The organism is Bradyrhizobium sp. LeoB3 (assembly GCF_055456055.1).
In genome coordinates, this window is the sequence record NZ_JBVBEF010000019.1 from 54898 (window position 1) to 106672 (window position 51775).

The window sequence follows — 51775 nt, forward strand, 5'->3', positions numbered from 1 at the left end:
TCACGGCCGCGCACGTTGGCGGTGATGACGATGCGGCGCTTGCCGTTCTCGCGGCTGATCTGGTTCGGCCCCTCGGTGAAGGAGAAGCGCGCCAATCGATTGAGTGGCAGGCTCTGGACCGGGGCGTTGGGCGTTGCCTTCGGCAGCGCCACGGGAAGGTTGCCGAGCGCCTCGAGGTCGGATCGCAACGCTTCCGGCAGCCTTACGACGATGTCGAACCGGCGGTCGCCCTCGAACACGACGCCTGCGTCCTGGCCGCCGACCGCGGCGCCGATCACATCCTGCACCGCCGCTGCGCTCAGACCGCGACGGGCGATCGCGGCGCGGTCGACCTTGATGTCGAGGACAGGAAGGCCGCCGGCCTGCTCCACCTTCACGTCGGTCGCTCCATGCACCGAGCGCAGGACCGAGGCCACTTCGTTGGCCGCTTTCAGCATCGGCTCGAACTCGTCGCCGAACACCTTGACGGCGACGTCGCCGCGAACGCCGGCCAGAAGCTCGTTGAAGCGCATCTGGATAGGCTGGGTGAATTCATAGACGTTTCCGGGCACGCGATTGACGGAGCTTGCGATCTGCTCGACCAGTTCCTCCTTCGTCATCGACGGATCCGGCCATTGATCGCGCGGCTTGAGCATGATGAAGGTGTCGGACGCGTTCGGCGGCATCGGGTCGCTCGCGACCTCGGCCGTTCCGGTCTTGGAGAAGACGAAGGCGACCTGCGGCAAACGGCTGACGGCGTTCTCGACCGCAAGCTGCATCGCCTGCGATTGCGACAGCGCGGTGCTGGGAATCCGCAGCGCATGCATGGCGATGTTCTTCTCGTTCAGCGACGGGATGAACTCCTGCCCGAGGCGCGCGAAGCCAGCGAGTGCGACCGCAAACAGCACCGCAGCCGTTGCGATGACGGGCAGCGGGGCGGCAATCGCATAGCGCAACAGCGGCCGGTACAGGTGCTTCAAGGCGCTGACGAGCCTGCTTTCATGCTCCTGTACGCGTCCCGTGACGGCAATGGCAATCGCGGCGGGAACGAGCGTCAGCGACAGAACGAATGCCGATGCCAATGCCAGGATCACGGTCACGGCCATCGGCGTGAACATCTTGCCTTCGATGCCGGTGAAGGTGAGGAGCGGCACGTAAACCAGGAGGATGATGGCCTGCCCGTAGAGGCTCGGGCGGATCATCTCGACCGCGGAGGCGCGCACGGTGGCCAGCCGCTCGTCGCGGGAGAGGGGACGCCCAAGGTCGCGCTGCCGCTCCGCCAGATGGCGCAGGCTGTTCTCGGTGATGATGACGGCGCCATCGACGATCAGGCCGAAATCGAGTGCGCCCAAGCTCATCAGATTGGCGCTGATGCGGCCCTGCCACATGCCGATGGCAGTCATCAGCATCGCCACCGGGATCACCAGCGCGGTGATCAGCGCTGCGCGAAAATTGCCCAACAGGACAAACAGCACCGTGACGACCAGCAGCGCACCCTCGCTCAGATTGGTCGCAACCGTTCTGACGGTGGCATCGACCAGTTGGGTGCGGTCGAGCACGGTCTTGACCTCGACACCCGGCGGCAGTGTCGGCGCGATCTCGCGCAGTCGCGCATCGACCGCCGACGACACGGTGCGGCTGTTGGCGCCGATCAGCATCAGCGCCGTGCCGACCACCACCTCGTGGCCGTTCTCGCTGGCACTGCCGGTCCGGCTTTCGCCGCCGATCGTGACGGTGGCGATATCGCGGATCCGCACCGGAACGCCGCCGCGCGTAGTGACGACGATGGTGCCGAGTTCCTCCATGTTCTCGATGCGACCGCCGGAGCGCACGACGAATCCCTCGCCGTTCTTTTCGATATAGCGCGCGCCGCGGCTGACATTGTTGGCCTCGATCGCGTTCGCAACATCGGCAAAGGTCAAGCCGAGGGCGATCAGCTTCGCCGCATCCGGATGGACCTGGTACTGCTTGAGATAGCCGCCGATCGTATCGACGCCGGCGACGCCCGGAACAGTCTTGATCTGCGGCCGGATGATCCAGTCCTGTACCGTGCGCAAATAGGCGTTCTTCTCGATGTCGCTCTTGAGCCGTGCCCCGTCGCTCGTGACGAAGCTGCCGTCGCGCTGCAGGCCCGGCGCGCCGTCGGCTCCGACCGGTTTGTCGGCGAAGCGGACGGTCCACATGTAGATCTCGCCGAGCCCGGTCGAGGTCGGACCGATCCGCGGCTCGATGCCTTGCGGCAGGCGCGCGCGAACCTCGGCGAGGCGTTCGGTGACCTGCTGGCGCGCGAAGTAGATATCGGTCGATTCGCTGAAGACCGCGGTCACCTGTGAAAAGCCGTTGCGCGACAGCGAGCGGGTGCTCTCGAGGCCGGGCGCGCCGGCGAGCGCCGTCTCGACGGGAAAGGTGACCTGCTTCTCGATCTCGAGCGGCGACAGCGCGTGGGCCGCGGTGTTGATCTGCACCTGCTTGTTGGTGATGTCGGGCACCGCGTCGATCGATACCCTCGTCAACGCAAAGCCGCCGAGCGCCATGACGACGGCGCAGAGCGCAACGACCACCCAGCGGCGGTGAACGGAGAAGCCGATGATCGCCTCAATCATGGCCATGCTCCGCTTCGGCCGTTTCCAGTTCAGCTTTGAGCGTGAACGTGTTGGCGACGGCGATCGTCTCTCCCGGAGCAAGGCCGCTCACGATCTCGACGTCGTCATCATCCTCGCGACCTGTACGCACCTGTCGCGCCTCAAACCCTTCCGCGTCACGGACGAATATCGTGGCGTTGCCCTTGACGGTCTGCAGCGCTTTCTTCGAGACGATCACCTTGGAGGGCTCGCCGCCGAGCGGCACTTCGGCGGTGACGAAAGTGCCGGGCCTCCACCGGTGATCCCGGTTCGGCAGCGTCGCGATCACGCGAGCATTGCGGGTCTCGCGATCGAGCAGGGGGCTGACAAAGATCACTCGCGCGACCGCTTCGTCGTCGCTACCGATGGCGCGGATCGTGACCAGACCGCCCTCGCGCACGGCGGCGATGTCTTCCGGGGAGACCGCGAGATCGACCCAGATATCGTCGAGATTGACGATGACGAACAGTTCGCTTTCCTGGCCCTCGCGGCCGATCAGCCCGCCGAGGTCGACGCGCCGCTCCGAGACCCGGCCCGAGATCGGCGCACGTAAATATTGCTGGCGCAGGCTTTCCGGCGGCTGGTTCGGAAGATCGGCGATCTCCTGTTCGGACAGACCCAGCGCGAACAGCTTTTGCCTGGCGCCGTCGAGCTTGATCCTAGCGTCGTTGGCGGCGAGCTGGGTCCGCAGGAATTCGTTTTCCGACATGGCCCGGCTTTCGGCCAAGCTTTTTTGTCTGTTGTAGAGGGTCTGCTGCAGATCGTTGGTCAGCCGCGCGGCGAGGTATTCGCTCTTGGCGTCCGCCACTTCGCGGCTTTCGATGACGGCGACGATCTCACCTTTTTCGACACTGTCGCCGAGGCGCTTGCGCAGTTCGCCGACCGTTGCCAGCACGCGTACGGAGACGCGGCCGACGTGGTCGGCGTCGGGAATAAGCGAGCCTGGCGCCAGGAAATGGCGTCTGAGCGTACCGCCCGCAACCGGTGCCAGCCCGATGCCGGCATCGCTGATCTGCTCCTCGCTCAGCACGATGCGCTCGGTGCCGTGATCCTCGCTTTCGGCTTTTGCTGTCCCGGTCGTCGCCGCTTCCTGTTGCGCTGGCGTTCCCGACAGCGGCCAATGCGACCAAACCGTGATGCCCAGGCCGCTGCCGACGATGATGCCGGCAACGAAAAGAAGAATCCGTCTCATATATGCCTTCCCGCCGCGCGCGGGTCCGGGCCCGGCGCTGCTGCCATAACCATGCGTGCAAGTTGGGCGCGCTGCCGGGAGGCAGCGCGGCCGGATCGGTCATGCCGATCGGATCAGGCGCGGGGTGGCTTGAAGGGGGAGATCGGTTCGGCCGCTTCGGGGGCACGCATGGCAAGGAAGCGATAGGCGTGCGCGGTATGCTCGATCGTGATCGACGTGTCCTGTGTCGCCACGGTCGATACGTGGGTCAAGCAATGATCGCCATGGGGCAATGCTGGATGGACGGGAGCCTTGTCGGTGGTATCACCGGCGAGTTGCGCGATCGACGTTGCCGGCACTCTATCGTCGCTGTCGAAGCCGAGACCGTGAAAGAAGGACAGCACGAGCGCTAGCGAGATCAGTCCCGCAAGCAGGCTGCGCCACCGGCGCGTCGGGGCCTTGCGGGTCGAAGAATCCGGTGCGGCGAAGCGAGAGTCCATGCCGTTAGTTAGCGCCGCCCCGGTGCCGATTCAAGGCAGCAGAGGGCTAAATGCTATAACGTTACGCTTTCGCCGGCGGCCGCTTGTTCCTTGTGACCCCGAACATGACGGCGCGACGACGGAGTCGCGCAGTTAGGGGCATTGTAAAAGCCGAGCCTCCGATCGCTGCGGCGGATCGCCTCGCTTATGGTCGGGCATGCTGAGATGAAGTAGAACTTCCTAGACAGCCGGCTTGGCGGAGGTGGGGAAATGCTCGCACGAATCGTGGTCGCAACTCTTCTCATGATCTCCAGCGCGTTCGCGCAGGAGCGCTCAATCACGGTGGCATCGACGACATCGACCGAGCAATCCGGGCTGTTCGGTTTCCTCTTGCCGCGCTTTACGGCGGCAACCGGGATCGGTGTCAAGGTCGTCGCGGTCGGCACCGGCCAGGCGCTCGACATCGGACGGCGGGGCGATGCCGACGTGGTGTTCGTGCATGATCGCCCCGCGGAGGAGAAGTTCCTGGCCGAAGGATTTGGCGTCAAGCGCCAGGACGTGATGTACAACGATTTCGTGGTGATCGGGCCAAAAGCCGATCCGGCGTATATTGCCGGCGGTAAGGACGTCACGGAAGCGCTGAAAAAGATCGCCGCCGCGAAGGCGACCTTCGTCTCGCGTGGCGACCGCTCCGGCACGCACCAGGCCGAATTGCGGCTATGGAAGGAGGCGGGCATCGACATCGCGACGGCGAAGGGATCCTGGTATCGCGAGATCGGGCAGGGCATGGGGCCAGCACTCAACATGGCCGCATCCGACAATGCCTATGTGCTCTCCGATCGCGGCACTTGGCTGTCGTTCAAGAATCGCGGCGATCTCGCGATCCTGACCGAGGGCGATCGGCGCCTGTTCAACCAATATGGCGTGATGCTGGTCAATCCGGCCAAGCACCCGACCGTGAAAGCCAAGGATGGCCAGGCCTTCGTCGACTGGCTGATCTCCGCCGAGGGACAGAAGGTGATCGCCGACTACAAGGCCGGGGACGAGCAGCTATTTTTCCCCAACGCGTCCGACTAGCAGGAACGCGACCGTGCTGACGGTCACGCTGAGGCCGAGCAGGATCAGGCCGAGCCCGAGCGCAAGTGGCAACTCGCCCTTGCTGGTTTCCAGCGCGATCGCAGTCGTCATGGTCCGGGTGTAGCTGCGGATATTGCCTCCGACGATGATGATGGCGCCGACTTCGGCGATGGCGCGGCCGAACGCGGCGAGGAACGCGGTCAACAGCGAGGCGCGGCCAAGCGACGACAACAGCGCCATGCTGCGCAGGCGCGACATGCCATCGGTGCGCATGAGGTCGGCATATTCCGCCCACAATAGCGAGACCGGACGGTGCACGAGTGCGACCACGATCGGCGTGGCGAGGATCGTCTGCGCGACAATCATGGCGCTCGGCGTGAACAGCAGTCCGGCAAAGCCGAGCGGACCGGAACGCGACAGCAGGAGGTAAAGCGCCAGTCCGACCACCACGGGCGGCAGGCCGAGCATGGCGTTCACCAGCACGATCGTGGCCTGCCTGCCCTGAAACCGGCTAATCGCGAGCAGGACGCCGAGGGGGGCGCCGATCAGCAGCGCCAGCAGGCTCGCCGTCAGGCTGACGCGCAACGATAGCAGGACGATGCCGATCAGCTCAGCGTCAAGGCTGGCGATCAGCGAGAGCGCCGTCGCCACCGATTGCGTGAAATCATTCATCCTGCTGCGCGCTTGGCCGCCCCGGTGAGATCGCCCGAATGAAGATTGCCGGCTGCCACCATCCAGCAAACACCTAAATCTCTCATAAACTGCGTAACGTCCAATACCGCACAAGCGATGTTGCGCGGTCGAAATCTGGTAACACTCAGAAACAAAGTTCCACGTTAACCGGCTGATAACTCATTTTCCTAACGCCCTCTTGGGTTGTGTCTCCTACAACAAGCGCTTGTAGGGGCAGGGAAATGTCAGACAGCTCGGCCAAGAGCGATATCTTGCAAAGCCGGTGGTGGCCGAAATGGGCCGCCGTGCCGCCATTGCGATTGAGCGCAATTCAGTGGCTCGTGCTGTGCGCGGCGGCGCTCGTGGCCGCGATCGGGCTCGGCACCGGGTACCTGGCGCTGCAATTCCGGGAGCGCGCGCTCGATCTTGCCGAACGCGAACTCTCCAACACGGCGCTGCTGCTGTCCCGCCATTTCGATCAGCAGCTCTCCGATCTCCAGCACGTGCACGATGATGTCGTCGCCAACATGCGGGCTAACGGGGTCGATACGGCCGATCAGTTCGAAAAGATGATGTCACTACTGAGCGCGCACGAAATGCTGCGCACCAGGCTTGCGGCGCTCCCGCATGTTGGTGGTCTCAATCTGTTCAATGCCGAGGGATGGCTGATTAATTCCTCCGAGATGTGGCCGGTGCCCGACCTCAATGTCAGGGATCGGCGATATTTCAGGGAGTTCACCTCCGGCAAGCCGACGCCGGATGTGATCGTCGAGCCCGCCGTGAGCCGCGTCACGGGCAAGTGGACGACGCTGTTCGCCCGCAAGATTGTCGACGGTAATGGCGCCATCATCGGCTTTTCCAGCCGGGGTGTCGAGCCCAGCCAGTTCGAGGATTTCGTCGCCTCTCTGGCGCTGAATGGCGACACAATCATCTCAATGATCCATCGCGACGGCACGGTGATCGCCCGCTATCCCACGGATGACGGGGCGGTCGGCAAGAGCGTAGCCGGTCTCCGGCCATTCCAGAAGGCGCTGACGCTTGACGGGAATATCTCGGGGCGCTTCAGCACTGAAGATGCCGAAGACAAGATCGGGGCGGTTCGACCGCTCACTCATTTTCCGATCCTGATCGTTGCCACGACCAAGACCTCGACCGCGCTCGCCGACTGGCGCGCGCAGACGAAACTACAGTTCAGCGCCGCGATCCTGGCGATCGTCGTCGTCATCGTCACGATCTTCCCGATCGTGAGACAACTGCAGCGACAGCATGAAGCCGCGCGCCAGAAGCTGTCGGAGAAGAGCCTTCATCTCGACACCGCCATCAACAACATGACCCAGGGGCTGTTGCTGTTCGATGCGTCGGGTCGGCTCGTGGTCTGCAATCAGCGCTATCTCGATATGCTCGGCGTATCGCCTGACGTCGCCAAGCCCGGATGCCACCTGCGCGATCTCGTGCTGCACCGTAAGGCGATCGGATCCTTTATCGGCGATGTCGACGAATATTGCGCGCACTTCATCGGACCTAACAGCAGCGAGATCGGCGAACGCCACTTCTCGACGCAGGACGGACGAATTATCCGAATGATCTTCAAACATTCGCCGGACGGGGGCTGGGCCACGACGTTCGAGGACGTGACCGAGCGGCGCCGTGTCGAGGCGAAGATCGAACATCTCGCCCATTACGATCCGCTGACCAATCTGCCGAACCGGACGCTGTTCCAGCGCCACGCCGAAGGCTTGCTGCTCGAAACAGCCGACGTGCAGTTCGCGATTCTCTATATCGATATCGACGAGTTCAAGCGCATCAACGATTCGCTCGGCCATCTGATCGGTGATGAGTTCCTCAGAGGTGTCGCCGAACTGTTGCGGCAGTCGATCGGACCGGAGGATTTCATCGCGCGTCTCGGCGGGGACGAGTTCGCTATCGTTCAGCGCGGCATCACGGCCGATGGCGATGTCAGCGCGCTGGTTGAACGGATCTATCAGGCGCTGCGGACGCCGTTCGATTGCCACGGCCATCACTTGTCCGGCGACGCCAGCATTGGCATCGCGGTCGCGCCGCGGGATGGTACCGATCTGCTCGGCCTGTTGAAGCGCGCAGACCTTGCGATGTACGCCGCCAAGGCGGCCGGCCGCCGCACCCACCGGTTCTTCGAGCCGGAGATGGAGAAGGAGGCCAAGCTCCGCCGCGAGCTCGAAGCCGATATGCGCACTGCGCTGGTCGAGGGCGGGTTTGAAATCCATTACCAGCCGCTGGTCGACCTGCGCAGCGACGAGGTGACCGGCTGCGAGGCGCTGGTGCGCTGGCGGCATCCGGTGCGCGGCATGGTATCGCCGGCCGAATTCATTCCGGTCGCGGAGGAGACGGGCCTGATCGAGGAGATCGGGCAGTGGGTGCTGCGGACCGCCTGCACTGAGGCTGCCACCTGGCCCGCCCATGTGCGGGTAGCGGTCAACGTGTCGCCAGTCCAGTTCAAGTCGGAGGCGCTGTCGCTGAAGGTCGCGACGGCATTGGCCGAGAGCGGGCTTGATCCACGCCGCCTCGAGCTCGAAATCACCGAGGCTGTGCTGATCGCGGATGATGATGCCGCGCTGGTCGCGCTCAACCAGCTCCGCGCGCTCGGCGTCCACATCGCGCTGGATGATTTCGGAACCGGCTATTCCTCGCTGCAATATCTGCAGCGCTTCCCGTTCGACAAGATCAAGATCGACCGCAGCTTCGTCAAGGAAGTCACCCGCAACAGCTCGTCGGCGTCGATCATCCGCGCGGTGGTGAGCATCGCGGCCGACCGCGATATGATCACGACGGCAGAGGGCGTCGAGACCGAGCAGCAGCGCGACACCGTGCACATGCTGGGATGTACCCAGATGCAGGGCTATCTGTTCAGTGCGGCGCGCACTGCACAGGATATCCGCAGGATGCTGGCGGCCGAAGCCGAGGAAGACGCTGCCTGATCGGCGATATTTCAGCGTTCGCGCGAATCCTTGCCGTAGCCTGTGATGGGACGCAACAGCCGTTCGGTCAGCGCGCCGATCGCGAGGCCGGCAACTACATCGCTCAGCCAATGCGCAAGCAGGACGACGCGTGTCAACACCAGGCCTCCACCGATCGCCCATACCACGTTGCGCTTTGCCGGCGGAAGCACGGTTGCGGCCGAGGCAATTGCGCCGACGTGAATCGCATGGCCGGACGGAAAGGCGTCCTCGGGCTTGCCGGAGTAGGGTACGCCATGAAGGTGACCGCGAGCGGTTTGTCGATCGGGGCGCTCCTGGTCGAATACCGTCTTCAGCACATGGGGCAGGATAGCCGCGACGATCGTGGTCAGGAGGATGTGGTTGCTGCTGCGGCGCTGCTTCGCGTCCTTGTCGCGAGAATAAAGCCACCAGCCCAGCGCAAGCGCGCTGAGCACGTGCTCATCCGCGCCCCAGGTCAGGACCTCGGCGACCCGCTCGGCTGTCGGCGTTGTGTATTCCGATACGGTGTCGGCGATTGCCTTATCAGCACGGGTTGGCTGCACCCGGAAAAGCGCCATCGGATTCTCCCTTCGAGACTACAAACCTTTGACGGCCGCGATGGTTTCGCGGGCGCACCCGCGCATAGGAACGAAAATTTCGGCCACGAGTTTGCCGCTCACGATCCCGAGGAGAGGCAAGCACCATGAAGAGATCGATCGTGGTGACGGCGGTTGCGGTTGCCGTCGCCCTTATTTCCACCTCGGCAGCTGCGCAATCGGTCGGCGAGAAGACCGGCGTCAATTCGGTACTGGGGGTCGCTCCCTCAACGGCGGATTTCGTCAAGGAAGCGGCGATCAGCGACATGCTGGAGATCGAGGCGGGCAAGGTCGCCGAGCAGAAGGGCAATGCGGAGGAGAAGAAGTTCGCGTCCCAGATGATCGCCGACCACACCAAGACCAGCAGCGAGCTGAAGGGCCTGGTCACGAGCAGCGAGGGCGTGCAGATTCCATCGGGCCTGGATTCATCTTCGCAAGGCAAGCTCGACAAGCTGCGCGACACCAAACCGGAGAACTTTGCAAGCCAATATAACCCGATGCAGGTGAGCGCGCACAAGGATGCGGTGTCGCTGTTCGAACGTTACGCCAAGAGCGGCGACAATCCGAAGCTGAAGGATTGGGCCGGCAAGACGCTGCCGACGCTGCGGCACCATCTCGAGATGGCGCAGGCGCTGGACAAGAATCGCAAGTGACGCCGCGGCGTCACGCCTTGCGCTGGTGGCGCGTCCATCGCACGATCAGCGGCAGAGCGTACCAGAATCCGACCAGGACGAGAAAACTCGCCGTCGCGCAAGTTGCGGCGAGTTCGCGGTTGGTGATCCTGCCGAGAACGACGTAGCTCTCTGCGGCTATGCCCGCGGCCAGAAACAGCGGCGCCGCTGTCACCAGCGCGGAGGCTGTGCGCAGAAATCTCGGAGAATCTGCGCCGCCATAGGAGAGCCGGTGCAGGGCGGCTGGCGTCATCAGGAGGATGACGTTCACGGCGACGAGGCCGAGCGCGACGGCATGCACGATCTTTGCCGTCTGCGGCATCTCATCAAATCCAGCGGTAAGCATGGCGATGAATTGAAAGCCGAACAGGGCCTGTGCGCCGGGGATGATGACCCGCGCTTCGGTCAGCAGTTGCTCGACTTTTGTCGCGAGCGGGGTTGTTCCTCCTGAATCGGGCATTGGTGTTCTCTCCCGGTGAAACAGCTCCAATCCGAACCACGCAAAGCTTGATGCGAGTATCAGCGCGAGTCCGCTGGTGGTACCCGCGAACCAGCCGAAATGTCGTTCGATCACGACATAGGCGGCAACGCCAATGCTCAAGGAGAAGGGAACCAGGCCGGCGGTCGCGTACAAAGAGGTCGCGCGCACGAGGCGCTTCGACGATGAACCTCCCTCGACCATCCGGTGTTCCATCGAGGGGATGATCAGGAGCCCCAGCGAAAGCGTCAGCAGCGCAAGCCCAACGGCGCAGAGCATTTTCGACGCGGAGGAGAGCGATGGAAAGCCGGTCTGGAAGAAGGCCTGGAATTGAAATCCGAGCAGGACCTGGATGCCGAGGACAAGCAGACGAGTTTCGTCAAGCGCCGTCTTGACCATGCGGTCCAGCTTCTCGGACATCCTGGCCGCACTCCTTTCTCGCCGCGCCGGAACCGTCGCCGATGTCGTGTTGTTAACGCGACATGTCATCTAACGTTCATCTACGGCGGGGTGCGACATGACGGCGCCAGACGTCCGCAAGGGGATGCCATCAGTCAAATTGCCGCGCGAGGAGTTTGCGGAACGCTACCGCAGCCGTTTCGTCGATCCCGCCTTCAGGCCGCTGCAGCGGGAGATCGATGCCATCATCGACGCGGCGTGGGATGCCTACAGTCATTCGCGCAAGTCGCCGCTGACGCGCAAAGCGGGGCCGGGCTTCGCCGATCCGGAATACGAACTGGCGGTGGATTGGCTCGCGGCGCGCGAGGCGATCCTGGCGGCGCAGCGGCGCCACGACGATGCGGCGGAGAGACCGCGCATCCTGATCATCAACGGCTCCTCACGCAGCGAGCATACCTGCCCCGGTGAAATGTCCAAGAGCTGGCGATTGGTCAAGCTCGCCGAGCCTGTGTTCGTCGAGATGGGCCTTGCCGTCGACATCCTCGATCTCTCGCGACTGGCATCCGAGTTCGGCAAGCAAATCCATCCCTGCAAGTCCTGCGTCTCGACATCGCCTGCGCTGTGTCACTGGCCCTGCAGTTGCTATCCGAATTACGCGCTCGGCCAGACCGACGACTGGATGAACGATATCTATCCGCTATGGGTGGCGGCCCACGGCATCCTCATCGTATCGCCGGTGAATTGGTATCACGCGCCGACGGGGCTGAAAGCCATGATCGATCGGATGGTTTGTGCCGACGGCTGCAATCCCGACCCGACCTCCACCCACGGCAAACACGCGGATGAAGCCAAGGCGCTCGAGTTGAAGGGCTGGCCTTATCCGCGGCATCTCGCCGGCCGCAACTTTGGTCTCGTCGTGCACGGAGACTCCGTTGGCGCGGAAACGATGCGACGTTCGCTATCGGATTGGCTGACGGATATGGGGCTGATCCCGGTCGGCCGAACGGGCGAACTCGACGGCTATATCGGCTACATGGAGCCTTACGCGACCTCACATCAGGCACTCGATGAGGACAAAGCGTTCCAGGAACAGACCTTGAATGTCGCGCGAGCGCTCGGCAACGCCGTGAAGCTTGCGCGTGAGGGCAAGTTGCGGGATCCGGCAGCGGGGCTCGTCGAGCCGAATCCGAAATAGTGTCACCGGCGGTTCCCGGCGAAGCGGGATCAATTCGCCGTTGCGCAGGAACGATGCTCGGCATTGCCGATTGGTCGGCATCTCCCATCCACTGCGACGGAGTTTCCCATGGACTTGAAAGGCAAGAAGATCGCAATCCTCGCAACCCACGGCTTCGAACAGTCGGAACTGGAAGTGCCGCGCGACCGGCTCAAGAAGGCCGGCGCAACCGTCGACGTGATTTCGCTGGCCGCAGGCGAGATCAAGGGCTGGGACATCAAGGATTGGGGCCGGCCGGTGAAGGTCGACAAGACGCTCGACCAGGTCTCCGCGTCCGACTACGACGCGATCGTCCTGCCGGGCGGACAGATCAATCCGGACCTGCTGCGGGCCGAGCCGAAGGCGCTGAAATTCATCAAGGAGATATTCGACGCCAAGAAGGTCGTCGCGGCGGTCTGCCACGCGCCGTGGCTTCTGATCGAAACCGGCATTGCCAAGGGGCGGCGGATGACTTCGTACAAGTCGATCAAGACCGACGTGATGAATGCGGGTGCCAAGTGGGAAGACTCCCAGGTGGTAACGGACCAGGGCGTGATCACGTCCCGCAATCCCGGCGATCTCGAAGCCTTCAGTGCCAAGATCATCGAGGAGGTGAAGGAAGGCCGCCACACCCAGCGCAGCGCAGCCTGATCAAGCGAGCCAGCCGATGCAAAGCAAATTGATCTCCGACGAGCCGGGCGCGCAGGTCCATGTCGTCATCCTCGACACCGGCGAGGAAGCATTCGCGGCGCTGACGAAGTTCGCCAACGAGGCCAGGATCTCGGCGGCGACGCTGACCGCGATCGGCGCGTTCGAGAAGGCGACCGTCGGCTGGTTCGATTTCGCCTCGAAATCCTACCGGAAGATCGAGGTCAACGAGCAATGCGAGGTGCTGAGCGCGATCGGCGACGTCGCGATCGGCGATGACGGCAAGGCCAGTCTGCACGTTCACATCGTGCTCGGGCTGTCGGATGGCTCCACGCGCGGCGGCCACCTGCTCGCGGGCGTGGTGCGGCCGACGCTCGAGGTTGTGCTGACGGAAGCGCCGGCAAAGCTTCGGCGGAAGAAGAGGGCGGACCTCGGCATCGCCCTCATCGATATCGCGGCCCAATAGTGCCAATAGAAAAAGGAGACGCGCTTAGCGCACGCCGAGCGCGTTCTCCAACTGCCGCTTCGTCATTTTCGAGCGGCCTTCGATTCCGCGTCGCTGCGCCCTCGCGTAAAGCTCTCGCCGCGTATGTCCGTCGCGCTTGCGGGCGCGGGAGCGTGCCGCTTTGCGTCCGCGGGCGGTGAGCTTGCGGGCATTGTGGCCGCCCATCGCGCGGCTGCTTTCCCGCTTGCCGGAAGCCCCGACATGCGACTTGCCCTCGCGTTCCTGCTGGGCGGTACGGCCCTGCGCTTCCTTTTGTTCGGTACGGCGCAGGTCACGACGGTTGCTGCGCTCGCTCTGGTATTTGGAGGCGCCCGCTTCCTGCAGCGCAATGGCGATCGCCTGCCGACGATTCTTGACCTTGCCGGCGCGGCCGCCACGGCCGCTCTTCAGTTCGCCATGCTTGAATTCGTGCATCACCCTGCCGGTGACGCGTCGTTGACGCGATGAGGATGCCATCGTCTTAATCCTCCGTTTATCGGCAAGAACCGCCGACGGCGGATGTCGTTCCAACGGAGGGCAGAGGTTAAGGCCGCAGACGTTAAGGCTCAGACGGTCGAACTGATCGACCCCCGATCGACGATCGCTTTCCGTAGGATGCGCGACAGCGACTCGACCGAATAGGGTTTCTGGATCAGCTCGAATCCGCGATGCGCATTTTCGGCGAGCACGTTGCTGTATCCGCTCGTCAGGACGACCGGCAGCCCGGGATAGCGGTCGCGGATCACGCTGGCGAGCTCCACGCCGTTCATGCCGGGCATGATGACGTCGGAGAATACGAGGTCGGCGGAAAACTCGTCTTCGGACAGCAGGGCAAGCGCTGCATTGGCATTCGCCACGCGTTTGACCGAGTATCCGAGATCTTCGAGCAGCTCGGTGGAGAACTGCCCGACCTCGTCATTGTCCTCCACGACCAGGACGCGGTAGCCGCGGCCCGTGGTTGCCGGCTCGCTGGCGATGGCTGCAGCGGACGCCGCATCGGCCGGTCGTGCTGCCTGCGGCAGGTAGATCGTGAAGGCCGCGCCTCGTCCGAGCGTACTGACGACATCGATGTCGCCGTCGGACTGCTTGGCAAAGCCAAATGCCTGGCTCAGGCCAAGCCCGGTTCCCTTGCCGACTTCCTTGGTGGTGAAGAACGGTTCGAAGATCGATTGCAGATGATCGGGCGCGATGCCGCTGCCGCTATCGGCCATGGTGATCGCGACAAAGTCGCCGCGGCGCGCCGGCTGGGCGCGCAGGGCAGGGATGCCCCGCACCTTCCGCACCGCAATGGAGAGGCGGCCTTCGCCATCCATGGCGTCGCGGCCGTTCACCGCGAGATTGATCAGTGCGGTCTCGAATTGGGCGATGTCGGCGATCGCAAAGCAATCGGGGTCGTCGATCTCGACGTCGATCTGGATGCGCGCACCGACCAGCGGCCGGATAAGCTGGGTCACGCCCTCGACCTGCGTGCCGACATTGAAGACCTGCGGCTTCAGCGGCTGGCGGCGGGCGAACGCCAATAGCTGCGCGGTCAGCTTCGAGGCGCGCTCCACCGTCTCGGAGATCGCGTCGATGTAGCGATGACGGCGCTCTTCGGGCAGGTCGCGGCGGCGCATGAAGTCGGTCGCGGAGCGGATGATGGTCAGCAGATTGTTGAAGTCGTGAGCCACGCCGCCGGTGAGCTGGCCGACGGCTTCCATCTTCTGCGATTGCCGTAGCACCTCTTCGCCCTGGCGGCGTTCGGTGATGTCGACGGCTTCGGCCACGGCGCCAATCACAGTGCCGTGCTGGTCGCGAAGCGGCCGCATCGCGAAATCGAAATAGCGCTCGCCGACCGGAAGCCGCAGCATCATCTCGGTCTTGACGTCGTCGCCCTTCATGACCGCCATGAAGGCGTTGCGAACCAGCTTGGGCAAGTCGTCGGTGGCGGCGAACCAGGGCGTTTCCCAGAACGGCTTGCCGATGGCATCACGGGCCTCGGCGCGGATGCCGGCCAGTGCCGTCCGGTTGGCATGGAGCACGTCGCCGTGCTGATTGAGCAGCACCTGATACTGGTGGCTGGTCTCGAAGATCGCGCGCATTTGCGCTTCGCTGGCTTCGAGCTGCGCGGTGCGCTCGGAGATACGCAGTTCGAGCGTTTCGTTCAGCCGGCGCAGTTCGATCTCGGCCTGCTTGGCCGCGGTGATGTCGTGGGCGACCCCGATGAAGCCGATGTGGTTGCCGGTCGGATCCCAGCGCGGTTGTGACTCCGACCTGAGCCAGCGCCATTCGCCGTCGGCGCGCAGATAGCGCGCCTCCAGCACGAAAGGCTTGAGCGAAGCTTCGCCCGCGATCGATTCCTGCACGATGCGCGACATATCGTCAGGGTGCAGCCGCTTGCGCCAGTCGAACTTGATGGCTTCTTCGAAGGGAAGGCCGAGGAAATCGATATAGGCCCGGTTGGCGAAGGAGCGGGTGCGGTCGAGTTTGGTCACCCAGATCGGAACCGGCGCGCTGTCGGCGATGAGGCGGAAGCGCTCCTCGCTTTCGCGCAGCTTTTCCTGGGCGAGCATGCGTTCGGTGATGTCGATGTGGGCGCCGACCAGACGGAGTGCGCGGCCGTCGCGGTCGCGCTCGATTTCCCCGATCACGGCGATCCACCTGACCTCACCGTCGCTCGGACGGAGGATCCGGTATTCCGCCATATAGTCTCCGCTCGTCCCGGCCAGGGCATCGAAGAAATGCCCGATCGCGCGGTCACGATCGTCGGGGTGGATGCGGTCGACCCAATCCTCATGGGTCTCGTTCACCGCATCCGACCCCAGTCCATGGATGATCAGGTATTCCGGCGAGCGGCGGTTGCGGAAGCCCTCGCGGAAATCGACCTCGACACCGCCGACGCGGCCGATACGCTGGATCCGGGCAAGCTCCGCCTCGCGCTCCTGCAATTCGCGATGCGCGCGGTCACGTTCGCGGGCAATTTCTTCCAGATGCTGGCGCAGCCGTTCAGCGGCGACCGTCTCGGGAAGGACGTTCATAGGGTCTGGCGGCATCGGGGCGGGCGACCTCTTTCCGTAGTCTCACACAACGGAAGAGGGCTTGCCAGCATCATTTGGCCTTGGTGCCGGGCCTGCAGTTATAGGCCCTGCGGAACCCCGCCGCCTGTGCGTCATCTTCAGAGCAGAACCAGCGGTCTGGCCTGGTTAATCCAGGGTAACTGCGGCACGCCTGCAAGTGGTAGATGCCGATATCGCCGGTGACGCGGGCGCGCACGGCGAACTTGCCCTTGATGTTGCAGCTTGCCGGCATGGGAAGATCTTCAGGGAAGAGCACGTCGCGGATCGCGCGATCGCGGTCGGCGGGACATGATGCGCCCAGCAGCGCGCCGTCCTGCTTGCCGCGGCGGAACTCCTGCGGGGCAACAAAGCAGCCTTTCCACATGCCCTGGCGGTCTTCCCTGGCGCGCGCCTCGTCAGGCTTGAAGCGGCCGGTGGCGGAAGCCTCGACGTTCAGGGCAAAGCCCCGCTGGACCATCACCTCGCTAAGGCTGGTCGGATCGCCTTCGATCTTGCACACGCCGAGATGTCGTTTCTTGTAGGCCGGGTCGGGACCGAGATCGTCGCAGCGGACCTGACGATCGCCGATTAGCTTCGCCAACTGGTCGCGGGCCTCGATGCCGCAGGTCCAGCTCTCGGCATGCTCGTCGATGCACAATTGGTCGATCGGAGGCACGTCGATGCCATCGAGCCGATAGGTCACGTTGCCGAGCTGCAGCGTGCTGCCGTCCCTGACGGTAGCGTTGGCGGCGAAGCCTTGGCTCGCCGGAAGGGCTATCAGGATCAGCCCTGCGATCAATGTGCGTAATGGCATGGTCTGCATCGATGGGGTGGCGTGCGGGGGCAAAGGTTCAAGATCATGAGCTGATTGGACGGAATCGGATCATGATCTCATCTTTCTTGTTTGAGCATGATCTCCGCGCAAACGCTTCGCGTTTGTCGTGAGGGAAAACCGGTTTCCACCGGATCATGCTCTAGCACGAAGCTCCCGCGAAGCTATTCCGCATTGGGAAAAAGCCGCCGGAACTGGTCGACAGTGACGGATCCATGGTTGACTTGTTGAGAACAAAAATAGAACATAAGTGCTCGCCCCGCATCCCGGAAACCGCCAGATGTCCTCTCTTCCCAGTGCCAGCAGCGAGGATATCGACGGCTTAGAAGCTGCCGTGGATGAGGCGATCGCGGCCTGCGGCGGGGATATGCGGGCCACCGTCCGCGCGCTGATCGTGGCCAATGACTATCTGGAAAACGAGGTCAGCGAGCTGATGAAGGCCGTCTCTCGCGCCCATGTCCGTGGTAGATTTAATACCTATTCGGGTTGATGGCTTCGGGTGCCGGGTGCAAGCCGGCCGCCTCCTTATATAGACCGTTGCCTCTCCTGAGTTTTCCTGTACCACGTTAATTGAGACGCCCACCGCCCGTACCACATTGCGGGCGAAGATCCTGCCCAAACGCTCAAGCAAGAAGCACATGTTCAAACGAATCCTGATCGCCAATCGCGGCGAGATCGCCTGCCGGATCATCAAGACTGCGCGCCGTATGGGGATTGAGACGGTCGCGGTCTACTCCGAGGCTGACCGCGATGCGCTGCATGTCGAGATGGCCGATGAGGCTGTGCTGATCGGCCCGCCGGCGGCGGCGGAGAGCTATCTGTTGATCGAGAAGATCGTCGAGGCCTGCCGCAAGACCGGCGCCGAGGCCGTCCATCCCGGCTACGGCTTCCTGTCCGAACGCGAGGCGTTTCCGCGCGCGCTGAAGGAGGCCGGCATCGTCTTTATCGGCCCCAATCCCGATGCCATCGCCGCGATGGGCGACAAGATCGAATCCAAGAAGGCGGCAGCGAAGGCCAAGGTCTCCACCGTGCCCGGCCATCTCGGCGTCATCGAGGACGGCAAGCATGCGGTGAGGATCGCCGACGAGATCGGCTATCCCGTGATGATCAAGGCCTCCGCCGGCGGCGGCGGCAAGGGCATGCGCATCGCGCATTCGAGGGCCGAGGTCGAGGAGGGCTTCAATCTCGCCAAGGCCGAAGCGAAATCCTCTTTCGGTGACGACCGCGTCTTCGTCGAAAAATTCATCGTCGATCCCCGCCACATCGAGATCCAGGTGCTCGGCGACAAGCACGGCAATGTGATCTATCTCGGCGAACGCGAGTGCTCGATCCAGCGCCGCAACCAGAAGGTCATCGAGGAGGCGCCGTCCCCGCTGCTCGACGAGACCACGCGCCGCAAGATGGGCGAGCAGGCGGTCGCGCTGGCGAAGGCGGTGAGCTACGACTCGGCCGGCACGGTCGAGTTCGTCGCCGGCCAGGACAAGAGCTTCTACTTCCTGGAGATGAACACGCGCCTGCAGGTCGAGCATCCCGTCACCGAGCTCGTCACCGGCATCGATCTGGTCGAGCAGATGATCCGTGTCGCCGCCGGCGAACAGCTCAGCCTTACGCAGAAGGACGTGACGCTGACGGGATGGGCGGTGGAATCGCGCGTCTATGCCGAAGACCCGTTCCGCAACTTCCTGCCGTCGATCGGGCGCCTGGTGAAATATCGTCCGCCGGCCGAGAAGAGCCAGGATGGCGTCACTGTCCGCAATGACACCGGCGTGCAGGAAGGCGGCGAGATCTCGATCCATTACGATCCGATGATCGCCAAGCTGATCACGCATGCGCCGTCGCGGGCGGCGGCGATCGAGGCGCAGTCGACCGCGCTGGACGCGTTCTATGTCGATGGCATCCGCCACAACATTCCGTTCCTGTCGGCGCTGATGAACCATCCGCGCTGGCGCGAGGGAAAGCTCTCCACCGGCTTCATCGCGGAGGAATATCCGAAGGGATTCTCGGCGCGACCGCCGGAGGGCGAGATCGCGCGACGGCTGGCGGCGGTGGCCGCGGCGATCGACCACGTGCTCGGCGAGCGCAAGAGGCGGATCTCGGGCCAGATGAATGGCCGACTGGTGCAGCGGGAGCGGCGCCGCGCGGTGTGGCTCGAGCGTGATGAGATCGCGCTCGACGTCGCGCGCGAGGCCGACGGCATCGCGGTCCGCTTCATCGGCAGCGATGGGCTGCCGGGCAATCCGCACAATCTGGTCTCGAGCTGGGTGCCGGGCGAGCCGGTGTGGCAGGGCACGATCGATGGCCAGTTCGTGGCGATGCAGGTGCGCCCGATCAACAACGGCTTCCGCCTCGCGCATCAGGGCTTTGAGGTTCCGATCTATGTCTTCACCGAAGCCGAAGCAACGTCGGCGCGTCTGATGCCGGTGGTGTCGGCCGCCGATACCGGCAAGAAGCTGTTGTGCCCTATGCCGGGACTCGTGGTGTCGATCGCAGTCAGCGAGGGGCAGGAGGTCAAGGCCGGCGAGACGCTTGCGGTCGTCGAGGCCATGAAGATGCAGAACGTGCTGCGCGCCGAACGCGACGGTACGGTGAAGAAGATCCACGCCGCTCCCGGCGCAACGCTGGCGGTCGACGCGCTGATCCTCGAATTCGCCTAGAGCATGATCCGGAACGTGGATACCGGTTCCACGAAAGGATCGTGCCCAAGCTGACATAGAGAGAGCTCCCATGACCTTCCGTGCGCGACGCGAAGCACTGCGTTCGATCCTTGCGGGCACCGGCTGCGTTCGGCCAGGTTCGGTCTACGATGCGACGTCGATCCGGATTGCCGAGGATCTCGGCTTCGAGGTCGGCATGTTCGGCGGCTCCGTCGCCTCACTCGCGGTGCTCGGCGATCCCGACATCGCACTGATTACGTTGACCGAGCTTGCCGAGCAGATGCGGCGGATGTCACGGGCCTCTGCTCTCCCTGTGCTTGTCGATGCCGACCACGGCTATGGCAATGCACTGAACGTCCGCCGCACGGTGCAGGAGCTTGAGGCCGCCGGCGCCGCTGGCCTCACCATCGAGGACACCTTGCTGCCGCAGGCGTTTGGCGAGGCCAAGACGCAACTGATTCCGCTCGATGAAGGCATCGGCAAGATGAAGGCGGCGCTCGACGGCCGCGGCGATCCATCGCTCGTCATCATTGGCCGCACCGGCGCGGTGTCGATCACCGGCCTTGACGATGCAATCGCGCGAGCAAAGGCCTATGAGGCCACCGGTGTCGATGCGTTGTTCTTCACCGGCATTAAGGTCAAGGCGGAGCTGGAAGCGATCTCCGCGGTAACGACACTGCCGATCGTGCTCGGCGGTGCGCCGGAGGAGATGGCTGCGCCGGATTATCTCGCGGGCCTGCGCGTGCGGATTGCGCTGCAAGGCCATGCGCCGTTCGCAGCGGCGACGCAGGCGGTCTATGAGACGCTGAAGGCGCTGCGCGAGGGCGCGTCGCCGAAAAGCCTGAAAGGGCTGCCATCCCCGGAACTGACCGGCCGTGCGATGCGCGAGGCTGAGACGAAAGCGCGCGGCAGCGAATTTCTCGGACTGAAGAAGTGAGCGACACGATCCGTCATGTCATGATCCGCGGTCGCGTCCAGGGCGTCGGCTACCGCGCCTGGGTCGAACACCAGGCGCACCTGCGCCGGCTCAATGGCTGGGTACGCAACCGCCGGGACGGCAGCGTCGAAGCGGTGTTTGCCGGGCCCGAGGCGGTCGTGTCGGGAATGATCGCCGCGTGCCGGCGCGGGCCGACCGCGGCACGCGTCGATGCCGTGCAAGACGACGCCGGCCGCCCCGATCTGCTCAACCTGCGCGAGGCAGGGGAGGCTTTCTCGGTGCTGGCGACGGTGTAGGTGCGATCATGTGAGGCCGTGCGCGGCCCCGTGCTGAATCGTCTCCAGCGGTCGCGCTTCGGTTTCGCCGAACACCTCGGCAAAGGCCTGCCGGAGCGCCACGTCGACATCGGTGAGCGTCACCGGCAGGCCGAGATCGACCAGTGACGTGACGCCGTAGCGTGGGTCAACCACGCCGCAGGGCACGATCGCGGAGAAGTGCGCCAGATTCGGCTCGATGTTGATCGCGATGCCGTGAAAGGACACCCAGCGCTTCAGCCGGACCCCGATCGCTGCGATCTTGTCCTCGAATCCCGATCCCTTGTCCGGCCGCTTGACCCAAACGCCGACGCGGTCCTCGCGGCGCTCGCCGCGGACATTGAAGGCGGCAAGGGTGCGGATGATCCATTCCTCCAGCGAGGCGACATAGGCGCGCACATCCGGCCGGCGCCGCTTCAGGTCCAGCATCACATAGGCCACTCGCTGGCCCGGGCCGTGATAAGTGATCTGACCGCCGCGCCCGGTCTGGAATATCGGGAAGCGCGCCTCCAGGAGGTCGCCGGCCTTGCCGCTGGTGCCGGAGGTGTAGAGTGGAGGATGCTCCAGGAGCCAGACCAGTTCGGGCGCTTTCCCGGCGGCTATATCGGCGACGCGTGATTCCATCGCGGCGACAGCGTCAGGGTAGGGCACCGGGGCATCCGAAATCCGCCATTCCACGGCTTCTCCGCCGTCTGGGTGCGCGAAAATCGTCAAAACAAGGTCTTGGCGGACATTAACCATTGGCTAACCATCACGTGGTCAGGTGGAACCACAATCTAATCCCGGTTTGGCGGTTCAAAAGTGCCTACCCTCGATAAAGTCAGTGTCGATCTCATGGTGGTGCTCGGCACCACTACCATGCCCATCCACCAGGTCATGCGGCTTTCCCGCGGTGCCATCATCGAACTGGATGCCACCGAGGCCGACGAGGTGAAGATCCTCGCCAACAACCTGCCGATCGCCAGCGGCGTGGTGCTGGTCGACCGCAACCGGATCGCGGTCGAGGTCAAGCAAATGCTGCCGAAATCCCCGGATGTTAGGTAGTTGATAGGCCACTTATCGGCTTGTCCCCCACCTTCCGATTTGTTACATCCCGCGCCGTCGATCCGGCGGCGCGCCCTTTAGGTTCCCTCCGGCATCCCAAGCGCTCGTGGCGGAATTGGTAGACGCGCTGCCTTGAGGTGGCAGTGAGTAAAATCGTGGGGGTTCGAGTCCCTCCGAGCGCACCACCCCCACGATTCGCATTGAAATCATTCAGCTTTTTTCGGAAAGTTACTCCGATTTGCGGGAATGGTTACTACTTTGTTCTCCATTCCCGTTCCCAGTCCGTTCGTGAGTGACAGCAGGTCCGCCCCTGTGGACTGGTCATAGGCCACGATCCGCTCCATCCCCGTGATTCCGAGCTTCTCCCGACGGGCCTTGGCGATGTAGTGCGCCGGCATCTTCGGGTCGGTCCAGCCGAACATCGCCATCATCTGCGCCTCGGTGCATTCGGCATAGGCGGCGACCTCGGCCCGCGCCTTCCGTACCCCATGGCAGTTCTTCTTGGGTTGGTTGACGCCGGCCAGGATCGCATAGGTCTTGAACTTCTTGGCCCACGACTTCTTACCGATCGGCAACGTCTTGCCCTTCACGATCTTGCCGGTGAATGTCTCCTCGCCAAGGATGCCGGCAGCGCGTGCTGCGCGCAGGCTGGCGGCAAAATCCGGATGGACCGGCACCGTGACGGTGGTGCGACCCTGGCTCTTCTCAGTCGCGATCGAGATCACGGTCTGACGCACCATCGCCTGCAGGTGCTTCGGCCCGAACCGGGCGGCGTCGCCGACGCGCAGGAAGGTGTAGTGCAGGATGTCGAACATGAGCCGCGCCATGGTGCCGAGCGGCCACCTCTCACGGAATTTGGCCATGTCCTCGTCGGTCCATGGCACCCAGCCGCCGCTCTCGCGGGAGGCGCGCGACTTGCCGGATTTGAGCCCGACGGTCGGGTCGTCCTCTTCCTTGAGGTGGCCGGCGTCGATCATCCAGCGGATCATCGCGCGCAGGGCTGAGAGCAGGTTGCCGGCCTGCGTTGGCGTGCGCAACTTCATCTCGGTGCGGACCACATCCCTGGTCAGCAGCGAAAATGGCTTTTCGCCGTTCTCCTCCAATAGACTCTCGATCAGGCCGGTGCGCTGCGTGCGCGTTGACTCCGAGAAGCCGCGCAGGCCCAGCTGCTCGCAGCCGAGCCAGTGATCGGACGCCTTGTAGAGTAGCCAGTACCAGCGCAGCGTGCCCTCGACGGGCGGCGTCGTGATGATCTTGCGCGGAGCGGAGCGCTGCTTCTGCGCCCGCACATAGTCGGTCTCGTTGCCATAGAGAGAAATCTGCTCGACGATCGCCTTCTCGACCTCGCGGTTGAAGTCTTCGCTGCCATACTCGCCCCTGATACGGATCTTTGGCAGCTTGTCGCGCAGCTGCACGTAGTAGCGCAGCTGTCCACGGTGAGAGACATCGGCGTGCAGATAGCGCCGTTCCGGCTGGCCATCGTGACGCTCGAATTCCAGACGTCGCATTTGTACGGTTCCTCCGAGGGCTTTGACTGCCGCCTCGAAAGCCGCATCGAACTCGGGTGTACCGTACTGTTCGGCAATGCCGATCCTGCGGCCCTTGCGATTGAGCCTGACGTACCAGCGCAGCTTTCGCTGCGGCCCGTAGCGGTCGAAGTACAGGTGCATCCGCGCATCATCGGCGCGGCGAGGGCAGTCGGGGTTGGGTTTGCGCATCGGAGGTTTTCCCTGCCAATGCGCAAGTGGTGGCTGAAATTTCCCCCGCTATCAATGGTCGCCGGCGCCGCGCAAAGCCTTGCTCGGAGCGGAAAAAGTCCATTCAACGCCGTGCGAAGCGGGATCATTTCCCTCTGCTTCCCCACCGAGGGGGAGGGCTTCCGCATCCGCCTGGCGCTCGAAAAATACGTGGACGCTGCCATCAGCGCGCACCTCGGCGTAGGCCGCGCCGGCATGCTTGGCCGCGCGCAGCACGCGCTCGATATCGGTGGAGTTGATGGCAGACGGCCGGCGCGGCATCAGAACGGCCCCGGCCGGTGATAGAACGGCTCCAGCGGCTGATTACCGGGCACATAGAGCGGGCGTCGCGGATCGTCCTTGCTGCGCATTTGCTCCATGTCGCGGCGCAAGCGCGAATTGTTCTCGATGCTGGTCTGCAGCTGTTTGGCGATCGATGCGTCGACCCGCTCGATGCGGGCGGTCGTGTCGTCCATCAACGTAACTCCGGAGCGAAGGGGATTTCGTCGTCCAAATCGGTGCGAACCGACGGCTTGCCACGGCTTCCGCTGCCGTAGTCATCGCGCGAGCGCGTAATGCCGTAGTCGCTCTCGTCAGGCGTCGGCCTGCCGCCGCCCTCGCTCTTGTCGAGCAGCGTGATCTCGCCACGGGTAAGCCGACAGCACGACCTCGGTGTTGTAGTGTGTTACCCCGTCCTTTTCGTATTTTCTGGTCGCCATCGCCCCTTCGACGTAGAGCTTGGAGCCCTTCTTGACGTATTGCTCCACGACCTTGGCAAGATTCTCGTTGAACACGACGATGTTGTGCCATTCGGTTTTCTCTTTGCGCTCGCCGGTGTCCTTGTCCCTCCAGCGCTCGCTGGTGGCGACGGAGAACCGTGCGATCTTGCGGCCATCACTGGTGGTGTGCATCACCGGATCTTTGCCGACGTTGCCGAGGAGAATGACTTTGTTCACCATGACGGTTAGTCCTTTCGGATGATGGTATCGCGATCGGTGATGTTGGGGCGCTGGCGGCTTTCCTGCGCGACCCGATTGACCCATTCGGTCAGGTCGGGTTTCGGCTGCGGCCACTGCCAGAACACATCGCCATTGATCGCGAGCTGCGGGCGCTCAAGCAGGCCCGCTTGCATCAGGCCCTCGGCCTCTTCGGCGCTGCCGATCCAGACCGGCGCGGCCTCGTAAACAAGGTCGCAGGTCTTGCCGGTCTCATCATTGGCATAGAGCACGGCCGGGCCGGCATAGAGCCGGCGGTTGAGCGCGAAATAGCCCAACGTGTCGGCTGGCGCGAACAGGCTATCCTCGTCGACCACGATGTTGAGACCAAGCCAGACCGTTCCGTGGTCGACTCTGCCGGGATTGAGACCGGCGATGCGCTGAGCCACGCGAAGATCGATAACATCAATGAGTCTGGTGGCGCGCGCCTTGGGATCGATGGTCTCGAACTTCATCGCTTCAATCTTTGATTTCGATCTTGCCGTCGAGGAGCTTGGCAGCTTGCTCGACGCCGCTCTTGCGCCTGCTGGTGGTCAGGTCGGTGGACAGGCCGAGCATGGCCAGCTGGCCAAAGGCCTTGCCGTCGGGCTCGAGCAGCAGCACCGCGCCGCCGACGATGCTGGAAAACTGTCCAGCTTGGGCTTTCAGTTTCATGGGGACGGCTCCTCTTTGTACGGCTCGACGTAGAGCATCACCGGCGGTTGACCGCCGACGACGCGCAGGATGACGGGGCTGCCTTCATTGAGGGCCTTAAGCTCGTCTGGCGTCGGCTCCCAGGCGCTTTCACAGCAAACCATCTCTTCGCCACGCACGAAGATGCGAACGGCGAGATGGGCGCAGGGGCCATCCTTGTCAGGGTCCCTGCCTTTCGGGGCGCCGAGATAATGGGTCGAGCCCTTGATGCGTATCGGGATCATTCGCTCACCATGCGCTGCGCCATCGAGATCGCGTCGGAGAGCCTGATCGGCTCGAAGTTATGGCAGTCCACGCCAACATCGAGCCGGCCGGTGACCTTGCGCGAGCGGCCGTGGCCGTGGCCGTGCAGCATTACGGCACCGCGCGTCATGCCGTTCCAGTCCTCAATCGGATAATGGAACAGCACCACGCGCTGGTTGTTCTCGCCGGACTTGAATTCCTTGTACTTGGTGACGCTCTGCCACGTCAGGCCCTTGGCGCCCTTGTTGTCGTGGTTGCCGATGACGAGGTGCTTGTTGCCCGGCAATTGATGGAAGATGGACGCGCCGTCACCAAAGGCGAAGTCGCCGAGGTGGATGACATCGTCATCGGGCTTGATCAGCCGGGTCCAGCGCTGGACCAGCTGGATGTTCATCGCGGTGATCGACTCGAACGGCCGGTTGCAGAGCGCAATGATGTTCTGGTGGTCGAAATGGGTATCGGCGGTGATCCACGTTGTCATGCTTGCACCTCTCTGAGTGCGGTGGCGCGCGCCCGGTTCAATTCCGCCATCTGTTCCTCAGAGCCGCCAGCGTCGGGGTGGCGCTTGCGGGCCAGGGCGCGATAGCTGTCCTCGATCAATTGCTTGGTGACATCGGTCTTGCGGCCGATACCGAGAATGTCGCGCCAGTGCTTGCCGGCGGGCGAGGGCAGGGCCTTGAAACCCTGGAAGGTGGCGCGCACCAGTTCCAGCGTGCCGTGCCGCAGCTCGGTACGCCTCGCTTCCAGGATGTGGTGGATCGCTTGCAGGTTCGCGGCCGGGGTGTCGTAGCGGTCGACCGGAATGCAAACCTGCATGCCGTCCCAGCCGAACCACACCGCGACACCGGGATCTGGCGGCCGGCTGCCGGTGCTCGCGGTCAGCGGGTTGAGGTCGATATTGCTCGACAGCACCGGCGAGGTGACGGCCTTGCCACTGTCCTTGCCGAACGCCTCAAGGCTCCGGCGGACATTGGCCACCGCGCCGTTGAAGTCGGTACGGAATCCGCCCGAGGTCCGCGCGTATTTCCAGCGCGGGAAACCCTCCGGCCATTGCAGGGGGTAGGCTTGAACCTGGCCTTTATCCATGGCGCGGGCGCTCCTTGAACCTGTACTGGGAAAAATCGGCGCCGGCGTAGGGGATGAGATAGAGACGGCGCTTGACCCTCTTCACGGGTTTTTGCCTTGGCTTGACCGGGAAATAGCAATGCTTGCAGCCGCGATGGCCCAGGTGCCTGATCCTGGGCCGGCGCCATGTCAGCCGGGCGGTCGGGCTCTTGCAGGACAACTTGCCGAGATAGAACAGTATGGTCGTATGGTCGTGGTTGAGCATGGCGGCGATCTGGTGTGTCGAATATTTGCCGCTGGCTTTGATGCGGCGCGCGGCTTCGATGCGCGCTCGCACCACGCGCGGGATGCGGCATTTTTCGGTGATGCGCTGCGCCGGCACCGCAAACTCAGTCGCAACCGATTCGATGATCGCGAGAACCGCCGAGTTCATTACGCCGGCTCCGCGGTGGCATCGACAACCTGCGGGTCCTCGACCTGCGAGGCGCAGTGATGACAGAGCGTGACGGGGCCGCCCATCTTGTCCATGGCGGCTTCGACTGCTTTTTCCGGCGTCTCGGCCGCGAGCTTGCCGAGATACTTGGTGCCGGTGACCTGTCCGTAGACGGGATACTCGGGCATCAGGAAACCCTTTTCCAATTGCGAAAGTTGATCACGGCGCGGCGCGCGGCCTTGTGCTTGCCACTGAGCGACCACAGCGTGAGCGCAAGACCGAACACGTTGACGCCAAGACCCCGCCAGAACTCCATCTCGTTCATCGAATGCTGCCCGGTCTTCGGGTTCTGATGGCAGTCGTGGCAGAGCGGTACGGTCCACTGGTCGCTCGGCTTTTCGCCCATGCCGGTTGGCGGCTTGCCGTATTCGACGCTGCCGGAGCGGACATGGGCGGCCTCGCCCGCCGGCTCCTTTAAGCAGGATGCGCAGGGCAACCGACGGACGAACGCCAAGTGCCGCTCCGACCGCATGCGCGGGCGACGCTGGTTGTCCTCGCCCAGGAGGCGAGGGCGTCTCCTGGGCTGTCGGGAGGATTTCAGCAGTGATCCCGGAGGCACCGGTGGAGCGACACGAGCCATGTTAATTTTAGCCTGCGCGAATTTGAGAGCGATGGCGCCGAGGATGGATGCAAAAATCCACGTCAAGGCGAACACCGGGAAAAACTGCGCGGTCTCTTTCGGCACGCGGAAGCAGCGCACCAGTGCGCCGCAGCCGATCGCGAACATGAACAGCGCGACGCCGACAATCGGTGAGGCGACCACGATCCACATCACATCACCACGGTGATGCGCTCGGCCGCGCGAGTCAGACCGGTGTACAAATGCCGACGGGCATCTTCGCGAAACACCTGGCTCTGGTCGAACAGCATCACGCTGCCCCATTGCGAGCCTTGAGACTTGTGAACGGTCAGGGCATAGCCGTAATCGAACTCGTCCGATTCCCGGCGGACTTCGCGCGCAAGCTCGCCCTCGCGACCCTCGAAGAAATAGGGGTGAACCTGCGCCAAGACGTCGGCCTTGGTGACGCCGGCATCCTCGGGCAGCAGCCGCATTTCGATGGCGTTGCGGCGCATCTTCAGGACATCGCCAACGCTCCAGATGCCGCCGTTGAGCAGGCCCTTCTCCCTGTTGTTGCGCAGGCAGACCAGCCGGTCGCCCGGAAGCGGCATGCCGCTGTCCTTGCCTTTGATCTGGCGGATGCGGTCGTTGTACATCCGCCTCGTCTTGTTTAGGCCGACCAGAACCTGATCGTGCGCAATCACGTCATCGGGGCTGATGTCCTTGCGCGAGACGACGCGACTGTCACCGAAGCCGCCATAGTCGAGCCGATCGCCGCTGCGCACTTTCATGGAAAGGTGGATGATCGGGTTCTCCCGCGCCTGCCGGTGAACCTCGGTCAGCATGATGTCGGGACTGGCATTGGTGAAGAAGCCGGCGCCCTTAACCGGTGGCAACTGCGCCGGATCGCCGAGCACCAGCACCTTGACGCCAAAGCTGAGCAGATCGCGGCCAAGCTCCTCGTCGACCATCGAGCATTCGTCGATGATGACGAGTTTGGCGTCCTTGACCGGGCTGTCCTGATCCAGCACGAAGCGCGGCTGGCCGCCGATTTCATCCTGCAGCTTGTAGATCATGCTGTGAATGGTGGAGGCGCCAACGCAGCCCTTGGAGCGCAGCACCAGCGCCGCCTTGCCGGTGAAGGCGCCGAACTTGACCCGGCCCTTGACCTGCTCGCGAAACTCGCGCGCCAGCGTGGTCTTTCCGGTTCCGGCATAACCGAACAGTCGGAACACCTGATTGGCCTTCTTGTTCTTGATCCAGCGGGAGACGGCTTTCAGCGCCGCCTCCTGTTGCGGCGACCAGCTTGTCATTGTCAGTCCGGGTTCTTTCGGGCGGGCCAGCGGCGCATGGTGTCGGCCAGATCGAGCGCTTCCTGCACCTTGTCGTTGGGACAGCCCGCTGCGCGCGCCCAGATTGCCCACTTCTCGACCAGATCGGCCGCCAAGGCGTCCTGGGCGCGGAGAACAAAGACAGGCTCGTCGTCAGCGGCCTTGCCGAGGCAGCCTTCGCCGCGCGCGGCGCGCTCGCGCTCCTCTTTAGCGAGACCCATGGACGGCTCCATTGGTCCTGGGCTGGTTGAGCGCCGTCACGATCCTGGCAGCCCAGTCGCGGTCGACGACAGAGGCGATGGTCTGCCGATTGACATAATCCATATCGACGGCGAACCGCTTGGCGTCGGTCTCGGCGGGAACGATCAGGTAAAACTCTTCCGTGTCATCACCCTGAACCGACCCACTGACAGTAACGGCTCTGACCTCCATGTCAGACCTCGCGGAACGAACGGGAGAACGTCATCGCCTCCTCGACTGGGATCTGACCGCGCACCCGCTTGAGGTGGACGGCATAGAGGTCGCGGATGTCCTGACGGTCCTCGTCCTTGAGCAGATCGATTTCCGGTTGGAAGGTCAGTTGGACCGCCTTGCACTCATCCTCATTGTTGCAACTCTCCAACTTGTAGGAGAGGCGGGCACCAAGGGGCGCGGCCGGCGAGGGCTCGTCGTCATCCGAGATCGGGTCATCATCGAGCACGTCGCCCTGGCTGTGCTCGATCGCGGCGATCCGGTCGGCGTCGGTGACGCCGCCGTAGACGATCTCCTCCGGCGTGTAAGCGCCGATCAGGACTTCCGGAATCCACAATCGCCCCCAGGCGCGCACCGAAAAATAGTGAAACTGAATGCGCGGATCGGATGTCCATAGTGGCGAGTTCTTGACCTTGATGTCCTTGAACTTCGGCGAGGTGTAGACGCGCCGCACACCCTGCTTGTTCTCCGGGTCCTTGCTCTTGACCATCGCAACGACGGTGCAGACCAGATCGGGACCTTCACCGTCGTAGGTGACCTCGATGTCGGAGAGCACATGCGGCGTCATGTTGATCACCGCGTTGATGGTCTTACCGCCATAGGCAACGATGCCGTTGTTGACGATGTAGGCATCAGTGATCAGATCGAACGGCAGAAAACCCCAATGCGCGGCCTTCTGGATCACCGAGAAACAGCCGCCAACGTTGCGCCGGAAGGCGGGCGAGACCGCGTTACCGGCTTCCGCCATCACCTTGGCCAACTGAATGGCTTCCTCGAAGGTGCGCGGCATCAGCGCGACGTTCATCGGGTTGGCGATGGCCAACTCCCGGTGCTCGCTCCCGACGGTGCGCTCGGCGAGCGCGGTGGTTTGGTTTCGAGACATCAGACAGTTCCTTTCGTGCGCTCGTGATAGTGGTGTTGGGCGGTGAACTTGGTGTCCTCGTCCATCTCGTCGGCCTTGAAGATGATCCATTCGAGATAATCGAGCGGGACCGCCGTCCACTCTTTGCCCTTGTGCTTGCCGAACCGGATCGGGCCGTGTAGCAGCACCGGCTCCGCGCTCCATTTGACGAAGAAGTCGATGACACGCTCGATCGGGTGGCCGCGGTCGAGCGCGATCTGCACCTGCTTTAGGAAGATGTGCGCTGTCACCCACGTGTCGGGACCGGCACGATGCGGCGGCATCGCCCATTCCGTGAACGAAGCGCCCAGGACGCCGTCGAGGTCGAGCATGTAGCGCAGCGTCTGGTTCTTGTGGTTGGGCAAATCCGGCCAGAGCCGGCATGCGACCTTGCGGGTGCAAATCCAGCGCGCGCCGTCCGGATCGAAGAACCGGCGCTCGAAGTCGCAGAAGTGCGCCACGAACACATCGGGCGAATTGATGTTGTCGTTGACGAGGCGGCGCTGCCAGTCGAACTCGACATAACCGCGCAAGCGGATTTCATCATCGGTGATGTGATGCACGCCGCGGGCGATCGGCGAGATCGGCATACCGGGATCGACGAAGCCCGCCACCGGATGCTCGACATGGCCGTCACGGCGGAAATCAACGTCCGTGTACGCAAATTCCAGTACGGCGTCGTTCTTCTCGTCGCCGGTCGCGGTCTCGAAGTCGATGACTCGAGCGAGCATCAGATCAATTCCTTGTCGATCGCCATGCGCTCGGGCAGCGTGATGTTGGCTTCACCGAACTCGTCGCCGCTGTTGAACTCGACCACGGCAGCCGGAATCCACACCGCGCTGTCGCGGTCGCCGTCCGTTGAGACCAGGAGCGCTTTCAGCGAGCCATCGCCGTTGCGCGTCACATGGTGAACCATCACGTCGATATCGGTCAGCTTCGTCATGGCCGGTACTCGCGCGCCTGATCGATGCCGGCCATCATCGCTTCGCGCAGCTCGAAATGGGACATCTGGTGATCCCTGTGCATCAACATCGCCAGCATCTCGGTGAGAGTCGTCGCGGTCTGTGCGATGTTCTGCAATGCGTGCGGCTTGCAGCAGCCTGCGGCCGACAACGAGACGGCGACCAGCCGGACGCTGGCACCGCAAACCACGGAATGCACATCATGGCTTTCGAGGCGCTGCGCCACCGCAAGGCGCGTCATCAGGGTTTCCATCGCCAGATTGGCGACCCGTGCAGCGCGGTGGGTGTTTTCGAGATATTGCTGGTCGTTCATGCGGTGCCGATCCCCATCCATGAGGGCAAATCTTCTGAGGTGAGATTGTGGGCCTCTGAGACGTCGACCCAGATGTCGGTGCCGAACACATCGAGGTGGCGGCGATAGCGCTCTAGCGCGAGGCGGATTTCGCGCTCGGCGGCCTCGTGGTAGTCGGCCTCGGGAAAGTAATCGACGCGCTTGGCGATCGGTGCGTTCTCGGCGTGATAGAAAATCCACACGTAGCGGAAGTCCTTGGTCGCAACGAGCCGCTTGAGCCACGACGACGACACCTTGCCGAACACGGAGCCGGCCTCGACCAGTGCCGGAATCTGCCGGCGCGCTTCGACATAGTGCGCGGCCTGAATGTCGTATCGATGTGCCGCGATGGTCTGGAAGATCGCGATGTCCATCGGCTTGTCGCGCCAGTTGCGGAATGACTTGAGATCCACCACCGCCTTGAAGCGCAGATAGTCGAAGCGCGCCTTGAGGCGGATGCCGTTGCGCGTCCAGAACACCGAGACCTCGGGATAGCCGTTGGTGAAGGCGTTGGCGCAGGACGGGTTCTTGGTGATCATCATCGAGGACAGCGAGACGCTGTCGTAGACCTCCGGCTTCAGGACGATGCGTCCCTCTGCCAAAATCTCGGCCTTGGCCACGATCTCGTCCCACACCGGCGCATCGGGATCAGCCGCCAGCACGCGCTTGATCAATGCGTCCTTATTGCCGGTGGTCGCAAAGCCGCGCAGCTGAAGCCAGCGCTTCATGTGCTCCATCGTCACCATCAGGTTGGGAAAGTCGCTTTTCGCCGGACCGCGGTAGTAACGCTCCTCGAATGCCTTGCGGCCCTCGCAGATCAGCGCGTGGAAGGCGGAGCCCCAGGTGCTCCAGTCGGTCTCGCGGCGCTCGCGGACCGGGTTCATCCACGAATTCCACCAATACTGCGCTGGATGGATCAGCAGGTTGCGGATGTCGGTCGAGCCGAGCGCGGTATCGTCGTGGTACTCGTCGGCGCCCATGCCGAAGTACACCCCGTCCGGGTGCTCGCGGATGACCTCCGGGGCTTCCTGCTCAGGGGCGAGCGGGGCGGTTTCGATGGTGGAGACGGCGTCCTCGGACATGGCTGATTTCCTCCCGACGCGCGGAAGATAGGAGGAAATTTCCGCCGGTGTCAAGCGTAAAAGTGGAAAGGGGGAGGGAAATCCCCTTGACGAAATCCACCCACGAGACGAGACGTCGAAAAAGAAAACCCCCCGAAGCGATTCAAGGCTTCGAGGGGATTATGATCCGGGTGAGCGGTTCGGTTTTGCCAGCCAGCTGCGCCCACGCCGTAAGGAGTGATCGATGTTGTATAGACCCAACGGAAAGAGCACAAGATGTGGTGGTGCTGCGATTCTGGACTGCACCGGCCCTGACAGCCACAACGTCAGCCGGGAATGGGCGCATCTGGTGATGGGCGCCTTCGGCGCTCACGCGCGGGTGCTCAAGCTCGTCATCGCCCTGAAAGACCTGATTGCTCGCTACGGCTACGCCAATGCCGGAAACGAATACCTGGCTGACTATTGCCACCTCGATGTGAGGGCGGTGGAGCGCGGGCTTACGGACATGGAGCGGGCCGGGTTCATCGTTCGAAAGCGCCAGAGGCGGCAGCGGAACATCTATCCATCGTTGCCAGCGGACACCGGCTGCGGCAGCCGGGTATCCTTCCTCGAAGATGACGAGTTACCCGGCTGCGACAGCCGGTCAGTAGCCGGTCACGGTGACCGGTCTAACCCGGCTATGGCAGCCGGGTATACCCGGTCACCACAGCCGGTCATAAGGGATTCTAAGGGGCCGGCGGCTTCGCCGCCCGGCCTTATTGAAGGAGAAGGGAAAGGAGATGAAACGCCAGATTGGATGAAGGAACCTTCAATTCCGAAACGCAGGCATCAGGCCTGCGACCATGTGGATTTCAACAAGTGGCCGTTCGGAGACTGAGCCGCGCGCCATGGGCGCGCTCAAACGATCATTTTTCAATCAAATAAACCGGATGAATGCTGATGATCTCGGATCGCTTGAAGGTGGTTTTCTTCGGCGGGTTCAACTGTTGGACCACGGCGCCCGATTCGGTGAGGGAAACGTATTCTCGGATGTAACCGGTGACGATGTCCTGCCTATCTTTTTGGATCTTGAGCACAACGTCATCCCCACGACGTGGCGAGCGGGACGGATCGACGTAGACAATGTTGGCCGGGTGAAGCCTCGGCTCCATGACGTCTCCAGAGACCATCACGGCATAGGGATCAACCACCGAGACAAGCTTCGGCGGGCAGGGGAGGTTACCAACCTCGGTGAAGGAAAAGCTGCCGTCGGGGTCTGGGACTGCCTGTCCGTAGAGCGGAATCATCTTGGTAAAATTCCGGACCTGCAGATCGGCGGCCTGCTTAGCCACCCGCGGCACGGCGAATGAGGTGCCCGAGCGACCGTTCAGCCATTCCAGGCTAACCTCAAGAATTTCGGCGGCCTGTGCCAGCGCATCGTTGCTGACGCTGCGCTTCTTGCCTTTGAGAAAATCGCGGAAGTAGGTACGGTCGCGGCCGACCTGGACCGCCAATTCGGTGGGGTTGGTCTGCTTTTTCTCGATCGCCTCCTTAAGACGCTCTTTCAGCAAATCGTTGGTGGTCATTTCAGATTGAGCCTCAGCCGGTTGCGGGTTCGTTGGGGGTATTTTACCCCATGGTTCCCCGTCAAACGAGGCGGAAATATCCGCCTTTCTCGCTGACGAGGGGGATGGAAATGTGCATCCATCCGCCCCATGGCGAAGAAACGAAGTCCCAAAACACTTGGCCGGCCGAAGCTCGACCCACCCACGTCTCCTCGCGTCGAGAAGCCGGGCGACCAGTTACGGCTGCAGGTGATTGCCGAGATCGAGCGCGTGGCCAGTCTCGTCGGCCAGTCGCCGGGCACCATTTGCGCCAAGGCGATGAACGACAAATCCATCCACAAGGCGCTCGTGAACCGCGAGCGATCGATGTCGATGGAGAGCGTCGACCGGCTGTTTGCCGCGTTGTGTAACATTGAAACCCAACACCTTCAGAAGCTCAGCGACCAACTCGGTCGTACCGAGGCCGCCGTCTAATCCTGGACGTGCGGCCTTTGCCGCGTTTGGCGGCAAATAACTTATAGACGGGAAAGTACATGAGTGTCCGCAAACCCCTGTTGCATATCGATGTCGGAGAGGCCCAGGCGATCGCCGACAAGCTGCTGAGGATGGAAAGCACCGGTCCCAACCAGACGCAGAAAACGATGCGTCGCATCGAGGAGCGCGGCGGGCCGTCCTACAGCTTCCTTTGGAATCTGCGCTACCGGCCCAGGAAGGAAATTCTCCGTAAGCCGTGGCTGGTGATGGTCGAGTTCTATCGGGCGGCGTGCATCAGCCAGCTGAAGAAGCTCGAGGCGGAAATCAAATACACGGAGGAATTGCTTGCTCTGGCTGAGGATCACACTGCATCGGCTCGCGCTCTGGTTCAGGAGGCGAGGACGACGCTCAACATCGACGAGGTAAATCATGGCGCGAAAGAAAAACGGTCAACCATCATCCGATCAGCAACCAGCCGCTACACCGGACCTGAGCGAAGGCAGGTTCTTCGAACTTCTCCGTGAGGTCGAAAGCGCCGAGCGGCAGAAGGACCAGGCCGTCGCCCTGGTGCGCACCGCGCGGAAGCGCACCAAGGAAGAGGGCGGGATCGACCTGAAAGCCTTCGATTTCGTGCGCAAGCATCTGTCGGGCTACACCGAGGCCGAGCTGATCTCCTTCGGCAATTCGATCATCCTGTACGCGAAGTATCTGCGGGTGCCGGTGTTTCAGAACCTTCAGCTGTTTCCGGTCAAAGAACCCTCCGAGGATGACAAGCTGGAACAGGCCGCGGCGCGTGGTCAGGTCGCCGCCCGGCGCGGCGATTCCGCCGAGCAGAATCCGTGGACGCTCGACAACCCGCTCGGCCAGGAATGGGCACGGGCGCACGCTGAGACCCAGGCGCAGATGCTGCAGGAGGGCATCAAGCCGCTACCAGAGAACCGCGGGACCGCACACTGATGTTCAAGGCGCTCGACCCCTCTCGCTTCACTGGATGGGCCGTGTGGGAAGCCACCGGCCCGCGGTCGGGCGTATTCAACCTCAACGCTGACAGCGAGCCTGCGATCTATTCGCGGGCCGAGACGCTGATCGGTGATTTCGTCCAGCCGGGCGACATCATCGGCGTCGAGGCGCCGCTGCTACCGGCGGGCATGTCGATCCAGTCGCGTCAGATCCTGCTCGGGGTCAGGGCGATGATCTTCGCGACTATCTTCAAGCGGCAGGCGCGGGTGATCGAGATCGAGCCCGCGCGCTGGCGTTCGAAGATATTGGGGTTGACTCAGGCGCCCAAGCACATCGGGCAGGGCCTGACGAAGTCCAAGAAGACCGCAGTTCGCCGGGCGTGGCTCAAGCAGCGCGCGATCGATGAGGTTGCGGCGCGGGGGTGGGGCAAGACCACCGACGATCAGGCGGATGCGCTCTGCATTCTCGATTACCTGCGCATGCGGCTCGATCCGACCTATTCGAGCGACACCACCAAGCTTTCTGGATTTGCGGCATGAGCATTGGCACTGCGGCCGAGCGTCAGATGTTGCACGAGATGGGCACGAAGCTATCGGTTCTGAAACCCTCCAGCATCATCAGCGCGGCGAAGAATGACCTTGCGCTGCGCGATCGCAAGCGCAACGCCGAGTTTATCGACGATGAATTGCAGCGTGAGCACTACGCCTTCCATCGCAAGCATGTCGCCAAGGCGGCTTCGGTGGCCGAACTGCTGCAGAAGGCGATCGACGAGCGGGCGATCGGGCTTTCAAGCGGCAAGTTCAACACCCGTATGATCTACGAGAACACCCCGCTGTTGCGCGCGGCACTGGCGGAGATCGCCTGATGGTCCAGCGCGGCGCCAACCACCTCCGTCAAGATCGTGAATTCTACCGGACCCCGCCAAAGCCTACCTACACCGTGATGAACATGGTTCAGTTCGGTCCGCGGCTGTGCGATCCCTGCTGCGGCGACGGCGCGATGCTCAGGGTGTTCTGCGAGCGCGGCCACGAGGCGTTGGGCGCGGACATTCACCCCGTCGGCGTGCCGCAGGCCAAGACCTGCGATTTTCTCGCCGATCCGTTCCCATGGGGGATCACCTGCGACATCATCACCAATCCGCCTTACGGTCAGCGCGGTGCGCTCGCCGTGAAGTTCATCGAGCGGGCGCTTCAACTGACGAAGCCATGGCGCGGCAAGGTAGCGATGCTGCTGCCGGTCGATTTCGACAGCGCGGTGACGCGCTCGCATCTGTTTGGCGATCATCCTGCCTATTCACTCAAGATTACGCTGCTTTATCGCATCAAGTGGTTCGAAGGGCCTGCGATCTGCAAGAAGTGCAACGGCACCGGCAAGATCATCGGTCCGATCGGCATCGAGGGTATTGATGCCGTGAAGGATTGCCCGCGCTGCGACGGTCTGGGCGAGAAGGATATGTCGCCCGCCGAGAACCATGCCTGGTTCGTCTGGGATTGGAAGTCACCGGGCATGCGTCCCGTCATCAAGTATGCCGGAGCCTGAAGATGCGGCACTACCGCAAGATCAAAGCCGCCGCAGGCGACAATGACGCCGAAGTCCGCCGGATGCTCGCCGAGATCGGCATCCATCTGTTGCCGTACCCGAAGGAACGGCTGGCGCCCAACGAGACGTTTTCAATCACAACGATCAAGCGGGTTCATGCGCTGTACGGCACGAGGCTGGTGACCGTCGGATTACAGAGCCTTGTCGCGACCGGCAAAGCGGGCGAGCTTCGCGGCGACAACATCAAGGCGATCTGCGAGATCGTTCGCGCTTTCCCGCGATGGGTGACGGAGGACGATCGGAGCGGCTTCGTGTCGGCGCTGTCCAAGATCGATTTTGACGAGATTCGCGAGCGCGCCCGCTTCCACAACTGCAAGCGATGGCTTGCGATCACCATGCTGCTGATCGAGCGGCTGACCTTGATGTTGGGCAAGGGAGTTTGATGTGCGGCTTACCTGCTGCGTGCCGTATTGCAAGCGCACCACCGATCGACCGTTCGATGAATGGTTGTGCGGCAAGCATTGGCCGCTGGTCGACAAGAAAGCACGTCGCGTCTACGGGCGCCGGGCCAGGATATGGCGTCGCTACCATCGGTACAGTGATGGCGAAGCCGGCTGCCGGCTGTGGCGGTGGATCAAGCGGCAGGCCATTGAACGTGCGGCGGGACTCTCATGACACGCGACCAGTTCGACCGGATCGACATCGAGAATGCAAAGGCGCGCGAGCGCCTGAGCGACGTGTTCGAGAAGCTCGGGATCAAGGTGAAGGGCAAGATGTGCCTGTGCCCGTTCCATATCGAGAAGACGCCCAGCTGCAAGGTCGACAATCGGAAGGGCCGCTATGAGTGCTTCGCCTGCGGCGAGTGGGGCGACCATTTCGATATCCTGCAGCACATGCGCGGGCTTTCGTTCGTCGAGGCCGTCGAGGAACTTGGCGGCGTCCGTCCGGCCACGCCAGAAGAGCGCAAGAAGATCGAGGAGCGTCAGGTCGAGATCGAGAAGGAGGACGCAGAGGAGGCCAAGCGCAGGGCGGCCAGGGTCCACCAGCTGGTGGCGGACGCGCAGGACTGGCGCGAGACCCTGGTCGAGCAGTACCTGGCGAACCGTGGCATCGTGCTCGGTGGCGGCTTCGGCCTTGACCTGAAATTCGCGCCCAGGCTTGGCTATTACGGGTTTGCCGATGCGCAGGCCGAGGAGGTCAAGCTGCTCGGCGAATATCCGGCGATGCTCGGAAAAATCCGCGACGAGCGAGGCGCCGTCATCGGGATCCATCGCACCTATCTCGATCCTGCCGGAGTCAAGCTGGCCCCTCCCGGCGATGCCAAGCGTAACAAGGCCAAGAAAATCACCGGGGACATGCGTGGTGGCCTGATCTGGCTGACACGCGCCTCGATCCGTCTGGGAATGGGCGAGGGGATCGAGACCACCTTCTCGTGGTATCTGCTCGGCGGCGGCGAGGCGATCGGCTGGGACGCGGAGGCGACCTCGCTGGCGGCCGGGGTGTCGATGTCGAACATTTCGGGCCGCTGCACCGGGCGCATCCGCCATCCGCGCAATCCGTCCAAGACCATCCCGAACGGGATTCCTGACCTCACCCAGCCCAGCATCGTGCTGCCCGAGACAGTTCGCAGCGTTGCCTTGCTGGGCGATGGCGACAGCGACGAATGGGCGACGCGCCAGTGCCTCGTTGCCGGCGGAAACCGCTTCAAGCATCAGGGGGTCGAGGTGTTCGTGTCGATGGCCGATGCCGGCGTCGACTTCAACGACATGCTGGTGAAGCCATGAGAAAGCCGCTGCCGAACCGTCGCGCCTCGGAGACCTTTTCGTTCCGTTTCCAAAATATGGACTACACCGTCACCGTGGGTTTTTACGACGACCTTGAGACGATCGGCGATGTGTTCATCAATGGCGCCAAGTCCGGCGCTCAGGTCGAGGCGATTGCCCGCGATGGTGCGATCCTGGCGAGCCTTGCGATCCAGCACGGCGTTCCGCTTGAGACGATTTCACATGCGGTCACACGTGACGGCCGCGGCGAGCCGCAGACCATCGTCGGCGCGATCATCGACGGCTTGATCCCGAAAAAGCGGCAGGACGATGAACGCACTGCCTAACGTTACCGCGTTTGCGGCCTTTGCCAAGGAAACCTCGGCGATGGTGAGCCCGCCGCCGTTCGGGGCGATGTGGTTCAATCAGGCTGTCAAGGATCTGCCGCCGCAGAAATGGCTGATCGACCGGATCATGCCGGAGGATGCGCTGGTGATCCTGCACGGACCGCACGGCGTCGCCAAGACGTTCGTTTCGCTCGACATGGACATCAGGATTGCGATCGGCGAGGACTGGCGCGGCCATCGGGTCTCAAAGGGCGGGGTGATTTATGTGGCGGCCGAGGGCCGGGCGGGACTGCGCAAGCGCTTGAAGGCCTGGTGCGACCACTATGGCGATCCCGGCAACATCCCGTTCGTGCTGATGACCGAGCGCGTCAACCTCCTGGACGAGGACGAGGTCAAGCACTTCACCGAGACCGTCAAGCGCGTCAATGCGCGGATGGAGATGATGGGCACGCCATTGCGCAAGATCACCTTTGACACGCTGGCGCGCTGCATGCCGCGCGGCAACGAGAACAGCCACGAGCACATGGGGGCGCTGGTCGACAACGTTGACCGGATCAGGCGCTCGGTCGGCTCCGTGACGGCGATGTTCTGCCACCATTCCGGGAAGGATCAGACGCGGGGGCCGCGCGGCCATACCGGCGTGCCTGCGGCGGCCGACACCATGATCGAACTGTCAAAGGACGGCAGCCGGCTGATCACCGCCAAGGTCTCCAAGCAGAAGGACGAGGAGGACTCGGCCAAGATCCATTTCCGTCTCAAGCGGCTGGTGATCGGAAAAAACCAGTGGGGCGAGGATGCAACCTCGTGCGTTGCCATCGAGGGCGAGAGCGACAGCTACACGCACCGCGACAAGCCGACGATCCGCGGCCCGGCGAAGATCGCCTACGATATTCTGACGCAGTGCGTTCTCGACTACGGCAAGGACGCTCCAACCACCAGCGTGCCACGCGGTTGCAAGGCGGTGGGTTGGCGGCAGTGGCGCGAGGCCTGCTTCCGGTTGGGCCTGACGATGACGGAGGACGAACATGCAAAAAACAAGGCGTTCATTAATGCAGCCCGACACCTCAAAGAGAAGCAGTGGATCGGCGTCTCCGACCCCTGGGTCTGGCAGGCTCGCTGAGGTGTGGACCGCCGAGCACGTCCTGATGCGGTTTCTGGAGGCGGCTGATACCGACCGCCGGCTGCCGCGGGTGCATGGACCGAAGCCGCCGCGCTCGGCGAAGCTTGAAATCTTGCACGACAGCGATTTCGACGCGAACTCGCAGGAGGGCACCCGCGACAAGACGGCGTGGACCGGCTTCAAGCTGCGCACCCCGCCGACAGGCTGGGCGATCTCGCGGCACGACGAATGCCTGGATTGGTCCTTGACCCTTGACCCGAAGCTGTCATCGGCGCTTTGGTTGTTCTGTTTTGCCCGCGTGGATGGCCGCGCGGCGCAAAAATATTGGAAGCGCGGCGGCATCTCGAATCGAACGGGATACCGTCGTTTGGAGCAGGGAATTCGGGCGCTTGTCGGCTATCTCACTAACAACGACGTTTTATTAGTGCCGGCGGACCTTGACCGTTTGGCACAGATTGGGCTTACTCCACGCCATCCCGATGCAACATCGCCCATTGCGTCCTCGCCGAGTTGGCGGGCTCCTGACGCTGTCTACGGCGATACGGTCCCAGACGAGGTGGTGACCGCGGGCGGCATTCGGCTCGCCGCGATCCCGTATCCGAGGCGGCGTTCGCAGCGCATCAAGCGTCGCAAGAAAAATCCCCGGCACTGAGGCCGGGGACTTTGTATTTCATTGCTCTGGCGTTCTTTCCACCAGCATCAGGCCACCTTGTCGAGAATGCGCTTGGCCTCAAGCTCAAGCTCCAGCCGGTCGTCGGTGTTGGCCTCGTTGCGGGCCACCGCGGTGATGCCCTGAGCGACATCCCAGACGGTGCGGGCCTTGCGGCCTTCCTCGCGCTCGACAGCCTCCATCACTGCTTCGGCCTTCTTGATCGAGAACCTGCGCTCTTTGAGGAAGGCTTTCATATCGTCATCGTCCGAGGCGAGCTTCGCCGCTTTGGCCTTCTCGACTCCTTCCTTGAGCTTCTGCACCGAGCCGTCGGCAAATGACCGAAGGGCGGGCAGAGCGGTCTGGAGGAAGCGGTCCGGTGCCATCTTGGTGTGGCGGATGACGAACTCCTCGAAGCCCTCGACGCCCCACATGATCCGGTTGCAGCAGATGGCGCGCAGATAGAACGTGCAAATCTTGCAGGCTCGCGCGCCGACCTCCGAATTCTGGATGTAGAAGCCGCGAAACACGATGTCGTCGTGGCCGTCCTTGGTCTTTCCGATCACGATCGGGTTGAGATCGTCGACCAGAAAGATGAACACGTCGCGGTCCGAGGCATAGAGCGTGGTGGTATCGATCGTCACACGTGCCCGCGGATCGTAGATGCCGGTGCGCCAGTCCAGCGTGCCGGGAATCTTCCAGCGTTGTTCGCCGGTGCCGTCGCCGGCCACCTGCATCACCGCCTGCACCACCTCCAAATCGGGGATGCGGCCGTAATCCGGGCCGGTCACCGCGCGCAATTCGTGCGGCGTCGCGTAGGTCTTGATGCCATCCGCCTTGCGGTTGTACCGCAGGCCCCAGTTCAGGTTGTCGGCGACCAGTTGCGCCGGCAGCGTTCTGAGATAGGCGCCGGGCGCGGCGGCGAGGTTGGCGATCTGGGAGAACGTCCAGTGCGACAGGGCGAGTTCGAGGTCGTCGTGCAGCAAGACGCCGAGCGAGTGGCGGTCGGCCGGGTCCTCGTTGGCGATGATGCCGATGGCTTTCGGGGCCAGGCGCTCCTCGCTCGCGGATTCAAAGTGGCCTTTCACCGATTTGAGCAGGTCCGAGAGATTCAGGAATCGCTCGTCGGCGGGTCTAGCCATCCACTGGCGGGACAGGTCCATACGGCTTTCGCCGGCGAACACGTTCGGCTTCCAGGGTGCATTCATAGCTTCGTCCTTCCTCTTTGCGCCATTGGCGCGGGTTTTGGGGCGGCAACCCCATGTGGATGCTAGGCGGGATATTTCCACCCGGCAACATAACTTTTTCAGAATTTTGGATACCCTGCAGGGGTAGCAAGGGCTGGAACAGGTTCCTGCAAGGGCCTGATTTAAGGGCCAGTTGCCGGGCCTGCGGGGTTCGGGGAGTGACCTTCCGTAGACCCTTGGCTACTCGGGTCTGGGAGGAAATAACCACACAGGCGCCCGCCGTGGCGAGCGCCTGTGTGGGCTTACAGGAAGTCCTGTAGGCAGCCCACCGTCTCGTATTCGGCCTCCTCGCCTTCATCGATGGCTGCTTGGAGGGCGGCCGAGGTGAAGACCTCGTCCCGCCAGATGTGCAGGGCGGCCGGGAAATGTGGGCCGGTGATCTGCATGTGGCGGTGACAGCCTTCTGGCGAGTCGCAGACGCACAGCAGCAGGAGGGTCTTGGTTCGGTCCTCCCGCTTAAGCTCCGCGATTCCCTCGCGCGTGACGCGATTGGTGCCGCGATTGCCGAGCCGGTCGCCGCGCCACTCGTAAGCCTCGCCAAGGAGCGCTTCGAGTTGACGGCGGCCGAACCCGCTTTTCGCGCGCATCGTCCCGCCACGCACATCGATGACGCGCGCTCCCAGCCTGGATGCGATCAGTTGCAGCCGGGCCGGGGTGAGCGCGTGATAGCCAATCGTGTAGATCATTCGCTTTTCCTATCGACGGAGTAACTGCCTTCGAAATGATCCCGTCGAGGGGCGGGAGCAAGCCGCCCCCGCACGATCGTCAGGGGCGTGGTTCAGGCCGTGAACCTGATCTTCCGCAAGCGGTCGTCATCGTCGTGGATGTAGAGTGTGGCGTGGCCGTCGTTCCAGCGGATGATGGCGTGGCCGTTTTCCTTGGCGAAACGGCTCGCTGCGGCCTGGCCGTTGCGCAGGCCGATTTCCCGGCCTGTCCTGCGCCACTCGATGGCGGTACGGGAATAGATGTTGCTTTCCCGAACGTGGTTGAGCGTCACGCCAGCGATGTTGAATGTTTGCATTTGTCGGTTCCTCTTTGAGTTGCCGTCCGGCATGGACGGGGTGCTGGAAGCGCACCCGTGAATGGCCGGCCCGGCAAAGCCGGCCATCTGCGTCACGCTCCGACGATCTTAAGGACGACGTAGGCCGCCTTGGCATCGCCGGTGAACACTGGGCCTTGGGAGGTGTCGATGGCCTCCATCAAGGTTTCGTCTGAGACTTCATCGCACAATGCGCGCGCCTCATCGGCAGTGCATTGAACGATCTGGGCTTCGACTTCGCCGCTGTTGATGGCCCGCATTTCCTTGTCGCTGATCACTCCAGCTTTCATGGTGTGGTCCTTCCTCTGTAAGGTACAAAAGCGCACCGTGAACGGCCCGGTAGGTCGGGCCGTCTGCGCTGCGCTTTTCAACTCTTGACGCAGAAGTTTCCCGAGGACGACCAGCCCGAGGGGCATGACGTGCCGGACCGCGGCACTGCCGGGCGCGACTTCGAGCTGATCGGCGCGCAGTAGCCGCCGGAGGCGTAGTAGCCGGTCGGGCAGTTCGAGCTGGTGGGCGACCGCGGCACCGGCAGCGCCTCGGCGAGGATCATGAGAACGACGGCAAGCGTTGGCATATTCTTTTCTTTCTTGGTTGATTGCTTCACCAGTCGTACTGCGGCAGCGCCTCGATCGGCGGGACGTCACGATCGAGAATGAGCCAGTCGCAGCCGTTCTGGTGCGCGAAGCGTAGGCAGGCGACGAGATCGTCCGGCCATATGCCCGGCGCGTCACCGGCAACGACGAATTCGTCGACCCAGACGAACCAGCCGAATTCGTGCTTGGCCATGTAGATTTCCTCGTTGTCGAGAAAATCGACGGTGGCCTTGCTGATGTGGCCGGTCGACAGGTGCAGCAACTTGCTGATTTCGGGTGACGATGATGCCGCAGCGTCGTCTGTTTGATGGGCGCTGGGGGTGGCGGAATCGGGGTTCCCTTGGTAAATGTGGGCGGTCATCGTAGTTCCTTCGTCCTTCCTCTTTGCGGCGCAATGGGCCGCGATGACATGGCGAAAGCCATGCCCCACGAGGCGGCAACCTCGTGGGGCGCTTTGGCGGGGTCAGATGTTGAGGGTGCCCAGGCGGTCGTAGATCTCCCGCATCAGGCTGTTCTCGTCGTAGCCGCAATCGCGCAGGATGTCGGTGACGGCGTCGGCATTGCGCTCGACGATGGTCTCCATGTCCGGGATACGGTGGCCGTCGATCCAGATGTCCTCGATGTTCTCCACCTCGATGGTTTCCACCTCGTCGTCGTCATTGAGCGTGGACCACCCGCCCTTGTTCGACTTGGTGACTGCGGTGCCTTTACTATAGGAATAGCTCTTGTAGCCGCCGCGGTAGTAGGACGAGCCATACAGGCTGTCCTCCATCCACGACCAGTCGTCCGGATCGACATCGCCCGCCTTGCGCTCGAACACCAGCTTGCTCTGGTCGAGCCTGATCAAGGCATCGCGCATCTCGGCCATGAACTCGGCGTCCAGCGTTTCCTTTGACGAGTGCTGGTCGTAGTAGCCGACGCACAGATTGGTGCATTCGCCGACGATGCTGGTGTAGTTGGCGCTGTCGGTGAAGGTGCCGCCGTCACTTTTGGCCAGGTGCTCGATCCCGAGGCCCGAAATCAGCGAGTCCGCGAACGCGCCCGAGCAGCATCTGGCGCCACCCTGATGGGTGATGACATCGTGCCGGCCCTTGCGGTCGAGCGCGATAACGCACTTGATCTGCTCGAACAGTTCCGGGGTGCGCTTGGCGATGAAGCTCGAACCGGCGCCGCCAACCTCCTCCTCGCGGTGGAAGATGTAGAGTCCGGGCACCTTGGCCCGGATCAGCTCGCACATCAGCCAGACGCCGGACGTATCGTCGGCGCCCAGGCAGTTCGACTGCGACAGCATCGGCAGCTTCATCATGTAGTCGGTGGTGATGGTCACGCGCTGCTTGCCGCCACTCTTATGCACGGTGTCGGTGTGGCTGGAAAAGCAGACCGGCCCGTCGCCGATTTTGAGGATGTAGTTGCCGTAAGCATCCGCCTTGGCGCCCAACGGGCGGATGAAGCGGTTGATGAATTTCCTCTCTGTGCGCGATCCCGCAGGCCGCGCATAGGTCAGCATTTCGTACAGGGTCTTGAGGTCGGCTTCGGCCGTGGTGCCTTCGAATGTCATGGTGATGTTTCCTTAAATGTGTTCAGCGGAAGCTTCCGCGGTTGCACTGAAGAGGGACGCGCCGCAATTTCGGCACGCGCTGTCCTGATTGGGATGCTGTTGATGGAGCGGGAAATTCTCCCCGCATTCGGTGCAGGCAAAGCCGTAGCGATCGAAATACTCCCGCGACCAGCGCTGACCATTGGCCATATCCACCCGTTCCTCGTTCGGGTAGTTTCGGCCGGTCATGTCGCAGACGAAGCCGTTCTCGCGGAAGTTGGCGATGTACCATCTCTCGCCATTGGCCATCTCGACAGCGTCCTCGTTGTAGTAGTGCTCGCTGTCGAAGTCGCAGGTGAAGCAATGGCTGTCGAAGTACCGTCCCGACACCACCTCGCCGTTGCTCAGGGTGTAGCTGACCTCGCTGTCGCAGCTGTACCAACGTTGATAGCCGTCGCAGTAGAAGCCATAGTTGTCGCGGCAATGCTCACACCACCGGCCTTCGTCTACGACGCGGCGAAGGTCGTCGTCGTCGAACCATTCGCCGCAGCGGTCGCACTGGTAGCCATCGTCGTCCTCGTCGTCGAAGGCGACGCTATACTCGACCGGTGAGCCGTAGCCATTGAGGTTGCAGCCTCTGAACATCTTCGGCCGCGAGCCATCATCGTAAACGATCTCAAGATGGCTTCCGCGATCGACGGCCGCGAGCGAACCCATGCCGGACTCGGTCCCCTTGTCGAGGTACGGCAACACCATGGTGTTCATGCCCTCGTCGAAGTGCCGAACGAGTCTGGCGCCGATCGGGTCGCCGAACTCGTAGCCTTGGGCGGCCAGAAGCTCGCGCATCCGGTAATAGTCCCCGTATACGCGGCTGTGAGTCTTGTTCTTCGGAAAGACCAGTGTGCGCGCGGTGACGTGGCCGTCATGCTGGATGTAGGCGACCTTGAGATCGCCGGCCGCATATACTCGCACCGGATGGAACGGGCTTGAGAAACTGCCGCCACGTCCCCAGCCCTGTGTGCGCCGATAGTCCTCGTTCGACATGCAGGAATGGGGACCGTTGCGGTACACCTCCTCGATCTCGTCAGCCGTCTCGGCAAACAGCAGAACATTCTCCTCGTAGCGCGCTGCAAACTCGCTCGCGATTCTGGCGATCTGTTCGTTGGTGAGAATGCCGGCAAAGAACCGGGCCAGGTATTTGCCGGCCTTCATCCGCGTCTGCGTGTCGGTCGATCCACGCTGCTCGTTTTCGGTGAATGCAATTTTGCCCGGCTGGTCGGTCGACACATGGGCGAAGTGGTCGCGATGGATGGCGGCGTTGTCGCGCCACCAGCGTTCATTGATCCACGGCAGCGGCTCATAGCTGCCGTCGTCGAATCGGGCCTGCTCGCGCGCACGCCAGTTGGTGTCGGTCTTGATCCGACGCGGCTGGTATTTCTTGCCAGTGGTGGACGACAGGATCTGCGCCCGGTTGGCAGCTGCGCGGCCGTTGGGGAATTCGATCGGCAGCAGAGTGGTTTCGTCCAGCACCGGGGCGAACACGCCCGGTGAGACCATTTCAACCAAGTGAAATGTCATCGTTTGTCCTCTTTGCTTTTGGGGATGCCCCCGGCAAGGGGCGGTTGGTGTTCAGTAGTAGCGGCCGACGTAGAGCTTGTAGTTGCCCATCCTCGCCCGCTTCTTGGCGCTCTTGGGCGACGCCCAGCCGTGAGAGCCGTCCTCGTACAGCGGCTCCATGCAGAGGCCGAAATCGAGGTACGGCATGATCTCGAGTTCGAGCAGCCGGGCGCCGTCGAAGTCTTTGCTGCTGCCGCACCGATAGCCGGCACGCATCAGCATCGATCTCAACAGCAGGTGTTCCTCGCCGTAGACGGAGATGAAGACCTTTCGCGCCGGCCAGCAGATCGCGCGGGCGATGATGTATCCGTTGCGTTCGACATAGGCGCAGGCCAGATCGCCGGCGCCATAGGCCCGCACCGGATGTTCGTCGGCGTCGCCGTCGCCACCGTATTCGCCCAACTCTTCGACCGGGCCGGACATGCACGAATGCGGGCCGTGTATATAGACGTGTTCGATCTCGTCGGGTGTGGTGGCGAACTTGAGCTCAAGTCCGGACTGTTCGGCGACGAACAGGTTCGAGATCTGGGTGATCTCGCCGGCGCTGATATAGTGGGAGAGGTACTTCTGCAGATAGGTGCCGACCTTCATCTGGGTCTGGATGTCCTGCTCACCTTTTTCCGGACTCTCGGTGAAGGCGATCTTGGTCGGGTCCTTTTTGGATACATGCAGGAAGTGATCGCGCGGGATAGCGCTCGACCAATGCGGGCCGCTGTTCACAAAGAACGGCAGCTGGTATTCGCCGCCGTCGATGCGCTTTTGTTCACGCTGTCGCCAGTTCACGTCGCCGACCTTGCGCGGCACCAGCTTGCGGCCCAGCGTCTTCGACAGTTCGGTGGCCATTTGCTTGGCGATCTCGCCCTTTTCGATGGTAAGGGCGGTCTTGGTGGTCTCGTCGATGAACGGCTTGAATTGGCCGCGCGAGACCATTTCCACGATCTGGTACATCCTTCAGTCCTCTTTGCTTGGATTGGGACGCCCTCGGCAAAGGGCGTGGTGCATACGGGCGCACCGTGACAGGCACCCAATCGGATGCCTGCTGCGTTGCGTCAGCGAGTTGGTGTGATTTAAGCGCTTGGCTCGGTTGATCAGTGCTCGCTGGGGAGCAGGATCACGCCGTCCTCGACCCAGATCTCGATCTCGTCGAGCGGAAAGTCGGTGTAGTCGATCTTCTCGACGTGCAGCAGCCGAGCCGCGCCCCCATGCTCCGGCTTGCCGCCGTCGCTACAGGTCAGCGCGCCGATGTTGTCGGCAACTTCGAGTTTCCAGACCTGGAATGGCTCGACCTTGATGTTTGGGTCGAGTTGCAATGTCGCGATCTTGTCGAGCAGCCAGTAGGCATTGGCTTTCTCGGCAAGAAACTGGATGCCCTCGGTATAGAGGACGGTACGCACCAGCGCGTGCCGAAACCATTGCGAGGTGCCGGTGAACTGCGCAAGATCTGCGCGGGTGATGGTCATTTCGCTTCTCCTGGTGAAGTGGGGTTTGTGGGCACGATCAGACCCCAGTCGCCGAAAAACACGGTCTCGCTATCGGTGGTGACTTCGACGAGATCAGCTTTCCACCGCATGGTGAGCGCGCAGCAGTCCCAGACATCCCATCCGGTGAGTTGCTGGGCTGTGAGCATCGCAATTCTGTTGGCGAAATAGACGTTGATCGGACTTACATACGTCTGATGGATTCCGATCACGTCTTTCAGCACCGGGCCATGCGATCCCCAGTCGTTCATGTCCTCGTCGACCGATTTGCGGCCGTGGTGAAGGTAAAGGTCAAAGGTGGCCTTCATCCTTGCTTCCTTTTCTGGATGATGGCCTCGGCAAGCGAGGCAATGAGTTGGTGCTGGAGTGAGAGGTGGCGGCTGCGCTTGGCGCGGCTCACCAGTTTGCGCAGGGTTTTGCTGTGCTTCCTGCGAAGCTCGGCTGCGGTCATGAGACCGTGCTCCAAATCTGATCAAGGATGTCGCCCCCGCTCTTGCTGAGCGGGATCGGCAGGTGACCGAGCCCGATGCAGAGCAGGTCGGGCTCCACGTCGGGTCAGGGGAACGCCCGGTGGTACAGCACCCAGGCGGAAATCACCTTGTCGAAGGCCACGACGCGCGGCGCTTCGGCGTTGCCATCGCGGATCGCGTGGCGGGCGTTGCGGTATGTTCTCATGCACGGCTCCGTGCGGCGGCCGCGATCTCGGCGATCTGGCGCGAGTCGGCATCAGCCAGCTTCTGCTGGTCGGCGTCGTGGGCACGAGCGACCGCCATCTTGGCGTTGATGTATTGCGATGGGCTGCGGTCCAACTCACCGATGCGGCAGATGTGCGCCAGCTGATGGACCATGAGGCGAAACGCATCGTCACACGTGATCGAGGCGGTGCCGGCAAACTCTAATGAACTGCGGATTTCGTCGGACGCGCGCAGCAAGGCGTGGACTATGGCGGTGGGGTTGATTGCGCCAAGCGCGATCGCGATGGCGTCGGAGTGACGTTGACCCATAACAGGTCTCCTCTTTGCTAGATGCCCTCGGCAAAGGGCGGTGGACGTTAGATGTTGACGGCGACGATGACGCCGAACACGAGCGCAAGAAGCAGAATGAGCCACGCGTTCGCGCCGCGCGGCGCATCGCTTATTCTTGGCGTGCTGTACTTGGCGATCTCATCCAGGCGCAGCGGCTTATCGCAGCAGAAATCGCCGATGCCGTCACAGTAGACGAAATTGCACAGCCTCGTCGGGTTGGCTGTCGGGCAGTCGCAGTTCGGGTAGCGGCATACTTTGTCGTTCATGCTCGAACTCCTGTTGGTTGTGTGATGGCTACAAAGATGCGGCGTCGCCGCAGAAAGGCGGTCGACTGGGCCGCTGAATATCGCAAGCGCAAGGCCTGGTATCACAGCCCTGAGCAGCGAATGCGCAACCGGCAGCGTAAGGCGGCGCGCCGCCGGCTGGAACGTTTGGGCAAGGTCAGGAAGCGCGATGGACGCGAGGTCCATCACGTCGGCGCGCCGCGCCGTGGCTCACTCAAGGGAGTGAGGACGAAAGTGGTATCGCGACGGGTGAACCGCCGCATTCAGCCGAAGCGCGGCCGACGACAGGCAGGCGGCGAAAGTGCGCGATGTCTGCGCCGCGCGGCCATGCCGGCAACTCGTCACTGGCGAGGAGCGTGAAGCCGAAGGCCTCGTAATAGGCGCGCAGGCGCGCAACCGAGGTCCACAGCACGATCGTCGCGTTCTGTTGATCGGCAAGCTCGCAGACCTCGCCGAGCGCGATGGCGCCGCGGCCCTTGACAGGGCTGAGGTTGCCGAAGCTGTGGAAGTACCAGAACGAGCCATGCCAATCGATCTGCCACTCGACCTGGAGTTCGCGGAAGTGGCGCTGGCGCAGATCGTAGAACGCCTTCATCAGCTGCATGTGGTTCATCAGAGATTCTCCCACAGGTAGCTGATCGCCTCGGCGAGGTTCTTGAACGTCTCGCGGCGGCCGCCGCGCAGGTCGCCTTTGCGGGCAAGCACGATCTCGGCTACGCCGGCCTTATCGGACAGCGAGCAGAGCAGGGTGCCGTTCTTGTAGATGGCGCGGACGTGCCATCCAGTCGCGGTCTTGCCGCCGGACACACTGCGCAGCGTGGCGCCGCTCGCGGTTTTGAAGTTGACCTTGGCGTGGTAGGGGCGAAGTTGCACGGTGATCGTGCCGAGCGAAACGCGCTCGTTGTGGATCATGGCTGTCCTCTTTGCTGGGAATGACCGCCGGCAAGCGGCCGTGAGCTAGTTCTTGGGCTTGGGATGATCTGGCAGCCGGTCGTGCTTGGCCAGGAACTCGGTCGTCATCTCATCGAAGAGTGCGGCGCGTTCCTGATCCGAGGCACCGCGGGCTTTTGCCTCGGCCAACGCCTTGCGCAGTTGCGCCAGGAATTGCTTCAGGTCTGCTTCTGTCATCGGTGGTGCCATCGTTTGCTCCTTTCTTTTTGATGGGCTTCTGCCTGATCCGCAATGCAGCTGCCTCGCGGGCGGCCTGTTGAATACGAACGGTCTCGATGCGCAGCGCCTCGAACCGTGCGGCGCGGCGCAGCCGGGCAAAACCGGGGCCGTTGGTCATTTGCTGTTCCTGTTGGGTTGGGTTGATACGGGACGTATCCCTTTGCGCCTCGCTACCGGGCGGGCGCAGAAGGCTAAGTCCCTCCGCAAATCTGCTTCATCCCATCGGACCGTGCTCAGCGCATCGCCGCGTCGAGGAGCAAGGTGGCCCGTTGATCGGTACGCACGTG

70 protein-coding genes, 1 tRNA gene and 1 pseudogene (1 of these 72 cut by a window edge) are annotated in these 51775 nt (G+C 62.9%); 24 read left to right on the plus strand and 48 right to left on the minus strand.

Annotated elements, in window-relative coordinates; all coding sequences use genetic code 11:
* The 3 genes from ACZXDY_RS15685 to ACZXDY_RS15695 all read right to left on the minus strand — a co-directional run.
* Positions 1 to 2582, minus strand: the 5' portion of a protein-coding gene (locus tag ACZXDY_RS15685; protein WP_464346096.1) for an efflux RND transporter permease subunit. The gene continues 655 nt to the left of window position 1, outside the view; 2582 of the gene's 3237 nt are visible here — the first part of the coding sequence; it begins with the start codon at positions 2580 to 2582; its stop codon lies beyond the left edge, outside the window.
* On the minus strand, positions 2575 to 3792 hold the full coding sequence (locus ACZXDY_RS15690) for an efflux RND transporter periplasmic adaptor subunit (RefSeq protein WP_464346097.1): 1218 nt from the start codon (positions 3790 to 3792) through the stop codon (positions 2575 to 2577). Before ACZXDY_RS15690 ends, ACZXDY_RS15685 begins: the two co-directional genes overlap by 8 nt.
* A gap of 113 nt (positions 3793 to 3905) precedes the next feature.
* Positions 3906 to 4271, minus strand: a complete 366-nt coding sequence (locus ACZXDY_RS15695; RefSeq protein ID WP_464346098.1) for a hypothetical protein — start codon at positions 4269 to 4271, stop codon at positions 3906 to 3908.
* A 249-nt stretch (positions 4272 to 4520) separates the two neighbouring features.
* Between ACZXDY_RS15695 and ACZXDY_RS15700 the strand changes: the two genes are divergently transcribed.
* Positions 4521 to 5327, plus strand: a complete 807-nt coding sequence (locus ACZXDY_RS15700; protein WP_464346099.1) for an ABC transporter substrate-binding protein — start codon at positions 4521 to 4523, stop codon at positions 5325 to 5327.
* Here ACZXDY_RS15700 and ACZXDY_RS15705 read toward each other — a convergent pair.
* Entirely contained in the window at positions 5301 to 5999 is a 699-nt protein-coding gene (locus ACZXDY_RS15705) for an ABC transporter permease (RefSeq protein WP_028164016.1), read from the minus strand. The two genes, ACZXDY_RS15700 and ACZXDY_RS15705, sit on opposite strands and share 27 nt — an antisense overlap.
* Before the next feature lie 242 nt (positions 6000 to 6241).
* On the opposite strand from ACZXDY_RS15705, the gene ACZXDY_RS15710 reads away from it, so the two are divergent.
* Positions 6242 to 8953: a bifunctional diguanylate cyclase/phosphodiesterase gene (locus ACZXDY_RS15710; protein WP_464346100.1), complete on the plus strand. Its 2712-nt coding sequence runs from the start codon at positions 6242 to 6244 to the stop codon at positions 8951 to 8953.
* Positions 8954 to 8964: 11 nt separating this feature from the next.
* On the opposite strand, the gene ACZXDY_RS15715 is transcribed toward ACZXDY_RS15710, so the two are convergent.
* Positions 8965 to 9531, minus strand: a complete 567-nt coding sequence (locus ACZXDY_RS15715; RefSeq protein WP_464346101.1) for a phosphatase PAP2 family protein — start codon at positions 9529 to 9531, stop codon at positions 8965 to 8967.
* Between the two features lie 125 nt (positions 9532 to 9656).
* On the opposite strand from ACZXDY_RS15715, the gene ACZXDY_RS15720 reads away from it, so the two are divergent.
* On the plus strand, positions 9657 to 10202 hold the full coding sequence (locus ACZXDY_RS15720; protein WP_028164014.1) for a DUF4142 domain-containing protein: 546 nt from the start codon (positions 9657 to 9659) through the stop codon (positions 10200 to 10202).
* 10 nt (positions 10203 to 10212) lie between these two features.
* Here the strand turns inward: ACZXDY_RS15720 and ACZXDY_RS15725 are convergent, their stop codons facing one another.
* Positions 10213 to 11118 (minus strand): DUF6328 family protein, encoded by a 906-nt coding sequence (locus tag ACZXDY_RS15725; RefSeq protein WP_035690153.1) that lies wholly within the window; start codon positions 11116 to 11118, stop codon positions 10213 to 10215.
* 97 nt (positions 11119 to 11215) lie between these two features.
* Here ACZXDY_RS15725 and ACZXDY_RS15730 point away from each other — a divergent pair, with 97 nt between their 5' ends.
* From ACZXDY_RS15730 to ACZXDY_RS15740, 3 genes are all read left to right on the plus strand, one after another.
* Positions 11216 to 12292: a flavodoxin family protein gene (locus ACZXDY_RS15730; protein ID WP_464346102.1), complete on the plus strand. Its 1077-nt coding sequence runs from the start codon at positions 11216 to 11218 to the stop codon at positions 12290 to 12292.
* A 108-nt stretch (positions 12293 to 12400) separates the two neighbouring features.
* Positions 12401 to 12961 carry a type 1 glutamine amidotransferase domain-containing protein gene (locus ACZXDY_RS15735; protein ID WP_028164012.1) on the plus strand — a complete coding sequence of 187 codons (561 nt, stop codon included), beginning with the start codon at positions 12401 to 12403 and terminating at the stop codon, positions 12959 to 12961.
* 16 nt (positions 12962 to 12977) lie between these two features.
* Positions 12978 to 13424 (plus strand): PPC domain-containing DNA-binding protein, encoded by a 447-nt coding sequence (locus ACZXDY_RS15740; RefSeq protein ID WP_464346103.1) that lies wholly within the window; start codon positions 12978 to 12980, stop codon positions 13422 to 13424.
* 24 nt (positions 13425 to 13448) lie between these two features.
* Here ACZXDY_RS15740 and ACZXDY_RS15745 read toward each other — a convergent pair whose 3' ends face one another.
* The 3 genes from ACZXDY_RS15745 to ACZXDY_RS15755 form a co-directional block, all read right to left on the minus strand.
* Positions 13449 to 13919 (minus strand): DUF6496 domain-containing protein, encoded by a 471-nt coding sequence (locus ACZXDY_RS15745; protein WP_464346104.1) that lies wholly within the window; start codon positions 13917 to 13919, stop codon positions 13449 to 13451.
* Positions 13920 to 14008: 89 nt separating this feature from the next.
* On the minus strand, positions 14009 to 16459 hold the full coding sequence (locus tag ACZXDY_RS15750) for a PAS domain-containing hybrid sensor histidine kinase/response regulator (protein ID WP_464346105.1): 2451 nt from the start codon (positions 16457 to 16459) through the stop codon (positions 14009 to 14011).
* A 70-nt stretch (positions 16460 to 16529) separates the two neighbouring features.
* Complete coding sequence (locus tag ACZXDY_RS15755; RefSeq protein ID WP_028164008.1) at positions 16530 to 17291, minus strand: thermonuclease family protein; 762 nt, start codon at positions 17289 to 17291, stop codon at positions 16530 to 16532.
* A gap of 298 nt (positions 17292 to 17589) precedes the next feature.
* Here ACZXDY_RS15755 and ACZXDY_RS15760 point away from each other — a divergent pair, with 298 nt between their 5' ends.
* From ACZXDY_RS15760 to ACZXDY_RS15775, 4 genes are all read left to right on the plus strand, one after another.
* A complete protein-coding gene (locus ACZXDY_RS15760) occupies positions 17590 to 17799 on the plus strand; it encodes a hypothetical protein (protein ID WP_028164007.1) in 210 nt (69 codons plus the stop codon).
* A 148-nt stretch (positions 17800 to 17947) separates the two neighbouring features.
* Complete coding sequence (locus tag ACZXDY_RS15765; RefSeq protein WP_464346106.1) at positions 17948 to 19963, plus strand: acetyl-CoA carboxylase biotin carboxylase subunit; 2016 nt, start codon at positions 17948 to 17950, stop codon at positions 19961 to 19963.
* Between the two features lie 70 nt (positions 19964 to 20033).
* Complete coding sequence (locus tag ACZXDY_RS15770; protein ID WP_028164005.1) at positions 20034 to 20900, plus strand: isocitrate lyase/PEP mutase family protein; 867 nt, start codon at positions 20034 to 20036, stop codon at positions 20898 to 20900.
* Positions 20897 to 21196: an acylphosphatase gene (locus ACZXDY_RS15775; protein ID WP_464346107.1), complete on the plus strand. Its 300-nt coding sequence runs from the start codon at positions 20897 to 20899 to the stop codon at positions 21194 to 21196. Before ACZXDY_RS15770 ends, ACZXDY_RS15775 begins: the two co-directional genes overlap by 4 nt.
* A 6-nt stretch (positions 21197 to 21202) precedes the next feature.
* Here the strand turns inward: ACZXDY_RS15775 and lipB are convergent, their stop codons facing one another.
* Entirely contained in the window at positions 21203 to 21955 is a 753-nt protein-coding gene (gene lipB / locus ACZXDY_RS15780) for a lipoyl(octanoyl) transferase LipB (RefSeq protein ID WP_464346108.1), read from the minus strand.
* Positions 21956 to 22015: 60 nt separating this feature from the next.
* On the opposite strand from lipB, the gene ACZXDY_RS15785 reads away from it, so the two are divergent.
* Positions 22016 to 22258: a FliM/FliN family flagellar motor switch protein gene (locus tag ACZXDY_RS15785; protein WP_028164002.1), complete on the plus strand. Its 243-nt coding sequence runs from the start codon at positions 22016 to 22018 to the stop codon at positions 22256 to 22258.
* 100 nt (positions 22259 to 22358) lie between these two features.
* Positions 22359 to 22443 (plus strand) — tRNA-Leu (locus tag ACZXDY_RS15790).
* A 21-nt stretch (positions 22444 to 22464) separates the two neighbouring features.
* Here the strand turns inward: ACZXDY_RS15790 and ACZXDY_RS15795 are convergent.
* From ACZXDY_RS15795 to ACZXDY_RS15890, 20 genes and pseudogenes are all read right to left on the minus strand, one after another.
* Positions 22465 to 23976 carry a hypothetical protein gene (locus ACZXDY_RS15795; RefSeq protein ID WP_464346109.1) on the minus strand — a complete coding sequence of 504 codons (1512 nt, stop codon included), beginning with the start codon at positions 23974 to 23976 and terminating at the stop codon, positions 22465 to 22467.
* 51 nt (positions 23977 to 24027) lie between these two features.
* Entirely contained in the window at positions 24028 to 24276 is a 249-nt protein-coding gene (locus ACZXDY_RS15800) for a hypothetical protein (protein WP_464346110.1), read from the minus strand.
* Positions 24276 to 24470: a hypothetical protein gene (locus tag ACZXDY_RS15805; protein ID WP_464346111.1), complete on the minus strand. Its 195-nt coding sequence runs from the start codon at positions 24468 to 24470 to the stop codon at positions 24276 to 24278. The genes ACZXDY_RS15800 and ACZXDY_RS15805 overlap by 1 nt, the downstream gene beginning before the upstream one ends.
* Positions 24470 to 24953 (minus strand): annotated as a pseudogene (gene ssb, locus ACZXDY_RS15810) (single-stranded DNA-binding protein). Before ssb ends, ACZXDY_RS15805 begins: the two are co-directional and overlap by 1 nt.
* A 5-nt stretch (positions 24954 to 24958) precedes the next feature.
* Positions 24959 to 25444 (minus strand): hypothetical protein, encoded by a 486-nt coding sequence (locus ACZXDY_RS15815; protein ID WP_464346112.1) that lies wholly within the window; start codon positions 25442 to 25444, stop codon positions 24959 to 24961.
* Between the two features lie 4 nt (positions 25445 to 25448).
* Positions 25449 to 25643, minus strand: a complete 195-nt coding sequence (locus ACZXDY_RS15820; RefSeq protein WP_464346113.1) for a hypothetical protein — start codon at positions 25641 to 25643, stop codon at positions 25449 to 25451.
* Positions 25640 to 25906, minus strand: a complete 267-nt coding sequence (locus tag ACZXDY_RS15825; RefSeq protein ID WP_464346114.1) for a hypothetical protein — start codon at positions 25904 to 25906, stop codon at positions 25640 to 25642. Before ACZXDY_RS15825 ends, ACZXDY_RS15820 begins: the two co-directional genes overlap by 4 nt.
* Positions 25903 to 26406 (minus strand): metallophosphoesterase family protein, encoded by a 504-nt coding sequence (locus ACZXDY_RS15830; RefSeq protein WP_464346115.1) that lies wholly within the window; start codon positions 26404 to 26406, stop codon positions 25903 to 25905. Before ACZXDY_RS15830 ends, ACZXDY_RS15825 begins: the two co-directional genes overlap by 4 nt.
* Positions 26403 to 27011 carry a J domain-containing protein gene (locus ACZXDY_RS15835; protein WP_464346116.1) on the minus strand — a complete coding sequence of 203 codons (609 nt, stop codon included), beginning with the start codon at positions 27009 to 27011 and terminating at the stop codon, positions 26403 to 26405. Before ACZXDY_RS15835 ends, ACZXDY_RS15830 begins: the two co-directional genes overlap by 4 nt.
* On the minus strand, positions 27004 to 27423 hold the full coding sequence (locus ACZXDY_RS15840) for a hypothetical protein (protein WP_464346117.1): 420 nt from the start codon (positions 27421 to 27423) through the stop codon (positions 27004 to 27006). The genes ACZXDY_RS15835 and ACZXDY_RS15840 overlap by 8 nt, the downstream gene beginning before the upstream one ends.
* Positions 27423 to 27611, minus strand: a complete 189-nt coding sequence (locus ACZXDY_RS15845) for a hypothetical protein (RefSeq protein ID WP_464346118.1) — start codon at positions 27609 to 27611, stop codon at positions 27423 to 27425. Before ACZXDY_RS15845 ends, ACZXDY_RS15840 begins: the two co-directional genes overlap by 1 nt.
* Positions 27611 to 28255 (minus strand): DUF968 domain-containing protein, encoded by a 645-nt coding sequence (locus ACZXDY_RS15850; RefSeq protein WP_464346119.1) that lies wholly within the window; start codon positions 28253 to 28255, stop codon positions 27611 to 27613. Before ACZXDY_RS15850 ends, ACZXDY_RS15845 begins: the two co-directional genes overlap by 1 nt.
* On the minus strand, positions 28255 to 29355 hold the full coding sequence (locus tag ACZXDY_RS15855) for an ATP-dependent DNA helicase (RefSeq protein ID WP_464346120.1): 1101 nt from the start codon (positions 29353 to 29355) through the stop codon (positions 28255 to 28257). The genes ACZXDY_RS15850 and ACZXDY_RS15855 overlap by 1 nt, the downstream gene beginning before the upstream one ends.
* Positions 29356 to 29357: 2 nt before the next feature.
* Positions 29358 to 29594 (minus strand): hypothetical protein, encoded by a 237-nt coding sequence (locus tag ACZXDY_RS15860; protein ID WP_464346121.1) that lies wholly within the window; start codon positions 29592 to 29594, stop codon positions 29358 to 29360.
* Positions 29581 to 29805: a hypothetical protein gene (locus ACZXDY_RS15865; RefSeq protein WP_464346122.1), complete on the minus strand. Its 225-nt coding sequence runs from the start codon at positions 29803 to 29805 to the stop codon at positions 29581 to 29583. Before ACZXDY_RS15865 ends, ACZXDY_RS15860 begins: the two co-directional genes overlap by 14 nt.
* A 1-nt stretch (position 29806) precedes the next feature.
* Positions 29807 to 30727 (minus strand): recombinase family protein, encoded by a 921-nt coding sequence (locus tag ACZXDY_RS15870; RefSeq protein WP_464346123.1) that lies wholly within the window; start codon positions 30725 to 30727, stop codon positions 29807 to 29809.
* Positions 30727 to 31476 (minus strand): hypothetical protein, encoded by a 750-nt coding sequence (locus tag ACZXDY_RS15875; RefSeq protein ID WP_464346124.1) that lies wholly within the window; start codon positions 31474 to 31476, stop codon positions 30727 to 30729. Before ACZXDY_RS15875 ends, ACZXDY_RS15870 begins: the two co-directional genes overlap by 1 nt.
* On the minus strand, positions 31476 to 31688 hold the full coding sequence (locus ACZXDY_RS15880) for a hypothetical protein (protein WP_464346125.1): 213 nt from the start codon (positions 31686 to 31688) through the stop codon (positions 31476 to 31478). The genes ACZXDY_RS15875 and ACZXDY_RS15880 overlap by 1 nt, the downstream gene beginning before the upstream one ends.
* On the minus strand, positions 31685 to 32020 hold the full coding sequence (locus tag ACZXDY_RS15885; RefSeq protein WP_464346126.1) for a hypothetical protein: 336 nt from the start codon (positions 32018 to 32020) through the stop codon (positions 31685 to 31687). Before ACZXDY_RS15885 ends, ACZXDY_RS15880 begins: the two co-directional genes overlap by 4 nt.
* Positions 32017 to 33120, minus strand: a complete 1104-nt coding sequence (locus ACZXDY_RS15890; RefSeq protein ID WP_464346127.1) for a PD-(D/E)XK nuclease-like domain-containing protein — start codon at positions 33118 to 33120, stop codon at positions 32017 to 32019. Before ACZXDY_RS15890 ends, ACZXDY_RS15885 begins: the two co-directional genes overlap by 4 nt.
* A 223-nt stretch (positions 33121 to 33343) precedes the next feature.
* Between ACZXDY_RS15890 and ACZXDY_RS15895 the strand changes: the two genes are divergently transcribed.
* Positions 33344 to 33976, plus strand: coding sequence for a hypothetical protein (locus tag ACZXDY_RS15895; RefSeq protein WP_464346128.1), 633 nt, complete (start codon positions 33344 to 33346; stop codon positions 33974 to 33976).
* A 28-nt stretch (positions 33977 to 34004) separates the two neighbouring features.
* Here the strand turns inward: ACZXDY_RS15895 and ACZXDY_RS15900 are convergent, their stop codons facing one another.
* Positions 34005 to 34664, minus strand: a complete 660-nt coding sequence (locus tag ACZXDY_RS15900; protein ID WP_464346129.1) for a LexA family transcriptional regulator — start codon at positions 34662 to 34664, stop codon at positions 34005 to 34007.
* A gap of 129 nt (positions 34665 to 34793) precedes the next feature.
* Here ACZXDY_RS15900 and ACZXDY_RS15905 point away from each other — a divergent pair, with 129 nt between their 5' ends.
* The 11 genes from ACZXDY_RS15905 to ACZXDY_RS15955 all read left to right on the plus strand — a co-directional run bounded on the left by ACZXDY_RS15905 (position 34794) and on the right by ACZXDY_RS15955 (position 41498).
* Complete coding sequence (locus ACZXDY_RS15905) at positions 34794 to 35117, plus strand: hypothetical protein (protein ID WP_464346130.1); 324 nt, start codon at positions 34794 to 34796, stop codon at positions 35115 to 35117.
* A gap of 80 nt (positions 35118 to 35197) precedes the next feature.
* Complete coding sequence (locus tag ACZXDY_RS15910; RefSeq protein ID WP_464346131.1) at positions 35198 to 35641, plus strand: hypothetical protein; 444 nt, start codon at positions 35198 to 35200, stop codon at positions 35639 to 35641.
* A 43-nt stretch (positions 35642 to 35684) separates the two neighbouring features.
* Positions 35685 to 36074 carry a hypothetical protein gene (locus tag ACZXDY_RS15915; RefSeq protein ID WP_464346132.1) on the plus strand — a complete coding sequence of 130 codons (390 nt, stop codon included), beginning with the start codon at positions 35685 to 35687 and terminating at the stop codon, positions 36072 to 36074.
* Positions 36074 to 36616, plus strand: a complete 543-nt coding sequence (locus ACZXDY_RS15920) for a hypothetical protein (protein ID WP_464346133.1) — start codon at positions 36074 to 36076, stop codon at positions 36614 to 36616. Before ACZXDY_RS15915 ends, ACZXDY_RS15920 begins: the two co-directional genes overlap by 1 nt.
* Positions 36613 to 36942, plus strand: coding sequence for a hypothetical protein (locus ACZXDY_RS15925; RefSeq protein WP_464346134.1), 330 nt, complete (start codon positions 36613 to 36615; stop codon positions 36940 to 36942). The genes ACZXDY_RS15920 and ACZXDY_RS15925 overlap by 4 nt, the downstream gene beginning before the upstream one ends.
* Positions 36942 to 37616, plus strand: a complete 675-nt coding sequence (locus ACZXDY_RS15930) for a DNA methyltransferase family protein (RefSeq protein ID WP_464346135.1) — start codon at positions 36942 to 36944, stop codon at positions 37614 to 37616. Before ACZXDY_RS15925 ends, ACZXDY_RS15930 begins: the two co-directional genes overlap by 1 nt.
* Positions 37617 to 37618: 2 nt before the next feature.
* Positions 37619 to 38059 carry a hypothetical protein gene (locus ACZXDY_RS15935; protein WP_464346136.1) on the plus strand — a complete coding sequence of 147 codons (441 nt, stop codon included), beginning with the start codon at positions 37619 to 37621 and terminating at the stop codon, positions 38057 to 38059.
* Positions 38060 to 38287: 228 nt separating this feature from the next.
* Positions 38288 to 39400, plus strand: coding sequence for a DUF7146 domain-containing protein (locus ACZXDY_RS15940; RefSeq protein WP_464346137.1), 1113 nt, complete (start codon positions 38288 to 38290; stop codon positions 39398 to 39400).
* On the plus strand, positions 39397 to 39726 hold the full coding sequence (locus ACZXDY_RS15945) for a TSCPD domain-containing protein (protein WP_464346138.1): 330 nt from the start codon (positions 39397 to 39399) through the stop codon (positions 39724 to 39726). The genes ACZXDY_RS15940 and ACZXDY_RS15945 overlap by 4 nt, the downstream gene beginning before the upstream one ends.
* Positions 39710 to 40846 (plus strand): AAA family ATPase, encoded by a 1137-nt coding sequence (locus ACZXDY_RS15950; RefSeq protein ID WP_464346139.1) that lies wholly within the window; start codon positions 39710 to 39712, stop codon positions 40844 to 40846. The genes ACZXDY_RS15945 and ACZXDY_RS15950 overlap by 17 nt, the downstream gene beginning before the upstream one ends.
* A 1-nt stretch (position 40847) precedes the next feature.
* Entirely contained in the window at positions 40848 to 41498 is a 651-nt protein-coding gene (locus ACZXDY_RS15955; RefSeq protein ID WP_464346140.1) for a hypothetical protein, read from the plus strand.
* Between the two features lie 47 nt (positions 41499 to 41545).
* Here ACZXDY_RS15955 and ACZXDY_RS15960 read toward each other — a convergent pair whose 3' ends face one another.
* The 17 genes from ACZXDY_RS15960 to ACZXDY_RS16040 all read right to left on the minus strand — a co-directional run bounded on the left by ACZXDY_RS15960 (position 41546) and on the right by ACZXDY_RS16040 (position 51458).
* Entirely contained in the window at positions 41546 to 42703 is a 1158-nt protein-coding gene (locus ACZXDY_RS15960; protein WP_464346141.1) for a DUF932 domain-containing protein, read from the minus strand.
* Between the two features lie 281 nt (positions 42704 to 42984).
* Positions 42985 to 43428 carry a hypothetical protein gene (locus ACZXDY_RS15965; RefSeq protein WP_464346142.1) on the minus strand — a complete coding sequence of 148 codons (444 nt, stop codon included), beginning with the start codon at positions 43426 to 43428 and terminating at the stop codon, positions 42985 to 42987.
* Positions 43429 to 43520: 92 nt separating this feature from the next.
* Positions 43521 to 43850 (minus strand): hypothetical protein, encoded by a 330-nt coding sequence (locus ACZXDY_RS15970; protein WP_464346143.1) that lies wholly within the window; start codon positions 43848 to 43850, stop codon positions 43521 to 43523.
* Between the two features lie 5 nt (positions 43851 to 43855).
* Positions 43856 to 44059: a hypothetical protein gene (locus ACZXDY_RS15975; RefSeq protein WP_464346144.1), complete on the minus strand. Its 204-nt coding sequence runs from the start codon at positions 44057 to 44059 to the stop codon at positions 43856 to 43858.
* Positions 44060 to 44148: 89 nt separating this feature from the next.
* A complete protein-coding gene (locus tag ACZXDY_RS15980; protein WP_464346145.1) occupies positions 44149 to 44358 on the minus strand; it encodes a hypothetical protein in 210 nt (69 codons plus the stop codon).
* A 26-nt stretch (positions 44359 to 44384) separates the two neighbouring features.
* The gene (locus ACZXDY_RS15985) at positions 44385 to 44738 is read right to left on the minus strand and encodes a DUF5983 family protein (RefSeq protein WP_464346146.1); all 354 of its coding nucleotides are present in this window, start codon (positions 44736 to 44738) and stop codon (positions 44385 to 44387) included.
* Positions 44739 to 44840: 102 nt separating this feature from the next.
* A complete protein-coding gene (locus tag ACZXDY_RS15990) occupies positions 44841 to 45935 on the minus strand; it encodes a hypothetical protein (protein WP_464346147.1) in 1095 nt (364 codons plus the stop codon).
* Positions 45936 to 45947: 12 nt separating this feature from the next.
* Complete coding sequence (locus tag ACZXDY_RS15995; protein ID WP_464346148.1) at positions 45948 to 47492, minus strand: hypothetical protein; 1545 nt, start codon at positions 47490 to 47492, stop codon at positions 45948 to 45950.
* A 51-nt stretch (positions 47493 to 47543) separates the two neighbouring features.
* The gene (locus ACZXDY_RS16000) at positions 47544 to 48479 is read right to left on the minus strand and encodes a hypothetical protein (RefSeq protein WP_464346149.1); all 936 of its coding nucleotides are present in this window, start codon (positions 48477 to 48479) and stop codon (positions 47544 to 47546) included.
* A gap of 140 nt (positions 48480 to 48619) precedes the next feature.
* Entirely contained in the window at positions 48620 to 48991 is a 372-nt protein-coding gene (locus ACZXDY_RS16005; protein ID WP_464346150.1) for a DUF6876 family protein, read from the minus strand.
* Positions 48988 to 49317: a hypothetical protein gene (locus ACZXDY_RS16010; RefSeq protein WP_464346151.1), complete on the minus strand. Its 330-nt coding sequence runs from the start codon at positions 49315 to 49317 to the stop codon at positions 48988 to 48990. Before ACZXDY_RS16010 ends, ACZXDY_RS16005 begins: the two co-directional genes overlap by 4 nt.
* Positions 49314 to 49460: a hypothetical protein gene (locus ACZXDY_RS16015; RefSeq protein WP_464346152.1), complete on the minus strand. Its 147-nt coding sequence runs from the start codon at positions 49458 to 49460 to the stop codon at positions 49314 to 49316. Before ACZXDY_RS16015 ends, ACZXDY_RS16010 begins: the two co-directional genes overlap by 4 nt.
* Before the next feature lie 220 nt (positions 49461 to 49680).
* Positions 49681 to 50013, minus strand: coding sequence for a hypothetical protein (locus ACZXDY_RS16020; RefSeq protein ID WP_464346153.1), 333 nt, complete (start codon positions 50011 to 50013; stop codon positions 49681 to 49683).
* A 47-nt stretch (positions 50014 to 50060) separates the two neighbouring features.
* Positions 50061 to 50300 carry a hypothetical protein gene (locus ACZXDY_RS16025; protein ID WP_464346154.1) on the minus strand — a complete coding sequence of 80 codons (240 nt, stop codon included), beginning with the start codon at positions 50298 to 50300 and terminating at the stop codon, positions 50061 to 50063.
* A gap of 232 nt (positions 50301 to 50532) precedes the next feature.
* Entirely contained in the window at positions 50533 to 50931 is a 399-nt protein-coding gene (locus tag ACZXDY_RS16030; RefSeq protein WP_464346155.1) for a hypothetical protein, read from the minus strand.
* The gene (locus tag ACZXDY_RS16035; RefSeq protein ID WP_464346156.1) at positions 50931 to 51230 is read right to left on the minus strand and encodes a hypothetical protein; all 300 of its coding nucleotides are present in this window, start codon (positions 51228 to 51230) and stop codon (positions 50931 to 50933) included. The genes ACZXDY_RS16030 and ACZXDY_RS16035 overlap by 1 nt, the downstream gene beginning before the upstream one ends.
* A 45-nt stretch (positions 51231 to 51275) precedes the next feature.
* Complete coding sequence (locus ACZXDY_RS16040; RefSeq protein ID WP_464346157.1) at positions 51276 to 51458, minus strand: hypothetical protein; 183 nt, start codon at positions 51456 to 51458, stop codon at positions 51276 to 51278.
* Positions 51459 to 51775: the final 317 nt, after the last annotated feature.

Bases quoted from the DNA above. Each gene is read 5' to 3' on its own strand.
- ACZXDY_RS15935 (WP_464346136.1), top strand. From the start codon at position 37,619: ATGCGGCACTACCGCAAGATCAAAGCCGCCGCAGGCGACAATGACGCC.
- ACZXDY_RS16025 (WP_464346154.1), bottom strand. From the start codon at position 50,300: ATGAACGACAAAGTATGCCGCTACCCGAACTGCGACTGCCCGACAGCC.
- ACZXDY_RS15925 (WP_464346134.1), top strand. From the start codon at position 36,613: ATGAGCATTGGCACTGCGGCCGAGCGTCAGATGTTGCACGAGATGGGC.
- ACZXDY_RS16015 (WP_464346152.1), bottom strand. From the start codon at position 49,460: ATGACCGCAGCCGAGCTTCGCAGGAAGCACAGCAAAACCCTGCGCAAA.
- ACZXDY_RS15970 (WP_464346143.1), bottom strand. From the start codon at position 43,850: ATGGCCGGCTTTGCCGGGCCGGCCATTCACGGGTGCGCTTCCAGCACC.
- ACZXDY_RS16020 (WP_464346153.1), bottom strand. From the start codon at position 50,013: ATGGGTCAACGTCACTCCGACGCCATCGCGATCGCGCTTGGCGCAATC.
- ACZXDY_RS16005 (WP_464346150.1), bottom strand. From the start codon at position 48,991: ATGACCATCACCCGCGCAGATCTTGCGCAGTTCACCGGCACCTCGCAA.
- ACZXDY_RS15880 (WP_464346125.1), bottom strand. From the start codon at position 31,688: ATGACGAAGCTGACCGATATCGACGTGATGGTTCACCATGTGACGCGC.
- ACZXDY_RS16000 (WP_464346149.1), bottom strand. From the start codon at position 48,479: ATGTACCAGATCGTGGAAATGGTCTCGCGCGGCCAATTCAAGCCGTTC.
- ACZXDY_RS15850 (WP_464346119.1), bottom strand. From the start codon at position 28,255: ATGTGGATCGTGGTCGCCTCACCGATTGTCGGCGTCGCGCTGTTCATG.
- ACZXDY_RS15700 (WP_464346099.1), top strand. From the start codon at position 4,521: ATGCTCGCACGAATCGTGGTCGCAACTCTTCTCATGATCTCCAGCGCG.
- ACZXDY_RS15740 (WP_464346103.1), top strand. From the start codon at position 12,978: ATGCAAAGCAAATTGATCTCCGACGAGCCGGGCGCGCAGGTCCATGTC.
- ACZXDY_RS15770 (WP_028164005.1), top strand. From the start codon at position 20,034: ATGACCTTCCGTGCGCGACGCGAAGCACTGCGTTCGATCCTTGCGGGC.
- ACZXDY_RS15750 (WP_464346105.1), bottom strand. From the start codon at position 16,459: ATGAACGTCCTTCCCGAGACGGTCGCCGCTGAACGGCTGCGCCAGCAT.
- ACZXDY_RS15940 (WP_464346137.1), top strand. From the start codon at position 38,288: ATGACACGCGACCAGTTCGACCGGATCGACATCGAGAATGCAAAGGCG.
- ACZXDY_RS15805 (WP_464346111.1), bottom strand. From the start codon at position 24,470: ATGGACGACACGACCGCCCGCATCGAGCGGGTCGACGCATCGATCGCC.
- ACZXDY_RS15710 (WP_464346100.1), top strand. From the start codon at position 6,242: ATGTCAGACAGCTCGGCCAAGAGCGATATCTTGCAAAGCCGGTGGTGG.
- ACZXDY_RS15945 (WP_464346138.1), top strand. From the start codon at position 39,397: ATGAGAAAGCCGCTGCCGAACCGTCGCGCCTCGGAGACCTTTTCGTTC.
- ACZXDY_RS15745 (WP_464346104.1), bottom strand. From the start codon at position 13,919: ATGGCATCCTCATCGCGTCAACGACGCGTCACCGGCAGGGTGATGCAC.
- ACZXDY_RS15980 (WP_464346145.1), bottom strand. From the start codon at position 44,358: ATGCCAACGCTTGCCGTCGTTCTCATGATCCTCGCCGAGGCGCTGCCG.
- ACZXDY_RS15950 (WP_464346139.1), top strand. From the start codon at position 39,710: ATGAACGCACTGCCTAACGTTACCGCGTTTGCGGCCTTTGCCAAGGAA.
- ACZXDY_RS15755 (WP_028164008.1), bottom strand. From the start codon at position 17,291: ATGCCATTACGCACATTGATCGCAGGGCTGATCCTGATAGCCCTTCCG.
- ACZXDY_RS15995 (WP_464346148.1), bottom strand. From the start codon at position 47,492: ATGACATTTCACTTGGTTGAAATGGTCTCACCGGGCGTGTTCGCCCCG.
- ACZXDY_RS15990 (WP_464346147.1), bottom strand. From the start codon at position 45,935: ATGACATTCGAAGGCACCACGGCCGAAGCCGACCTCAAGACCCTGTAC.
- ACZXDY_RS16030 (WP_464346155.1), bottom strand. From the start codon at position 50,931: ATGAACCACATGCAGCTGATGAAGGCGTTCTACGATCTGCGCCAGCGC.
- ACZXDY_RS15765 (WP_464346106.1), top strand. From the start codon at position 17,948: ATGTTCAAACGAATCCTGATCGCCAATCGCGGCGAGATCGCCTGCCGG.
- ACZXDY_RS16040 (WP_464346157.1), bottom strand. From the start codon at position 51,458: ATGGCACCACCGATGACAGAAGCAGACCTGAAGCAATTCCTGGCGCAA.
- ACZXDY_RS15930 (WP_464346135.1), top strand. From the start codon at position 36,942: ATGGTCCAGCGCGGCGCCAACCACCTCCGTCAAGATCGTGAATTCTAC.
- ACZXDY_RS15920 (WP_464346133.1), top strand. From the start codon at position 36,074: ATGTTCAAGGCGCTCGACCCCTCTCGCTTCACTGGATGGGCCGTGTGG.
- ACZXDY_RS15715 (WP_464346101.1), bottom strand. From the start codon at position 9,531: ATGGCGCTTTTCCGGGTGCAGCCAACCCGTGCTGATAAGGCAATCGCC.
- ACZXDY_RS15865 (WP_464346122.1), bottom strand. From the start codon at position 29,805: ATGGAGGTCAGAGCCGTTACTGTCAGTGGGTCGGTTCAGGGTGATGAC.
- ACZXDY_RS15695 (WP_464346098.1), bottom strand. From the start codon at position 4,271: ATGGACTCTCGCTTCGCCGCACCGGATTCTTCGACCCGCAAGGCCCCG.
- ACZXDY_RS15875 (WP_464346124.1), bottom strand. From the start codon at position 31,476: ATGCTCGCTCGAGTCATCGACTTCGAGACCGCGACCGGCGACGAGAAG.
- ACZXDY_RS15815 (WP_464346112.1), bottom strand. From the start codon at position 25,444: ATGAAGTTCGAGACCATCGATCCCAAGGCGCGCGCCACCAGACTCATT.
- ACZXDY_RS15960 (WP_464346141.1), bottom strand. From the start codon at position 42,703: ATGAATGCACCCTGGAAGCCGAACGTGTTCGCCGGCGAAAGCCGTATG.
- ACZXDY_RS15735 (WP_028164012.1), top strand. From the start codon at position 12,401: ATGGACTTGAAAGGCAAGAAGATCGCAATCCTCGCAACCCACGGCTTC.
- ACZXDY_RS15795 (WP_464346109.1), bottom strand. From the start codon at position 23,976: ATGCGCAAACCCAACCCCGACTGCCCTCGCCGCGCCGATGATGCGCGG.
- ACZXDY_RS15985 (WP_464346146.1), bottom strand. From the start codon at position 44,738: ATGACCGCCCACATTTACCAAGGGAACCCCGATTCCGCCACCCCCAGC.
- ACZXDY_RS15830 (WP_464346115.1), bottom strand. From the start codon at position 26,406: ATGACAACGTGGATCACCGCCGATACCCATTTCGACCACCAGAACATC.
- lipB (WP_464346108.1), bottom strand. From the start codon at position 21,955: ATGGTTAATGTCCGCCAAGACCTTGTTTTGACGATTTTCGCGCACCCA.
- ACZXDY_RS15895 (WP_464346128.1), top strand. From the start codon at position 33,344: ATGTTGTATAGACCCAACGGAAAGAGCACAAGATGTGGTGGTGCTGCG.
- ACZXDY_RS15800 (WP_464346110.1), bottom strand. From the start codon at position 24,276: ATGCCGCGCCGGCCGTCTGCCATCAACTCCACCGATATCGAGCGCGTG.
- ACZXDY_RS16035 (WP_464346156.1), bottom strand. From the start codon at position 51,230: ATGATCCACAACGAGCGCGTTTCGCTCGGCACGATCACCGTGCAACTT.
- ACZXDY_RS15890 (WP_464346127.1), bottom strand. From the start codon at position 33,120: ATGTCCGAGGACGCCGTCTCCACCATCGAAACCGCCCCGCTCGCCCCT.
- ACZXDY_RS15705 (WP_028164016.1), bottom strand. From the start codon at position 5,999: ATGAATGATTTCACGCAATCGGTGGCGACGGCGCTCTCGCTGATCGCC.
- ACZXDY_RS15860 (WP_464346121.1), bottom strand. From the start codon at position 29,594: ATGGGTCTCGCTAAAGAGGAGCGCGAGCGCGCCGCGCGCGGCGAAGGC.
- ACZXDY_RS16010 (WP_464346151.1), bottom strand. From the start codon at position 49,317: ATGAAGGCCACCTTTGACCTTTACCTTCACCACGGCCGCAAATCGGTC.
- ACZXDY_RS15730 (WP_464346102.1), top strand. From the start codon at position 11,216: ATGACGGCGCCAGACGTCCGCAAGGGGATGCCATCAGTCAAATTGCCG.
- ACZXDY_RS15760 (WP_028164007.1), top strand. From the start codon at position 17,590: ATGTCCTCTCTTCCCAGTGCCAGCAGCGAGGATATCGACGGCTTAGAA.
- ACZXDY_RS15965 (WP_464346142.1), bottom strand. From the start codon at position 43,428: ATGATCTACACGATTGGCTATCACGCGCTCACCCCGGCCCGGCTGCAA.
- ACZXDY_RS15885 (WP_464346126.1), bottom strand. From the start codon at position 32,020: ATGAACGACCAGCAATATCTCGAAAACACCCACCGCGCTGCACGGGTC.
- ACZXDY_RS15845 (WP_464346118.1), bottom strand. From the start codon at position 27,611: ATGCCCGAGTATCCCGTCTACGGACAGGTCACCGGCACCAAGTATCTC.
- ACZXDY_RS15690 (WP_464346097.1), bottom strand. From the start codon at position 3,792: ATGAGACGGATTCTTCTTTTCGTTGCCGGCATCATCGTCGGCAGCGGC.
- ACZXDY_RS15870 (WP_464346123.1), bottom strand. From the start codon at position 30,727: ATGTCTCGAAACCAAACCACCGCGCTCGCCGAGCGCACCGTCGGGAGC.
- ACZXDY_RS15725 (WP_035690153.1), bottom strand. From the start codon at position 11,118: ATGTCCGAGAAGCTGGACCGCATGGTCAAGACGGCGCTTGACGAAACT.
- ACZXDY_RS15840 (WP_464346117.1), bottom strand. From the start codon at position 27,423: ATGAACTCGGCGGTTCTCGCGATCATCGAATCGGTTGCGACTGAGTTT.
- ACZXDY_RS15820 (WP_464346113.1), bottom strand. From the start codon at position 25,643: ATGAAACTGAAAGCCCAAGCTGGACAGTTTTCCAGCATCGTCGGCGGC.
- ACZXDY_RS15905 (WP_464346130.1), top strand. From the start codon at position 34,794: ATGGCGAAGAAACGAAGTCCCAAAACACTTGGCCGGCCGAAGCTCGAC.
- ACZXDY_RS15835 (WP_464346116.1), bottom strand. From the start codon at position 27,011: ATGGATAAAGGCCAGGTTCAAGCCTACCCCCTGCAATGGCCGGAGGGT.
- ACZXDY_RS15900 (WP_464346129.1), bottom strand. From the start codon at position 34,664: ATGACCACCAACGATTTGCTGAAAGAGCGTCTTAAGGAGGCGATCGAG.
- ACZXDY_RS15720 (WP_028164014.1), top strand. From the start codon at position 9,657: ATGAAGAGATCGATCGTGGTGACGGCGGTTGCGGTTGCCGTCGCCCTT.
- ACZXDY_RS15825 (WP_464346114.1), bottom strand. From the start codon at position 25,906: ATGATCCCGATACGCATCAAGGGCTCGACCCATTATCTCGGCGCCCCG.
- ACZXDY_RS15855 (WP_464346120.1), bottom strand. From the start codon at position 29,355: ATGACAAGCTGGTCGCCGCAACAGGAGGCGGCGCTGAAAGCCGTCTCC.